Origin of the sequence: Sulfitobacter sp. CB2047 (assembly GCF_000735125.2) — a bacterium.
Lineage (GTDB): Bacteria > Pseudomonadota > Alphaproteobacteria > Rhodobacterales > Rhodobacteraceae > Sulfitobacter > Sulfitobacter pontiacus.
The window spans coordinates 57672-115342 of sequence record NZ_CP072614.1 but is presented as its reverse complement, the minus strand read 5'-3'; the positions used below and the strand labels follow the sequence as shown (position 1 = coordinate 115342).

Annotated in this window: 54 protein-coding genes (2 of these 54 cut by a window edge); 34 read left to right on the top strand and 20 right to left on the bottom strand. The window is 59.5% G+C overall.

Going from position 1 to position 57671, the window contains the following annotated elements; translation table 11 throughout:
• A protein-coding gene (locus IV89_RS16685; protein ID WP_005849047.1) for a flagellar motor switch protein FliM crosses the window boundary here: on the bottom strand, positions 1-806 show its 5' portion. Its footprint begins 151 nt before the window's first position; the window shows 806 of its 957 coding nt (coding positions 1-806); it begins with the start codon at positions 804-806; its stop codon lies beyond the left edge, outside the window.
• 9 nt (positions 807-815) lie between these two features.
• Positions 816-1454 carry a flagellar basal body-associated FliL family protein gene (locus tag IV89_RS16680; protein ID WP_037942050.1) on the bottom strand — a complete coding sequence of 213 codons (639 nt, stop codon included), beginning with the start codon at positions 1452-1454 and terminating at the stop codon, positions 816-818.
• A gap of 135 nt (positions 1455-1589) precedes the next feature.
• Here IV89_RS16680 and fliF point away from each other — a divergent pair, with 135 nt between their 5' ends.
• From fliF to IV89_RS16655, 5 genes are all read left to right on the top strand, one after another.
• A complete protein-coding gene (fliF, locus tag IV89_RS16675) occupies positions 1590-3284 on the top strand; it encodes a flagellar basal-body MS-ring/collar protein FliF (RefSeq protein ID WP_037942053.1) in 1695 nt (564 codons plus the stop codon).
• Entirely contained in the window at positions 3281-3922 is a 642-nt protein-coding gene (locus tag IV89_RS16670; RefSeq protein WP_037942056.1) for a flagellar assembly protein FliH, read from the top strand. Before fliF ends, IV89_RS16670 begins: the two co-directional genes overlap by 4 nt.
• Complete coding sequence (fliN, locus tag IV89_RS16665) at positions 3922-4266, top strand: flagellar motor switch protein FliN (protein WP_009824335.1); 345 nt, start codon at positions 3922-3924, stop codon at positions 4264-4266. The genes IV89_RS16670 and fliN overlap by 1 nt, the downstream gene beginning before the upstream one ends.
• Complete coding sequence (gene fliP / locus IV89_RS16660) at positions 4266-5090, top strand: flagellar type III secretion system pore protein FliP (RefSeq protein WP_037942057.1); 825 nt, start codon at positions 4266-4268, stop codon at positions 5088-5090. Before fliN ends, fliP begins: the two co-directional genes overlap by 1 nt.
• A gap of 90 nt (positions 5091-5180) precedes the next feature.
• Positions 5181-6212, top strand: a complete 1032-nt coding sequence (locus IV89_RS16655; RefSeq protein WP_009824334.1) for a flagellar motor switch protein FliG — start codon at positions 5181-5183, stop codon at positions 6210-6212.
• Here the strand turns inward: IV89_RS16655 and IV89_RS16650 are convergent, their stop codons facing one another.
• The 5 genes from IV89_RS16650 to IV89_RS16630 form a co-directional block, all read right to left on the bottom strand.
• Complete coding sequence (locus IV89_RS16650; RefSeq protein WP_037942060.1) at positions 6213-7037, bottom strand: DUF1217 domain-containing protein; 825 nt, start codon at positions 7035-7037, stop codon at positions 6213-6215.
• A 9-nt stretch (positions 7038-7046) separates the two neighbouring features.
• The gene (locus tag IV89_RS16645) at positions 7047-7466 is read right to left on the bottom strand and encodes a flagellar biosynthesis repressor FlbT (RefSeq protein ID WP_005849060.1); all 420 of its coding nucleotides are present in this window, start codon (positions 7464-7466) and stop codon (positions 7047-7049) included.
• A 5-nt stretch (positions 7467-7471) separates the two neighbouring features.
• Positions 7472-7873, bottom strand: a complete 402-nt coding sequence (gene flaF / locus IV89_RS16640) for a flagellar biosynthesis regulator FlaF (protein WP_005849061.1) — start codon at positions 7871-7873, stop codon at positions 7472-7474.
• Between the two features lie 163 nt (positions 7874-8036).
• Positions 8037-8492, bottom strand: coding sequence for a hypothetical protein (locus tag IV89_RS16635; RefSeq protein WP_037942062.1), 456 nt, complete (start codon positions 8490-8492; stop codon positions 8037-8039).
• A 353-nt stretch (positions 8493-8845) separates the two neighbouring features.
• A complete protein-coding gene (locus IV89_RS16630) occupies positions 8846-9526 on the bottom strand; it encodes a winged helix-turn-helix domain-containing protein (RefSeq protein WP_051843835.1) in 681 nt (226 codons plus the stop codon).
• Positions 9527-9823: 297 nt separating this feature from the next.
• Here IV89_RS16630 and IV89_RS16625 point away from each other — a divergent pair, with 297 nt between their 5' ends.
• From IV89_RS16625 to IV89_RS16615, 3 genes are all read left to right on the top strand, one after another.
• Entirely contained in the window at positions 9824-10066 is a 243-nt protein-coding gene (locus IV89_RS16625) for a hypothetical protein (RefSeq protein ID WP_005849065.1), read from the top strand.
• A gap of 81 nt (positions 10067-10147) precedes the next feature.
• Positions 10148-10723 carry a MucR family transcriptional regulator gene (locus tag IV89_RS16620; protein ID WP_235183704.1) on the top strand — a complete coding sequence of 192 codons (576 nt, stop codon included), beginning with the start codon at positions 10148-10150 and terminating at the stop codon, positions 10721-10723.
• Between the two features lie 138 nt (positions 10724-10861).
• Positions 10862-12046, top strand: a complete 1185-nt coding sequence (locus IV89_RS16615; RefSeq protein ID WP_037942066.1) for a flagellar motor protein MotB — start codon at positions 10862-10864, stop codon at positions 12044-12046.
• On the opposite strand, the gene IV89_RS16610 is transcribed toward IV89_RS16615, so the two are convergent.
• Positions 12047-12598 carry a hypothetical protein gene (locus IV89_RS16610; protein ID WP_037942069.1) on the bottom strand — a complete coding sequence of 184 codons (552 nt, stop codon included), beginning with the start codon at positions 12596-12598 and terminating at the stop codon, positions 12047-12049.
• Between the two features lie 159 nt (positions 12599-12757).
• Between IV89_RS16610 and motA the strand changes: the two genes are divergently transcribed.
• Together motA and IV89_RS16600 are read left to right on the top strand one after the other, a co-directional pair.
• On the top strand, positions 12758-13627 hold the full coding sequence (motA, locus tag IV89_RS16605; RefSeq protein WP_037942071.1) for a flagellar motor stator protein MotA: 870 nt from the start codon (positions 12758-12760) through the stop codon (positions 13625-13627).
• A 3-nt stretch (positions 13628-13630) separates the two neighbouring features.
• On the top strand, positions 13631-14059 hold the full coding sequence (locus tag IV89_RS16600) for a flagellar motor protein (protein ID WP_037942072.1): 429 nt from the start codon (positions 13631-13633) through the stop codon (positions 14057-14059).
• An 11-nt stretch (positions 14060-14070) separates the two neighbouring features.
• Here the strand turns inward: IV89_RS16600 and IV89_RS16595 are convergent, their stop codons facing one another.
• A complete protein-coding gene (locus IV89_RS16595) occupies positions 14071-17337 on the bottom strand; it encodes an ATP-binding protein (RefSeq protein ID WP_037942075.1) in 3267 nt (1088 codons plus the stop codon).
• A 457-nt stretch (positions 17338-17794) separates the two neighbouring features.
• Here IV89_RS16595 and IV89_RS16590 point away from each other — a divergent pair, with 457 nt between their 5' ends.
• Entirely contained in the window at positions 17795-18760 is a 966-nt protein-coding gene (locus IV89_RS16590; RefSeq protein WP_037942078.1) for a hypothetical protein, read from the top strand.
• A 301-nt stretch (positions 18761-19061) separates the two neighbouring features.
• Here the strand turns inward: IV89_RS16590 and IV89_RS16585 are convergent, their stop codons facing one another.
• The 8 genes from IV89_RS16585 to IV89_RS16550 form a co-directional block, all read right to left on the bottom strand.
• Positions 19062-20111, bottom strand: coding sequence for a DUF1513 domain-containing protein (locus IV89_RS16585; protein ID WP_037942080.1), 1050 nt, complete (start codon positions 20109-20111; stop codon positions 19062-19064).
• Between the two features lie 4 nt (positions 20112-20115).
• A complete protein-coding gene (locus IV89_RS16580; protein ID WP_037942082.1) occupies positions 20116-21132 on the bottom strand; it encodes an imelysin family protein in 1017 nt (338 codons plus the stop codon).
• Between the two features lies 1 nt (position 21133).
• A complete protein-coding gene (locus tag IV89_RS16575) occupies positions 21134-22630 on the bottom strand; it encodes a di-heme oxidoredictase family protein (RefSeq protein WP_051843842.1) in 1497 nt (498 codons plus the stop codon).
• A gap of 58 nt (positions 22631-22688) precedes the next feature.
• Positions 22689-23693 carry a hypothetical protein gene (locus tag IV89_RS16570; protein WP_005849086.1) on the bottom strand — a complete coding sequence of 335 codons (1005 nt, stop codon included), beginning with the start codon at positions 23691-23693 and terminating at the stop codon, positions 22689-22691.
• 45 nt (positions 23694-23738) lie between these two features.
• Positions 23739-24998 carry an imelysin family protein gene (locus IV89_RS16565; RefSeq protein ID WP_037942083.1) on the bottom strand — a complete coding sequence of 420 codons (1260 nt, stop codon included), beginning with the start codon at positions 24996-24998 and terminating at the stop codon, positions 23739-23741.
• 204 nt (positions 24999-25202) lie between these two features.
• Positions 25203-26480, bottom strand: coding sequence for a flavin-dependent oxidoreductase (locus IV89_RS16560; RefSeq protein WP_037942086.1), 1278 nt, complete (start codon positions 26478-26480; stop codon positions 25203-25205).
• 169 nt (positions 26481-26649) lie between these two features.
• The gene (locus tag IV89_RS16555; protein WP_005849092.1) at positions 26650-27021 is read right to left on the bottom strand and encodes an Hpt domain-containing protein; all 372 of its coding nucleotides are present in this window, start codon (positions 27019-27021) and stop codon (positions 26650-26652) included.
• Positions 27021-28004, bottom strand: a complete 984-nt coding sequence (locus IV89_RS16550) for a response regulator (RefSeq protein WP_037942088.1) — start codon at positions 28002-28004, stop codon at positions 27021-27023. Before IV89_RS16550 ends, IV89_RS16555 begins: the two co-directional genes overlap by 1 nt.
• Positions 28005-28170: 166 nt before the next feature.
• On the opposite strand from IV89_RS16550, the gene IV89_RS16545 reads away from it, so the two are divergent.
• From IV89_RS16545 to IV89_RS16510, 8 genes are all read left to right on the top strand, one after another.
• Positions 28171-29187 (top strand): aldose epimerase family protein, encoded by a 1017-nt coding sequence (locus tag IV89_RS16545; RefSeq protein WP_037942091.1) that lies wholly within the window; start codon positions 28171-28173, stop codon positions 29185-29187.
• A gap of 113 nt (positions 29188-29300) precedes the next feature.
• On the top strand, positions 29301-29774 hold the full coding sequence (locus IV89_RS16540) for a MarR family transcriptional regulator (protein ID WP_005849095.1): 474 nt from the start codon (positions 29301-29303) through the stop codon (positions 29772-29774).
• Positions 29771-31039 (top strand): multidrug effflux MFS transporter, encoded by a 1269-nt coding sequence (locus IV89_RS16535; RefSeq protein WP_064216649.1) that lies wholly within the window; start codon positions 29771-29773, stop codon positions 31037-31039. Before IV89_RS16540 ends, IV89_RS16535 begins: the two co-directional genes overlap by 4 nt.
• A gap of 74 nt (positions 31040-31113) precedes the next feature.
• On the top strand, positions 31114-32280 hold the full coding sequence (locus IV89_RS16530; protein WP_037941872.1) for an efflux RND transporter periplasmic adaptor subunit: 1167 nt from the start codon (positions 31114-31116) through the stop codon (positions 32278-32280).
• Between the two features lie 21 nt (positions 32281-32301).
• Positions 32302-35415: an efflux RND transporter permease subunit gene (locus IV89_RS16525; RefSeq protein WP_037941874.1), complete on the top strand. Its 3114-nt coding sequence runs from the start codon at positions 32302-32304 to the stop codon at positions 35413-35415.
• Positions 35416-35577: 162 nt separating this feature from the next.
• Positions 35578-36036, top strand: a complete 459-nt coding sequence (locus IV89_RS16520; RefSeq protein ID WP_009824309.1) for a (2Fe-2S)-binding protein — start codon at positions 35578-35580, stop codon at positions 36034-36036.
• A 3-nt stretch (positions 36037-36039) separates the two neighbouring features.
• A complete protein-coding gene (locus tag IV89_RS16515; protein ID WP_037941876.1) occupies positions 36040-38217 on the top strand; it encodes a xanthine dehydrogenase family protein molybdopterin-binding subunit in 2178 nt (725 codons plus the stop codon).
• A 3-nt stretch (positions 38218-38220) separates the two neighbouring features.
• Entirely contained in the window at positions 38221-38826 is a 606-nt protein-coding gene (locus tag IV89_RS16510) for a hypothetical protein (RefSeq protein WP_005849102.1), read from the top strand.
• 70 nt (positions 38827-38896) lie between these two features.
• Here IV89_RS16510 and IV89_RS16505 read toward each other — a convergent pair whose 3' ends face one another.
• Genes IV89_RS16505 through IV89_RS16495 form a run of 3 tightly spaced genes read right to left on the bottom strand, consistent with a single transcriptional unit; the run spans position 38897 to position 41400 of the window.
• Positions 38897-39367 carry a MaoC family dehydratase gene (locus IV89_RS16505; RefSeq protein WP_005849103.1) on the bottom strand — a complete coding sequence of 157 codons (471 nt, stop codon included), beginning with the start codon at positions 39365-39367 and terminating at the stop codon, positions 38897-38899.
• An 11-nt stretch (positions 39368-39378) separates the two neighbouring features.
• Positions 39379-40383, bottom strand: coding sequence for an NADP-dependent oxidoreductase (locus IV89_RS16500; RefSeq protein WP_037941878.1), 1005 nt, complete (start codon positions 40381-40383; stop codon positions 39379-39381).
• An 18-nt stretch (positions 40384-40401) separates the two neighbouring features.
• A complete protein-coding gene (locus tag IV89_RS16495) occupies positions 40402-41400 on the bottom strand; it encodes an NADPH:quinone oxidoreductase family protein (RefSeq protein WP_037941879.1) in 999 nt (332 codons plus the stop codon).
• 124 nt (positions 41401-41524) lie between these two features.
• Here IV89_RS16495 and IV89_RS16490 point away from each other — a divergent pair, with 124 nt between their 5' ends.
• The 15 genes from IV89_RS16490 to IV89_RS16420 all read left to right on the top strand — a co-directional run.
• Positions 41525-42700 carry an acyl-CoA dehydrogenase family protein gene (locus tag IV89_RS16490; RefSeq protein WP_005849108.1) on the top strand — a complete coding sequence of 392 codons (1176 nt, stop codon included), beginning with the start codon at positions 41525-41527 and terminating at the stop codon, positions 42698-42700.
• A 4-nt stretch (positions 42701-42704) separates the two neighbouring features.
• Positions 42705-43820 carry an acyl-CoA dehydrogenase family protein gene (locus tag IV89_RS16485; RefSeq protein ID WP_235183695.1) on the top strand — a complete coding sequence of 372 codons (1116 nt, stop codon included), beginning with the start codon at positions 42705-42707 and terminating at the stop codon, positions 43818-43820.
• 3 nt (positions 43821-43823) lie between these two features.
• On the top strand, positions 43824-44645 hold the full coding sequence (locus tag IV89_RS16480; protein WP_009824304.1) for an SDR family oxidoreductase: 822 nt from the start codon (positions 43824-43826) through the stop codon (positions 44643-44645).
• A gap of 9 nt (positions 44646-44654) precedes the next feature.
• On the top strand, positions 44655-45581 hold the full coding sequence (locus tag IV89_RS16475; protein ID WP_037941885.1) for an SDR family NAD(P)-dependent oxidoreductase: 927 nt from the start codon (positions 44655-44657) through the stop codon (positions 45579-45581).
• Positions 45582-45608: 27 nt separating this feature from the next.
• The gene (locus IV89_RS16470) at positions 45609-46805 is read left to right on the top strand and encodes an acetyl-CoA C-acyltransferase (protein ID WP_005848837.1); all 1197 of its coding nucleotides are present in this window, start codon (positions 45609-45611) and stop codon (positions 46803-46805) included.
• A gap of 6 nt (positions 46806-46811) precedes the next feature.
• Positions 46812-47459 (top strand): histidine phosphatase family protein, encoded by a 648-nt coding sequence (locus IV89_RS16465; protein ID WP_037941888.1) that lies wholly within the window; start codon positions 46812-46814, stop codon positions 47457-47459.
• Between the two features lie 12 nt (positions 47460-47471).
• A complete protein-coding gene (locus IV89_RS16460; RefSeq protein WP_037941891.1) occupies positions 47472-48503 on the top strand; it encodes a phosphotransferase family protein in 1032 nt (343 codons plus the stop codon).
• Between the two features lies 1 nt (position 48504).
• A complete protein-coding gene (locus IV89_RS16455; protein ID WP_005848844.1) occupies positions 48505-49302 on the top strand; it encodes an IclR family transcriptional regulator in 798 nt (265 codons plus the stop codon).
• A 464-nt stretch (positions 49303-49766) separates the two neighbouring features.
• Positions 49767-51014, top strand: a complete 1248-nt coding sequence (locus IV89_RS16450; RefSeq protein WP_037941894.1) for a branched-chain amino acid ABC transporter substrate-binding protein — start codon at positions 49767-49769, stop codon at positions 51012-51014.
• A 78-nt stretch (positions 51015-51092) separates the two neighbouring features.
• Entirely contained in the window at positions 51093-52049 is a 957-nt protein-coding gene (locus IV89_RS16445; protein ID WP_005848848.1) for a branched-chain amino acid ABC transporter permease, read from the top strand.
• The gene (locus IV89_RS16440; protein WP_037941897.1) at positions 52046-53386 is read left to right on the top strand and encodes a branched-chain amino acid ABC transporter permease; all 1341 of its coding nucleotides are present in this window, start codon (positions 52046-52048) and stop codon (positions 53384-53386) included. The genes IV89_RS16445 and IV89_RS16440 overlap by 4 nt, the downstream gene beginning before the upstream one ends.
• Positions 53383-54144, top strand: coding sequence for an ABC transporter ATP-binding protein (locus IV89_RS16435; RefSeq protein WP_009824297.1), 762 nt, complete (start codon positions 53383-53385; stop codon positions 54142-54144). The genes IV89_RS16440 and IV89_RS16435 overlap by 4 nt, the downstream gene beginning before the upstream one ends.
• Positions 54145-54146: 2 nt before the next feature.
• On the top strand, positions 54147-54848 hold the full coding sequence (locus IV89_RS16430) for an ABC transporter ATP-binding protein (RefSeq protein WP_174226639.1): 702 nt from the start codon (positions 54147-54149) through the stop codon (positions 54846-54848).
• A gap of 101 nt (positions 54849-54949) precedes the next feature.
• Positions 54950-56152, top strand: coding sequence for a serine hydrolase domain-containing protein (locus IV89_RS16425; protein WP_037941898.1), 1203 nt, complete (start codon positions 54950-54952; stop codon positions 56150-56152).
• Positions 56149-57671, top strand: the 5' portion of a protein-coding gene (locus IV89_RS16420; protein ID WP_037941900.1) for an acetoacetate--CoA ligase. It continues 436 nt past the right edge of the window; the window shows 1523 of its 1959 coding nt (coding positions 1-1523); its start codon is at positions 56149-56151; the stop codon falls past the right edge of the window. Before IV89_RS16425 ends, IV89_RS16420 begins: the two co-directional genes overlap by 4 nt.

Sequence of the window (57671 nt, the reverse complement as noted above, 5' to 3'; positions counted from 1 at the left end):
ATGCCGAAATCAATGGTGTCGCCGGGCCGCCATGACATGATTTTTTGGAGCGGAAAGACGTTTTCGGACAGGACGACATCCAGATCGACGTTCGCCCGTTCGATCTGCGCCCCGATCAACCCGCGCCACTGGTCTTGCGACACCATACGGTCGCCGAAATAGACTTTGCCCAAGTCGGGCAAGATCTGTTCAAGTGCGTCATAGGGGATAACAAGATCAAGGTTTCCGGTATTTCCTGCAAGGGTCAACGAGAGCCGTAACCGCGCGCAAAGGCTCGTGTTTTTGGCAATCGCGGCACCTTCGGCCTCGGTTTCGATGCGATCGAGTTCGAGGTTCGCAGCCCCCACAACCGACAACGACCGCTCCAACTCGGCAAAGACGGCAGAGGCGAGCCGTTCGCCAAAGCCGAGCTCGATCGCGGTAAAGGGATCGGTGTTGTCGAGATCGACGTTCTTGGCGTTCCCGCCCAGCATCAGTTCAACCGCGGTCATAAGCACCGCTTGATCCATCACCACAAGGATTTCACCAACAAAGGGGTGACCTGTGCCAACGGCCAGAAACGTGGGCTTGGGCAGCCCTTCGATCACTTTGCCCATGGGGATATAGTCAAGCGAGGCGAGTGAGGCTTCACACATGGCGCGCATCAGGTCGGGCAGGGCAACCGACAGGTTTTCGACCATGCGATCGCCAATGATGTCGAGCATGGGCAGGCGATCAAAGGTGAAATCCGACATGCGGATGATTTCGTCGATCAGGGTGCTGCCTGCTTCGTCGGGTCGCCGTGCTGTTGTGTCGCTCTCGCTCATCGCCGCCTCCTACTGCACGATCAGGTCTTTGATCAGGATTTCCTGCGGCAGATCGCTGCCCACGGCGGCGCGCGCCCGTTTCAGCAGTTCGGCCTTGATATAAAGAATGCCCGCCATGCCGCGCACGTCGTTTTCGGTCAGCCCCCGCAGGTAGCCGTTGAAAAGATCGCGCATGAAGGGCTGACGTTCGACCATCAGCTTGTCCGCGCCCGCATCGGGCCGGTAGGCGACCATCAGGTTCACCTTAAGAAACGCCGATGTCGGCGTGCCGTTCTGATCGAAACCTTGGATGTTGGTCAGCATCTCGCCTAGATCAATCAGCCCTGTGCTTGCGGCCCTGGTGTCATCGGCGTGGTCTTCGGCATCACCCTCGTCCTTGGCGTGGTCGTCTTTACCATGATCTTCCGCGTCGGCGTGATCATCCTTGGTGTCCGTCTGATCGGCTTCTTCGCTTTTGTACTCGGGTTCGAAGGCTTCGGCGTCTTTGACGTAGGCCGCACGGGCAAGGAAAAAGCCGCCGCCCAAGGATACCACGCACATAAGTGCGGCCGCGATCAGCATTTTACGTGACCCGCGTGGCCGGTCCGCTGCGTCAGCAGAGGCGGCCTGCTTTGCCGCAGCTGGCTTTTTTTTTGCTTTGTCGGCCATGTGGAAACCTTAACTTGGTGTTAATGCCACATTCCCCTTTTAAGGGCAAAAACACAAGGTTAAAAATTGTTTAATACTTGCCTTGAGGCATGAATTGATCAATATATTCACAACAAATCGATGCTGAGGGGCCCCATGCAAGGATTAATCGACAATCTCAAGTCGCTCGGTAAAAACAAGCTCATGATGCTTGGTGGGGCGGGCATTGGTGTGGTGCTGTTGATGATTCTCGGCATTGGTGCCGTGACCCGTCCGGACTACGCGCCGCTCTATTCGAATCTGTCGATCACCTCCGCCAATTCGATCGAGGCGACGCTGGCAAACGCGGGCTTCAATGCCATGGTCTCTGAAGACGGCACCAGCATCTCGGTTCCCCGCGGGGACGCGGTGCGGGCGCGTATGGTTTTGGCAGAGACCGGCATGCCCATCGATGGGGATCCGGGATGGGAGCTGTTCGACGAAAGCAGCGGGCTGGCGATGAACTCCTTCCTGCAGAAGATCAATAAGATGCGCGCGATGGAGGGGGAGCTCGCCCGCTCCATCCAGACGCTTGACGGGATCTCGTCTGCGCGGGTTCATCTGGTGTTGCCCGACCGCGAGCCTTTCTCCCGCGATGCGCCAGCGCCGCGTGCCTCTATCATCCTGCGCCCCGAATCCGGCCGTGCGGTGACCCGCAAGCAGGCCGTGGCGGTCAGCAATCTGGTCGCCTCTGCCGTTGCTGACCTGGATATTTCGCGCGTCACCGTTCTGTCGGCCAGTGGCGAGACGATCCTGGCGGAAGGGCCGGACGGCAGCAGCCAAGGCGGCGTCCAATCCGCCAAAGCAGGCATTGAAGACCGCCTGTCGCAAGAGATCCAGAACATCCTGACAGCGCGGGTCGGCGCGGGGAATGCGCGCGTCCATGTGAACGTCGAATTGACCACGCAGCGCGAAGTCATTGTCGAGCAGACATACGACCCCGACCAGCAGGTCGTGCGGTCAACCGAGACGAAGTCCGAAGACCAGACCGGCACGAAAGAGGCTGGCAACGTTGGTGTGGAAAACAACATCCCTGCGGCTTTGGCCGATGGCAACGGGGCAGGGACATCGACCCGTCGGTCCGAGGCTGACGAGATCGTGCAATATGAGATCGGCAACACGCGCCGCGAGATCGTGCGCGAAGCCGGCGACGTGCGGCGCATGTCGGTCGCGGTTCTGGTGAATGGGATCTACAACGTTGACGGGTCCGATGTGATCTACGCTGAACGCACGCCGGAAGAGCTCGCGCGGCTAGGCGAACTGGTCAAAACCGCCGTCGGATTCGACACTACACGCGGGGATAGTGTCTCTGTCGATAGTATGCGGTTCATGGATTATTCGATGGATCTTGGCGATCCGATCGACAAATCTATCGGGGATGAGCTGACCGAGAATGTTGTGTCTATTGTGCGCGGTGTTCTGGCCCTGCTGGTTGTCGGCCTGATCCTCGTCTTTGGCGTGCGGCCCATGCTGCGCAAGTTCAGCGAAGGCGATCAGCTCAACAGTTACGAAGATCCCGCCCTGACCGCAGAAAAGGCCGCCGAACCCGCCGCACTGACAGCGGAAGGCCAGCGCCCCAAGCTGCCCGGCACCACGCCAGCCGTCGCGGATATTGCCGAGGATGACGACCCGCTGACTGTCACGGATGACGATATCGAAACTGCGGAAGTGGCTGAATACGTGCGCAAAGAAGGCATCCGCGGGAATCTCCATAAGAAAAAGATCGAGACGATCCAACAGCTTGCAGATGAGAAACCCCAAGAGGTTCTGCGCGTGATCCGGTCGTGGCTTCCTGCCGAGGCAGGCGCATGATCGATCTTTTCGCCCGAAATTTTGACAGCGACAATGCGCCCGCGGCGCCCGTCACTACAATCGACGAGGAAGAGCTGAACCTGCGTCTCGCCGAAGCGCGCAAGCAGGGCTTTGATGCCGGGCGCGCCGTCGGGCAGCAAGATGCAAAGGCGGAGTTTGACGCGCAAGAGGATGCACGACTAGAGGTGGAGAGCGCTGAAATCCGTGCGCAGCTTGACGCGCTGATCGCGCAAGATACGAGACAATGCCGTGCAACAGAGACTGATATCGTGGAACTCTTCCTCGGCATCGGCGACCGGCTTGTACCAGAGTTGCTGCAAAACTACGGCGTCGATCTGGCCATTGGTCGCATCCGTGAAAGCGTCGCCCTAAGCCGCAGTACACCGGTTCTGTCCATCACCGCCTGCCCCGAAGTCGCCGCACGGCTGCAGGCCGAGCCGCCGGTTTGGCTACCTGCATCAACAGACGCCGCGTCGATCAAGATTGTCGCGGATAGCGATCTGCCCCGTGGTGCGGCGCGGGTCGTCTGGCAGGGCGGGAAGCTGGAATACGATCTCGAAGAGGCAACCACGGCCGTGCGCAGCGCCTTGCAAACCGCCGCCGTTGAACTGACCGCAACCACAAGGATTGCTGAATAATGCTACATAATGACCAGGATAAAACCCAAGCAGACCTGACCGATAGCACCCCTCAGGATGCAGAAACCAAAGCACCGGCGGGTCTGGATGGCAAAAGCCTTGATGCGATCTTTGGGGTCAAACTGGACGTCCGTGTCGTTCTGGGGCGCAGCCGTATGCCGATCTCGGAGCTGCTGAACCTGACCAAAGGGTCGGTGATCGAGCTTGACCGCCGCGTGGGTGAACCCGTCGACATCATGATTAACGATCGCATGGTCGCGCGCGGTGATCTGGTGCGCGTGCAGGGGGATTCCCTTGGAGTTGCGCTGCGTGAGATCGTCAAAGACTTCGTCTCAGAGATCTGATGTCCCCCCGTTTGCTGCCCCTGTTTGCACCGCGCGTGATGTGTGGTCTGGCCTTGGTTTTGGCCGGTATCGTCGCGTCCGCATCGACTGGATGGGCGCAAGAGGCAGACCTTGGCAGCATGGTGCGGGACCTCTCTTCGGCTTTCGGTGACGTAACGCCGGGCACGGACGAGGGGGCCAGCCTGTCGGGCCGTCTGATCCAGCTGTTCGCGATCATTACGGTCCTGAGCGTGGCACCGGGGCTTTTGGTGATGGTCACGAGCTTCACCAGATTTGTCATTGTTTTCTCGATGTTACGGCTTGCGCTTGGGCTGAACCAAACGCCACCGAACATCGTGTTGAACGCTATGGCGCTGTTCATGACCTTCTTTGTAATGCAGCCGGTGTTCGAGGATGCGTGGGAGGGCGGGCTGGTCCCCTTGATGGAAAACGCCATCATCGAAGAGCAGGCCGTGCGCAATATATCCGAGCCGTTTTACAACTTCATGTTGGTGAATACGCGCGACAAGGACCTTCAGCTTTTCACCGATATTGCGGATGAAGCCTCGCCGCCCTCGGATGGGCCTGCTGCGCTGCCAAGCTGGCGGGTGCTGGTGCCATCGTTCATGATTTCGGAGCTGCGTCGCGCGTTTACCATCGGCTTCCTGATTTACCTTCCATTCATCGCGATCGACCTGATCGTGGCATCGGTTTTGATGAGCGCAGGCATGATGATGCTGCCGCCCGTGTTGGTTTCGCTGCCCTTCAAGGTCATCTTTTTCGTACTGATCGATGGGTGGTACATGCTGGCTGGATCGCTGATTCAATCCTACGTGTCCGGATAAACCGCCGCGGTCATAAATAGCCATGTCAAACAAGAATAGTTTCGGCTATCCTTGTGCGATAATATCCAGCCTGCGGGAATCGACGATCTCATGAACCAGTTTGTACCTCTTCGCAAACATCGCCACATGTCCGGCGCGCAGAAATCGGCGATCCTTTTTCTGTGTTTGGGTGAGGAGAGGGGCGGCGCGATCATGCAGCAGCTTGATGTTGATGAGATCCGCCAGATCACTACCGCTATCTCGACGATGGGCGAAGTCGACGCCGGTATCGTCGAAGAAATCATCGCGGAATTTGATGAAAAAGTGAATCACAGCGGTAGTGTGGTTGGCTCGATTGATGCTGCGCGCGGATTGCTGAAAGAATTCCTCCCCGAAGATCGTGTTGCTGAAATTTTGCAGGAAATTGACGGCAAAAAGATCGATAACGTTTGGAAAGACCTGTCGGATCTGGACGAGAAGGAGTTGGTCGCCTTTCTTCAGAAGGAACACAACCAGACGATCGCGGTCATCCTGACACGAATCCGGCCTGACGTCGCAGCGAAAGTATTGCCGCTTTTGGGGGCCGAACGCGCCGCTGATCTGATAGAGCGCATCATGGGCATGGACAAGCTGCCGATCGATACGATTCAGAATATTGAGAATACACTGCGTGAAGATGTGTTGGCCAAGGCCGGAAACAGCGCTGAAGCCCGGATCGAGAGCCAGTTGGTGTCGATTTTCAACAAACTCGATGAAGATATGTTGGTTAATCTCACCCGCAACCTGGAAGAGCGCCAGCCCGATAAGCTCTTGTCCATCAAGCAAAAAATGTTTGTTTTCGACGATTTGGTTAAATTCAACGAAATGATGTTGGGTAAAATCATGCGCGAAGTGAGCGGGAATACCCTGCCGATGGCGCTACGTGGTGCCAAGAAAGAAGTGCGTGAACATTTCCTGGCGTCCCTGCCTTCGCGATCACGCGGAATGCTGCAGGATGAAATGTCTTCTATGGGCCCTGTCCGGTCCAAAGATGTTAAAGGCGCGCAGGCTCAGTTGGTCGAAGCCGCATTGCGTTTGATGTCGGAAGGGGAGGTATCCTTGCCCGAAAACGACGACGATATGATGTCGGATATGCCGAGCTGATCAGCGATACAGGCGCGATGCAGAGAATGTGACAGCCGTCACATCGATTGTGATCGGCACGAACTGGCCGCCCAGATTGTAGGATTGCAGCAGGTCAAGTGCTATTGAATTTGCCTGAAATCCCTGTGGGTTAACGGCATCTGAAATGGCGACGTAGCGCGCGATCAGCTTCTCACGTTCCGCCGGATCCGCCAGTTTTTCGAGGTCGAATTTATCAGCGAGAAGCGCCTTTTGTTTGTCGAGATCAAGGGCAGACATCTGTTCGGGTAATGACAAGGCGACCTGGAAAAAGTTAGTCAACTTCTCGCTGGCCAGCACCTCGAACCAGTTATCAATGCCGCTAAACTTGTCACGAAATTCTAATACCGTGCCCACGGTCTCGTTCTGGGCGTCATTTTCGTTAATGTACTGCCGATTATAGAAGCGTGTCGTCACATCATTCAGGAAATCAGGGTCCGTCAAATCAGGGGTCTGCGGACCTGCCTCTGTCGTGAAGCCAAGGGCCAGATGCATTTCGCGGAAGCGGCTGTCGGTCAGTCGGTTCAGCAGGGATGAAGGTTCGACCGGATCGGATTCCAGCATTTTACGGATCAGCCCTTTGCCGAAAATCTGGTCTTCCAGGTCAAAGGCCCGCATTACAAAACTGTAGACTTCAAAATCCGCGATCAGCTCTTCCGGGCTGGAGATGTCGCCGATTCTGTCGCGAAACGCTTCTTCCGCGCGTTTGTTGGCGGCGGAATCACGCATAAGATCAAGTTGTTTGTCCCGCGTTGCGTCAATCAGCTTGAGCGCGGTGGAACTGCCTAAACCTGAAATGCTGATCATAGGTTTACCCTATTCCGCTGCCGTGGCTGTGTTCTTTTCTCGGATCATTTTGAACAATTTTTCTTCATATTCGATCAGGGGGCGCAATGTGCGCATCGCTTTGTAGAAGTCAGCAGAAGACACGTGAGCCGCGGCTTCAAAGATGTGGCTGGCCATCTCGTCGTGGAAAACCGGCGCAAGCGCGCCTAGTTTCTTTTGGATGATCGACACCAATTTTTTACGGGTCGATGGCTCAAGCAAGGCGGTCTGGATGAAGAAATAGACCTCTTTTACAGGGGTGCGCTCTTCATCCTCTTTTAACAGATCGGCTTCACGCACGATGTCAGCCTGATTCTCGATCACAATCATCTGACGGCGATCGGCGTTGCGCACGACACAGCCGTTAATCAGGATCCGCTCGTTCGGTTTCAGGGTTAATCGCAGCGCCATAAAGCTTACTCCGCCGCGACTTTTGCAGCCCGTCCGCTCAGACCGTCGATAATACTGCGGTTAATATCAATCAAAGGCTTCACATTTTTAGACCCTGACAGGACCGCTTTGGTGTGGTTTTCCACCCAAAGAGCAAGCGAGATCAGCGCAGCGCGCAAATCGGCCGTCAGCCCGTTATCCTTCTCGGCCAAATCGGCCTTGAATGTGAGCCAAACGCGCTGGTTCTCCCACAGGGTATCGCGCAGGCCATCTGCAAGCATCTGAAGCTTTTGAGATTTTTCCGCAGCACCGTCAAATGCTTCGAATTTGTTTTCAAGTTTGGATGTCACGCTCGCCAAAATCCGACGCTCAATCTGGCGCGGATCTTCGGTGTGCGAGATGGTCCGCTTATACGCGGTTACACTCATTTCACTGCCTTTTTATTCTGCCTCGGTTCAACTATAGGGTGGCAGAGTTAAGGGAGAATTAAAAAATCCTTAATTTCTTGAAAGCAAGGATAATTTTAAGCACTTGTTTTTAAATCATGCTTTGCATGTCACACTGTGGCGGGGTTTTCGGGGGGCCGCAGTGTTAATGAATGTGCTGGCCCGGAGTAACCGTGCGCAGCATTTCGCGGTGAAAGCTATGGGCGATATTATCAGAGGAAAGCAAGCCGTCAGGGGCGGTGCCGTCACGCTCGGACTGGGCGAGGGAAACGATGATATGGCCGATGTGGTGGCCAAGTTGAACGGGGCACGTAGGCGTCAGGGTTGGTTGGGCGCAGGGTTCGATCAAAACGATGGCGTCATCTTCCAGATCAAGGCCAAACTCCTGATCTAGAACATCGGCCAGGGAAGCGCCGGAAATGATCTCTTCTCCGGCGTAGATCGCGAAGGGCGTAAGATCAGCGTCCTCTACGGCGACGGTGAAACGGGTGATCGGCGACGCCAGCAGTGACGACAGGATGCGGCCCAAGGGCGTGTTGCAAGGATCGGCGCAAAATTCCAGCCGACCGCCCCAGATGTGCCCCATCAAATCAGAACGCATAGTTAAAACTTCCCCAAGTGTCGCGTGTGCAACCCCAAGGTATCTTCCCGACACGGTTTTTTGAATTCCGGATTTGTTAAACTTCGCAAGCTGTTCTTGAATTCCAACAACGATCAGCGCAGCGGTTTTGCGCTGACGCTTGCGGTGATTTCGGCAAAATTCCCCCGATCACCCATATTTTTGGGAACCAAATATGGGGCGAAATGTTATCCACAGCACAAGTATTGGTGGGCGGGGCAAAATATGGCTGCATGTTCGCCCATATGCGAATTTACAATAAATATGTTGAGAATGTGCGGTAAGTGTGAGTGCGGAAAGGCGCGATTCTCTCACCGTGCAAGCACAGACACCCCTTACGTCGGATCGAATGCATTCAGCCCGCCCGTGCGCAGCATGTAGCCACTGGACCGTACCGTTTCGACGGAAATACGTTCATCAAATGTGTCCGCAAATTTCTTACGGATTTTCGCGACGTGGACATCAAATTTCCGATCACCATATCGCCACGGCCGAGATTCCACGGCGAGACTAAGCGCATCGCGGGTCACGATTTGCCCGTCCTGCGCGAATAATACCCGCATGATCTGAGCTTCCGCCGTCGTTAATCCGGCGCGCAGAGCGATATACGCTTCGACATCCCAGCTCACATCGTGAGGTTGTTCAACTGACGGCGTAGGGGTTGGTAGCCGTCGGTTCAGTCGCAAAGACAGCTCGCGCAGATTGCAGGGCCATGTGAGGACATCGATCGCACCCGCTTCAAACGCATCGGCACCCCATACCCCCTTCAACTCTTGTATCGCGAGCACGACTCCGGGCTGCGCGTGGGTGGTGAGTTTGTTGATCAGCGGTGCCGGGTTGCTGTTCGCTTCGGTCATATCGACGAAAATGGCATTAACGTTTTCATTGTTGTGTAGCCAATCTTCGCAGGCGTCAAAGTCTATACATTCAAAGTCAAATTTTAGGATAACCGTAAATAAATAGTTCAGGGCGTTGCGCACCGAAGGTGCCGTCGAGACGAGTAGGATCTTGGTCATTTATCGCGCTGCCCCAATGGGTTGACCGATGGATGTTCGGTAACGGATAGCATTGCGGCGAGACGCGGAAAGGACACGATGATAACGGCCATATACTAGGAAAGGGAGCGATGAACTGGGTTACCCCTTTGTTGCACGAACCCGTGGGCGAAATCAAAGTCAGAGTTATGCGGCAATAATTGGGCCTGCTTGTCATGAAAAAGCCATACGTTCACTATTCTTTAACCTTCCACGCTATGTATATCCTTGCAGACTGCAGAACGCGTCTGAGAGAACCTCAAGAATAGGCGCTAGAAAATGGCAGACATACTTGAAATTGTTGCGCCAAAGCGGCGTGCGCTCGCGGCGGCCAAACGGCTGGTCCATTTGCGCGACGAGGCGGTGCAGGATGAAAACATGCGCGCGGTGATCCTTCACGCGGCAGAAGTTGTGGCCAAGTCGGGTGTTCTGTCCGCAGTCGCAGAGAGTGGTCAGAAACGGCAAGGTTTTGCCACATCTGACCTGCCGAGCTTGCATCCCGACCGCCACCGGTTGAATTAATCCACCGCAGTTTATCTTGAGTTCATAAGTTGTTGTCCTTTCGCCATTCCTTGCGGCGGGCCAACCTATACTTAAGAGACATTGACAATTTTTGTGAGGTTGGCGGACAATCTTGGTATTCTAGTAGAGTTTCCAAGATTTGTTCACGAGGCTTCATCCCGCACCGACGTAGTAAAGGCGCATACGAAAGTGACAGAGTTTACAGATCCCCCCGTTTCCGAGGCCGCAATTCGCGTGATTACCGCATTCGCTGGCCGTGAATCCGCAACCGTGCAAGACATTCTGGCGTTGTCGCAGGCGCTTCCCGCCGCGCTCGCCGGGCTCCAGCCCTCAGCCGCCAAAGCTGAAATCAGCAAGGTAGCAGTGCAGTTTACGACTGAAACCGCCATTCCCGCGGTTCCGGTTGCCGAGTCTTTTACCGATGATTCCGTCACCTGCCTGTGCTGCGGCCGATCCTTTACCATGCTCAAGCGTCACCTGCGCGCAGAGCACGGGCTGAGCGAGAGCGAATACCGGATAAAGTTCAATCTTGATGATGATCATCCCCTCGTCGCCCCGAACTATTCTTTGCGCAAAGCGGATTATGCAAAGAAAGCCGGCCTTGGTCGCTATGCCCGCGACGAGGCGGTGCAGGCAAATCTTGGGTCGCAGCTGTAAAGTTCAAATGCCTTTCCTTTGCCACCGTTTTGTCCTGCGGAGCACCTAATCCCCCTCGATACATGTCTCTGAGGCAGTCGGTGCAGAAGCACCTCTGCCGAACCGACCCCCGTGGTCGCGAGAATAGAGGCAGGACATATGGCAGCGACGACACAGCCGCGCGTATTTAAAAAAGTAGAAGTTATCGAAGGCGGTGGACATCACGGTGGCGGCTGGAAGGTCGCCTATGCTGATTTCATGACTGCGATGATGGCGTTCTTTCTGCTGATGTGGATTCTCTCGAGCGCGGACGAGCAAAAGCTGCGCGGGATTGCCGAATACTTTACCAATGCGACCCTGCCCGGCGGCAGTGGTGTATTGGACGGTGCTACCCTGGGGCCACCCGGTACATTGACCGCTTCGAATGGGGCGATTGTGGCCCGTGGCAGCGAGCTTGGGAAAATCGACGATCCTGCCTCGGCCAAGTGGGAAATCCGCGACGAAACCGCGACATCGGTACCAGATGAGACGCAGATCGGCTCCGAAGACGGTGCCCATGAAAACCCTGCCGCGGCCAATGTTGCCAGCGCGTCGCAAACCGCATCCGATGGGTCAAAGTCGGCTGGCGATGCGACCATTGATAATGTGCACGCATTGGACAATGAAAAGTTCAAAAAGCTAGAGCAGGATATCTTGCAGGCGATGCAGGAGAATCCCGACCTTGATCCGCTGAAGAAGAACCTGATTTTCCAGCAAACCCCCGAAGGCTTGCAGATCCAGATCATCGATCAGGAAGGGCAGCCGATGTTCTATAGTGGCCGTGCCGAAATGCAGGGTGCCACAGATCAGCTGCTCGCGAATTTGGGTAAGTCTTTGGCGCGCCTGCCGAATAAAATCACGCTGTCAGGGCACACCGATGCTGTCCGCTTTGCCAATAGCCAGAAATACGACAACTGGGATCTGTCCTCGGACCGTGCCAACGCCACGCGCCGTGTTTTCGAAGCCTCGGGCGTCGCACGTGATCGTATCATCCGCGTGTCGGGCCTTGCCGATACCGCGCCGCTGGTGCCCGAAAACCCGACCGACGCGTCTAACCGTCGGATCACGGTGTCGGTTCAATATCAGAAGGTCGAGGATTATGCCGGCGATGACGTAGCCCCGACGCAGATTGATGCGGCGACACCGCCAGCCGAGACCGGCGAGAAGCTGTATAAGGCGTCGATCCCTGCGCCCGTAGCGCCACAAAACAGTGGCGAGGTGCAACGGGTCGCACAGAATGTCGAGCCTGTGGCGGCACCTTTGAAGGATGATGTATTCTTGAACCTGCGCAACGCGCTGCGGTGATCAGGCTCTGATCAACTCGCCCAAGGTGGGGACCCGTCGGCTGGCAAAGATCGGCCGGCGGGATCGTTCGACCGAGCGGCGCAGAAACTCTGGCAGCATGGGGTTTGCTTCTTCATTTACCATCGTGCCGCGCGGTGAAGCGACCACGGGGTCGGCTGTGGGAATATCAAGGCCGAGCATCTTGGCAGGGTCCAGCCCTTCTTCCAGCGCGTAGTTGTAGTTCACGGCGTAATCGACCGCTTCTTCCAGCACCACCGGGTCCGATGCGACCAGCGCCATCAAGCGGCGTTCGTCGGAATATAGGAATTGCTTGGTCTTGAAGCCGTCGACCTCGGGGACAAAGCAGGTGTTTTCGCGGCGCAGCTTCAGCAGCTTGACCAAACGATCCGGCATCAAGTGGCGTTCATCGCGGCGAAACACGATCATGCTGCAGGTCCCAAAGCTGGACAGGCACGCCGCGAGGCAAATGTGATCCGGCCAGCCCGAGAATGCGAATTTCACATCGTCCGCATCAATCAGGACAATCATTGTGGTTTCAACATCCGAGATCACGGCACTCTCCAGCTTATTCTGAGGTTTACCTTAGTCACACCATGGAAAGATAGCAATTGGTCTTGAGCGACAAATTTTTAAACTTGGAACACAATGAACTGTTCTTGAGATTTCAATGAAAATGCCTAAAGTGCTTGGAAACTTGCAAGTGGAAAACAAATGACGATTATTCTGGGCTTCGTGGTCGTGATGGGCATGGTCTTTGGGGGGTATATGCTCTCTGGCGGCGACATGGGCATCATCACCCACGCGCTACCGTTCGAAGGTATGATGATCGGCGGTGCCGCGCTTGGCTCGTTTATTGCGGCGAATTCCTTTGCCAATATCGCGGGGGCAGGGCGCGCACTGGTCAAGGCATTCAAGGGCCCCAAGTGGAATTCGGGCGACTATGTGGACCTGCTGAACCTCATGTATACGCTGGCCCGCAAGTACCAGCAAAATGGCATGCTGGCACTAGATGAACATATTGAAAACCCGCAAGAAAGTTCGATCTTTTCGCAGTATCCCAAGTTGCAGAAAGACCACTTTGCCATTGATCTGATCACCGATAGTTTCCGTATGCTGGCGATGCAGTTCGATGACCCGTATCAGGCGGAAGATGTCATTAACCGCAAGCTCAAGAAGCACCACCATGAAGCGTTGGTAGCCCCCCACGGGCTGACCACCGTCTCCGACGCGCTACCCGCCATCGGGATTGTTGCGGCGGTTTTAGGCGTGATCAAGACGATGTCGTCGATCGACAAGCCGCCTGCGGTTCTGGGGGCGATGATCGGCGGCGCGTTGGTCGGGACATTCCTTGGGGTTTTCCTTGCCTATCTTTTCGTCTCTCCGGTCGCCAACCGTCTGCAAGCCATCGAAGAGCAGGACGGCATTTATTACGCCGTGATCCGCGACATCTTTATCGCGATCCTGCATGGCCATTCTCCCGCGATCTGCACCGAGATCGGGCGCGGCAACATTCCCACCAGCCTGCAGCCCAGCTTTTACGATATGGAAGAGGCCCGCAAACAGATGCCAGAGGCCGCATAACCCATGGCCGGACGCCGTCAGATCGCTGCGCTCAAGCTGATCAACACCATCCGGCAACACGAGCTGGATGCCATCGGGGCACAGCTTGCGGGCCTGCGGGCACAGCAGACATCGCTGACGGAACAAAGTGCGGCGCTGACCCAGCGGGCGATTGCTGAACAGACGGGCAGCACCTTGGAAACACAGGCCTATTTGCCCGCCTACCTATCCTCGGTTGACCGGCAACAACGTGGCTTGGCGGCGGAGGGGGATGCGCTGTCAGGGCAGATCGACACGCTAGAGGATGCGCTTTTCGCGCAGTTCCGCGCGCTTAAGACCACGCAAACGGTGCTGTCGAAAGTGCAAACCGAGGCGAAAGCCGATGCCGACAGGGCAGAACAGGCCGCACTAGACGACGCGTCGCGCGCGCTGTTTGTATTGCAGCGCCGGTGACGCTTTTTGCCTTAGCGCCCGCTGCTGAATTTTGACACCACACCCAGCGAATTCTTGTTCTCTACATTCCGGATGACCAGCACGCAGACCGGCCAGCCCGAGGGCATCAAACCTTGCGAGGTTGGCACCGCCATGACGCTGGCCGACCCGTCGTTGATGGCAAAGGTCAGCACGACATCCGCCTGCGACGTCGCGACTGATTTTGCGAGATCTACGGTATCGTCAAAGGTCACGATGCTTTCGGTTTCAAGCCAGCTTGCCACATCCGGGTGATCGACTGCCGCGATGGTCAGCGGTTGCGCGGGATTGCCGATGGGTTCGGCACAGGTGGCGAACCATGCCCGCAACTGAGCCACAGCGGTGGATGCGCTGGCCGCCGCGCTGTGATCCGTGTCCGAGGCGGCTTCGATCACACAGACCGCCGCATCCGCAATCGCGCCCGCGCCGATCAACTGCGATAGCGTGTCGCGTTCGTTCTGGGTGATCCATTTATTTAGCAACGGCGCGCCGACGATTTCGACACCTGCGGCCAGACGCCCGACGTCGGCTTTGCCAAGCTCGAACTCCGGTCCGTATCCCGCGCGTGTGATCTGTTGCACCAGATGTTCCGCGGCGGTCTTTTTGATGACAGACGGCGTCTTGCGGGCCTGCTGTTCCAATGCGGCAGAAAAGGCCGTTGGCGGGGCGACTTGCACCGGCGTGTCGGGTGCTGGCGCGTCCTCTTGCGCGAGGCGGGGGAGGGAGATGATAATTTCTGTCCCCACGTCTTCGCGGCTGAAGAACGTGATCTGTCCCTGATGGTGATCGATGATGACTTTGGCGATGGTCAGCCCCAGCCCCGTGCCCCCCTTGGACCGGCTGTCAGAACTGTCGCCTTGGGTGAATTTTTCAAACACCGACGCCTGCGCGGCAGCCTGAATGCCGGTGCCGAAGTCGCGGATCGAAATGCGCAGCTGATCCCCGACCGCGTGCAGGGCGATCAGGATCTCCCCGCCGTGTTCCGAAAACTTCACCGCGTTGGACAAGAGGTTATCCAGCACCTGCACCAAGCGTTTAGAGTCGCCATAGGTCAGCATTACATCGTCATCGGGGGTATCGACACGGCGCAGTGATACGCCTGCGCGTTCGGCATAAAGCTGGTTCGGCACCAGCGCCGTATTCAGCGTCTCGGACAGGTTCAGCGCCTTCATCCGGAAATCAAGCGTGCCGGTTTCGATTTTCTCCATATCCAGAATACTGTTGATCAGCAGGATCAGCCGGTCACAGCTTGAGGCGGCGATGGTGATCAGCCCCTTCATCTTGTCAGGCAACTGCCCCGTGGCACCTGATAGCACCAGCCCCAAGGCCCCTTTGATAGAGGTCAGCGGCGTACGCAATTCGTGGCTGACGGTGGACAGGAATTCGGTCTTTGCTTTTTCGGCCACCTTGCGCTGCGACACATCGCGGTAAATCGCGATGAACCGGGGTTCGTCCTGGGCGGGGCAGACATATTCAAGGCTGATGTCGTAGGTGATGCCTGATTTCGCCTCGACCTCCCAAGTGACGCGCCGCTCTGGCCCTTTGATAAGGCCGGCGCAGCGTTCGCGCAGACTGTCATAATCCCGTTTGCCAATCAGGTCGGACAGGCTCTTGCCGCGCCAGTCGTCGCTTTCATCATGTCGCATCAGGTGTCGTGCGACCGATGCATTGGCATACATCACCGCATAGGTTTGCGGCTGGAAGACAACAACATGATCCTGCAACAGTTCCAACGTGTTGTTGAACCGCGCCTCTGACACGCCTTCGCGGGTCTTGGTCATATCCGAGGCGACAATCGCGATCTCGCGCAGCTGTTTTTCGCCGTCGGTGATCGGAATAAAGCTACATTGCAGCCAGACCGCCTTGCCGTCGGTTTTATGCAGAACGATGGTGCCTTTCCACGGGGTGCCCGACATCATGGCGGGCAAGACATCGCCCGTCAGCACACCGCGATTGCCCGCATCCATGACATCAACCAACGGCGTGCTGATCAGCGCCTCGCGGGACCGGCCGCTGGCCTGGACAAACTGGTCGTTCACATGGGTGATCGCGCCGTTCTGGTTCAGCATGCAGAACACGGTATGGGCCTCTACCGCGTTGCGATAAAATTGCTTGGACCGAACTTCCGACTTCAGCACATCCTTGCGGGCGTGGGCCTGTCGCGCGTTTTCGCGCAGCTGGAAAATCAGGAACAACAGCGAAAACACGATCAGCAGCAGCGTGCCCAACACCAGCCACTTGTAGGTTGACGCAATGCGCAAGGCGGAGCGCTGCAGGTAATTCTCGTAGGGGCGCGCACGCAAAGAGATCAGCAGCTCGTGCACCGATTGATAATTTTGCGGGGGCAGCCAGACGGTGCCACCGGCGGCAATCGCCTCGGGGCTGCCGGTATCCTGGCCCAACAGGGTGTCGACAAGAATGGTTAACGCCGCCTGCGGCACGCCGGGGATCGTCCCCAGCACCCAATCGGGATACAACATGGTACTGGCCCAGAACGGATAGCCTGGATGATCGACAGGGGACACGGGGCGGAAATCGTTCATATCGATCACGCCGTCGCGGGCCAGTGCTTCGAGCACACCGGCGCGCACGACGCCCACATCCACCAGACCGGCTTGCACGGCATAGACGACCTCGCGTTGGTTCCCGCCCGAGAACAGCGCGCGGGACGCGATATCGTCGATATCCAGCCGGTACTTGCGAAACTCTTGCAGCGCGAGCTTCCAACCGGTCATTTCATCGGCCGACACCCCCATGATGCTGCGACCCGCGATATCCGGGATGGCGCGAATATCGCTGTCAGCGGTGGTAAAGACGACGACGCTGGTTTTATCATAAACCTGTCCGTCCCACATCTGGGCGACAGAGAGCAGCGGGCGGGCGTTGCTTTCGACCTCGGCCACGACAAAGGCCGCGGGATCGACAAGGAAGAAATCCAGCGCGCCTTGCGAGATTTTATTGATCATTGTGGCGTCGGTGTAAGGCGCGATCTTGAAACGGTAGTTCAGTTCTGCGCCCTGTGCGGCGGTGTTCAGCGCGGCGGCCATCGGCAACCAGCTGTCCAGCGCGCGGGTGATCCCTTCGGACGCGAGAATACCGATGGTGATGTCACGGGGCGCATCCATCGTGTCGACCTGCTGACCAGCCGCCGGTTGCAGTGCACCGATCAGGGCGATAGCTGCACCCAAAAGCGTTCGACGCAGCTTGCCCCATGCCTGTTTCACGATTTTAGCGCCCGCCATATTCTCTTTCTGGTTCATCTCGTCGCTTTGCGGACGCCGGAAAGCATAGTCAAAGCCCGCCTCCTGCTATCAAACATCACAACGTCAAACCACTTGTAAAAGCTCCAAAGCGATCGATTCCATTGCGCCCCCGCGGCATATGCTGCGGAGCATGGCAACTTGGATGTCGTCTGGTGCTGTCCTTTCACTACTGCTCTAACTGCGTTTTTTGCTGCGCCTCGTTGATCGGGCGCTTTTTGCAGTTGCGAAAAGGCTAGGCGGGGCGGGCTTTTTTGGCAATGGTAAACTCCGTTTCTGCCTGCAGGGCAGGGTGAATAGTGCCACTGCAGCAGCAGATACCTATCCTTTGGGATAGCGCCATAGCCACAAGCTGCTTTGGACTACCCGCCTAGGCCCGCGACGCCCTTGGGATTTAGCGTTAATTTCATCTTAACAGCTACCAAACACAGGCTGAAACAAACCCAAGGTGAAGACGATGGCAAACGCAACATTCCTAGAACTGGCCCAGATCGCCAACAACTCCTCCCTGCGCGAGGCGGTTTTGGGTGCAGTACTTGGCATCCATGTTTCGGGAAACGCTACCGACTCCGTCTTGGACATCACGGCCGACAGCACCGCGCTTAAACTCGCGGCGGACCGGATGCGCTGCGCCCGCTATGTCATGCCGACAGATGCGGACCCGACGCAGGCCATCCAGATCAACGCTGGCTTCTCTCATGTGCAGGACGTCTGGGCCACGCCCCAGACTGCACAACCCGACCTGACCCAGGAGACAATGACCATCGCCACGCCTGACTTTATCGTGGTACCCTCCGACACGCATATCGTCGTCAATAATTTTGACGTCGCCCGCGGCGATGCGATCACCTTCCTGGGTCAGTTTTCTTCCCGCGCTGATCTGCGCGCTGCCATGTGCCTGACCGGGTCCCGCGATTTGCGCGACGGTGACGTCATCATCACGATGGAAAACGGGGCCCGCGCGGTCTTCGTGGGTGTCGCTGCCCAGGCCGAAGATCTGATCGACGCTGTGTTTGATTTCTCTGCCGAAGGGCAGACAGCCTTCAAACTGGCCGACGCGCTGAACAACGCGACCTCGGCCGAGATCGACGCCTTTGTGACCGCCCTCGGCACCGATGAATTCGACCGCGCCTTTGGTGTCGGCAGCGCTGCGGTGTTGCTTGCAAACCTCGACACCCCTGCCGCGACGCGTCTGTTGAATGTGCTCGAGGCGGAAGAACTGGACGAGCTGCTGCACAATGTAGGTGCCGGCACGCTCAAGCTGCTGCTCGAAGAGCTGACGCTGACGGAACTCGTGAATTTCCTGAGCGGCGTGAACGAGACTGTGGTCGGCGCGATGGCGGACCACATGGGAGCCACAACAATAGATGCCCTTTTGTGGGGCAAAAGCCCGGCAACGAAAGGAGGTATGCGTCAAAGTTAACTGGTTTGCCCTGTCAAAGCGGCATGCCTCGCCGCAGCCAGGGCCCGAGAAAGCACCGTGTTCGACCCGATATGATTTGAAAGGACTTAACAGCAGACGGGCATCGAATGCGGCGCTTTCCCTTTTTCGTGGACCCTCAACGCGCGAATTTTCGCGGGGCAGAGTTCATCAGCTTAATCGATTTTCGGGCCTGCTCCGGCCCTTACTACTTTGCCCTGTGGGCCGGCCAAGGTGCTGGCCACGGGGGCTTTTTGCGTTTTCGAAGATGTAAGCCGGTGACATCAAGCCAACCCGCCAGAGCTTAAAGCCGGACGAGGTGATTATCCCACATCAGCGGTTTTTCCGGGTTCAACCTGCCAGAGAGACGTTGAACGATACCGGTACCGCTGGTCACAACAAAATCTTCCGGTGCCGCGGCAACACCGCAGACATCGGTAAGCGCGATACTACGGCTGTATGACGCGGTTGCTGCGTCAAATACCTGCACCAAACCGGCACGGGGCGAGGTTACGGCAATCTCGGACCCGTCGTCCGACAGGGCAATACTGCCGATGTACCCGTGCATATCTTCGGCACCGTCCAGTAAGAGCGGTGTTTCCCCTTGCTGATGCAGCCCGACAAGCGCGGGGGCATCGCCGTCGCCTTGCCATTGCATCCCGAAAGCGACACGCCCGTCGGACCCTACGGCCAGATGCCGGATCGAGTTGCGGTGCATGTCATGGGGCAGTTCTATCTGCTCTAGAATACGGCGGTCGTTGATGTAGGTGAGGTTGGGCCGCATGGTTGGGATATTCAACTTGGCGCGCCCTGAATCGGGATGCGTATCAATCCCGCCGTTCGCCACGACCAGCGTGTCGCCACCGGGCAGACGTTTGATATCATGAGGGCCGACACCGCCGCTGGCAAATTCATCGACGCGTACATAGCCAAGCGCCACGTCCCAGACACCAATGCGACCGATGCCGTTGGCATAGTCATTTTCGGTCGTGTAAAGCAGGCTCCCGTCGGCGGAAAAAGCCCCGTGCCCGTAGAAGTGCCGCCCCTCGGGCGCGTGCAGCGTGGCTTTGACCCGCCCCGACATGCAGTCGATCACCAGTGCGAAATTGCCGGGGCGCCGTGCAAAGGCGACAGCTTGCGGCTTGGACGGATGCGCCGCCGCCGCATGGCCGCGACCGGGCAGGGGGATTTCGAATACCACCTCAAGCGCCGCGTCGATACCGCAGAGCACAAAGCTGCCGTCGCGCAGGCCGGCAGCGGCAAGATAGGCCGGCCCGCCCGCATCGGCCCAAGTCGGCGCGGGCACCAATCCTGATGCCAGCATCCCTGCAATGAAATGGCGGCGGTTGGTCATGGGATCAATCTCCGTCCAATGCGTTAAAGCCCGAAGCGACGCCCAAATGCGGGCCCAGATCTTGGCGGGCCACATCGCGGATCGCGGCAACAGACTGCTGCAACACCTCTACACGCAGACGGGATTGCGGCTTGGCCGTTCCAGCGAACACAGGGTCGTCCAGGTCGGCAGCGATTGCCAGCGCCTCGTCAAACCGGTCGTCAAAGGCGGCCACCACGGCCAGGTCATCCGCCGCCAACCGCTCCGCCAGATCCTGCAGAGAGGTGAGCGCGACCACGACATTGCGCAAAGACCGCCCCGATCGCCGCGTCTCTGCCCGATTGGGGCGCGGGCGGTCAAAGCTGCCCATGGGGCGTCCGATGCGGGTGTCGGCGGTAAACTCCAACCCGAGGTTCAGCGCCTTGAAAAGCTCTTGCGCCGCTTCCTCGGTGCTGCGGTAGGGACCTCCTTCGGCAGGGGTGGCAACGGCCTCGGCATAGCCAGAGGACCAGCCGTCCAGAATGGCTTGGGACTGCGTGGCGATATCGGCAGTTACCGTCTGCACCAAAGCGCAGCGATAGCCAGCATCGCCGATCGTGCTGATCTGATCGTCATACAGCAGGAATTCGAGCGCATAGAAACCGCGCCCCGCGATGGAAACATCGGCATAGGCCTGCGCGTCACGGCCCACGGGATCGGCATCCGTGATGAGCCCCGCGAGTGTTTTGGGTGTGGCCCCACGGCTGTCGGGCCAGAAGGCCAGCGCAAAGGCGCGGTTGTCGGTCTCGGACGGGCCAAAACGCAGATGGCTCACCGCGATCCACGCGTCAAAGGCTTCGTGGTAGGCATCGCGCAACGCGGCGTCATCGGCAGCGCAATTCTGTTGGGCAACGTTGGCCAGTGCATCCGTACGCTCTGCCAGTGTGGTATAGCGGGGCAGGATATGATGATCGACCACATCGCGCAAAACGGCGGAGCCTACCTCGGCCGCAGCACCCAATGGTGCGCAGAAAAGACCAAGGGCGAGGACCAGTTTTTTCATGTTACAAACTTTCCAGATAGTGGATCAAAGCATCACGGTCTGCGGGCGGCATGTCAATGACGCGGTTCTTGGCGGGCTCGGCCTCTCCGCCATGCCAAAGCACGGCTTCCAGCAGTGACCGCGCGCGCCCGTCGTGCAGGAATTGCGTGTGTCCCGATACGGTTTCGGTCATGCCAATCCCCCACAACGGCGCGGTGCGCCATTCGGTGCCGGTGGCGCGGGCCTCGGGGCGGTGATCGGCCAAACCTTCGCCCATGTCGTGCAGCAGCATATCGGTATAGGGCCAGATCAGCTGAAAGCTTTGCTCTGGCTGGTCCTTCAGACGATGGGTGACAAAGCTGGGCTGGTGGCAGTCGGCGCAGCCCGTTTCATGGAACACCTGTTTGCCGCGCAGCACCTCGGGTGTGTCCGCGGCACGACGGGCGGGCACGGCAAGGTTGCGGCTGTAGAAGGTGACCAGATCCAGCCCTTCGGCGTCAATCTCGAACCCGCGCACGTCACCGGCCCCATGAGGCGCGTTTACGCAGGCATCCTGAATGGTCGAACAATCGCCAAACGGATCGCCGAAGATCGGGTTAGAGATGCCGATATCGCCCGCAAAGGCCCCCGCGGATTGTTCGCGGATCGTGGGCATCCCGGCCTTGAGCCCGAAACGGCCCAGCATCGGCATATTGTATTCCTGCGACCAGACTATATTGGCGCGGCCCGAAATACCGTCACTATCGGCGTCATTAGGGTCTGCGAGCGCCAGAATATCCGCGGCAGGGATCGCTTCGAGAAGCCCAAGCCCGATCATTTGCGGCGTCACACGGGGCGACAGCATCGCGTCGGGGTGCAGCGGACCATAGCCAAGATCAGCCGCGGTGTATGTCGGTTGCCGCAGGGACACGACCTGCCCGCCCGACAGGGTCACGGGGACTTCGGTATAATCGATCTGCAAGCGGTACTCGGCACTATGCCCCGAGACGGCGAAATCCTGCATCTGCGTGCCGTAGGTGGGTTCGGCGAGCGTGGCCAGATACCCTTCGATCTCTTTGATATTGCCGGCGTCTTCATTGCCCGGAATAGATACGCGCAGAAACATCGAAATCGCGCTGTCGTCGGGGCCCTCGGGCGGGTGGCCGCGCCCGTCCTTGATGTGGCAGCTTTGGCACGACCGCGCGTTGAACAAGGGCCCCAACCCGTCAGAGGCCAGCGTCGACGAAGGCGACGACACCCACAGCTTGCGAAACAGCCCATTGCCCAGCTTGAAGGTCAGCTCGTCCTCGAACGACATATTGCCGGAGGCCTGCGAAAACGCATCGGCGTTCATGCGCGGGCGTACGGTGGCCGCGCCGCCGCTGTTCACCCCGAACGGGCTGGGGGCGTCAAAACTGTCGGGTGGGGCGGTCACATCGGCGATACGGGCCGTCTCATCGGCGGTACGCGGGATGATATCCAGATGGGGTTCATCAAGCGGCCCGGCGTAGACCGGACCGCTCAATAGGGGCAGGGACATCACCAGGGCCTGAGGGATAAAAGACCGGAGGAAATGCATATTCTGCCCTATTTCGATATTAGAAGGGGATCACCAGCGATGCCCCGACAGCGGTAAAGTCGTTGCCGTCTACATCGTAGAAGCCGACGCCACCACCAAGCGACATATCATTCTCGAACGTGTAGTCTACACCCACGGTGATCAAATCGTCGTAACCATTCGCGGTGTTGTCGATGCCGGTGTAGCTGGCAGAGTAGGCCCACGGCCCCTGAACGTAAGAACCGCCCAATGTCGCATAGGTGGAATCCTCGCCCGTGCCTGCGAACCCGTCGAAATAGGCCACTTCGGCGATCAGGTCGAAACCGTTGCCAAAGTCATGCGCCATCCCGATGACGGCCCCTTTTTCGTCGGATACATCGCTGTCACCCGCGGTCAGGAAACGCCCGCCAACCCAATAGGTCGTGTCGCCAACTTCTTGCGTGTACTGTAGCGCCACGTTGTTCAGCTTGCCGGTGTTACCCGCGCCGCCGTCCGCGGTGGTGTTGCGGCCGCGTTTTGTCCCCAGCGAGTCGCTGAACGCCGTGTCATCCGCATAGAACAGCGCAAAGGACAGAACCCCGCCGGAGGCGGCGACGGGCATGTCGAATGTCGCACCGATCACTTCGGACAACTCATAGTCTTCGGCCAGCGACGTGCCGTAGAAACCGGGGGCTGCGTCCCATGCAACAGCGAAGGTCGGGCTTACTTTACCGACGCTCAGCTCGCCTGCGGCCAGATCAAAGCGCAGGCCAAGTTCGTTCACATAAAGACCCAGATCGTCGAACTGACGGGTCTCGGCCGGGTCTGTGACGCTTTCCAGGGTCACTTCACCAAACAGCGTGATGCTGGTCGCGACACCAGCTTCGAAGGCGAGCGAAAGGCTGGCGTAGTTATCGGTCAACTCGCCTGCAGGATCATCGGATGTGACGGTGCTGTCGACGCCGATTTCAAACTCACCGCCCCAGACAAATGCCTGTTCTTGAGCCAAAAGGGGAGTGGCACCGGTCAGCGCCAAAGCGCAACCGGCGAGAGCTAGTTTCTTCATTCTTGTTTACTTTCAGTGGGAGGAGGAACTCATGAAAACGGGGTATTACTCGAACACGGCGCCGGGGCTATCGAGGCTGTCGGAGCCTTCAATCGCCACGTCATCGACGCCGAGTGTGGCAACGACGCGTTCGATGGTCTTGGTCTGTGCGATCAGGGCGTTCACCCCCCCCATGACCAAGGCTTCGCCGCCCTTGTTGCCGCGCGCCATCATCTGGTCATAGGACATGCCCGCTTCGGCAGCGGTCTTGATCTGGCCAAGCTTGCGCATGGTGGTCGACAGGTTCAGCTGCATTTCCGCATCCAGATCAGCGTTTTCGGCAGCGACCAGATCGGACAGGGACGGGCCGGTGACCAGCGTGCCGTCGGTACGCGCATAGGCTCCGAGGTACACGTTCTGGATGCCCAGACCGTCGTAATAGTGGCTGTTGTGCGTGTTGTCCGAGAAGCAGTCATGCTCTTCTTCAGGGTCGTTCAGCATCAGACCAAGGCGCATGCGTTCGCCCGCGAGCTCACCGTAAGACAGCGACCCCATGCCTGTCAGCATCGCCGAGATCGCGCCGTCTTCGTTGTCGGTCAGGTTGGTGCGCGCGGCACCGCCTTCGGCCCATTGTGCAACCATATATTCCAGATCGGTCACGATCAGATCGGCAGCAGCCTTGAGGTACTGACCGCGGCGGTCGCAATTATCATTGGTGCAGTCTTCGCCCGTGGCGTAGTCTGTCCAGTCACGCCCACCGGCCCCGTGTTCCGTGCCGTTCAGATCCTGCCCCCAGAGCAGGAATTCAACCGCGTGGTAGCCCGACGCCACATTGGCTTCGTTCCCGTCGGCTTCGTGCAAGGTTTCGGCAAGGAAGTCGGGGGTGATTGTGCTGGCGTCAACTTCGGTGCCCGACAGTGTGAAGGTCGCGTTCGCGATAACGTTCAACGCGGCGGCGGCGTTTTCATCGGTGGCCCCGCCATATGAGGCATCAACATAGTCGATCAGACCTTCGTCCAGTGGCCAGGCGTTCAGCTTGCCTTCCCAGTCGTCAACGATGGGGTTACCGAAACGGTAGGCTTCGGTCTGCTGGTAGGGGACGCGCGCTGCCAGCCACGCGGTGCGGGCGGCTTGCATCGTGTCGGCGGAGGGCTCTGCGATCAGGGCATCCACGGCGTCGACCAGCGCTTGGGCTGTGATCAGGCTGTCGCCGTAGGCGGCTTCGGCGATGTCGGCGTATGTGTCGATCACCTCGGACTTCTCTACCGCCAAAGCGGGGGAGGCCAAGGTCAATGCAAGCACAGAGGTCATCAAGCTGCGGGTCATACGTTCAGTTCCTTTTGACGGATCGCGCCTGCGGATGCTGTCGACAATTGCGGATCGACGGGCCGCGCCGGAGGCATGGAAATTATGCGCAATACCTGAACAGTATCGCGGGGAAGGTCAACCCGACAATTTTAGTAAGATAACTTTTTTGCCGCTCACGTTTTTGGCATTGCCCAAAAAATACGCGGTGATCCTAGGGGCTTACTATGTAAGGCGTGCGACCTGGGGCAAAGTAGGGTCAGAAGCATTCAACCGATCAACGGCAAATCCTGCTGCGGTCTTGTACTGCGCCATATACTCGGCCCGTTCCTGAGGAGGGATCACGTCGTCGATCTGGTCGAAGGCACCGCCACAACGGTCGTTCACCATGTTCAGCAGCCCGAAAGGACCGGCCCCGCGATTGCGTAGGATCAGCTCTGATATCGGTCCGCAATAAGCGTCGTCAAAACTGCGCAGCGCCGCGGGGGTTACCCCGTCTTGCAGGAAGCGCGCGCACAGATGGCGGGCGTCCATGATCGCCTGGCTCGCGCCGTTCGATCCCGTGGGATACATGGCATGGGCCGCGTCGCCGATCAGGGCAACAGGGCCGTCGACCCATGTGGGGATCGGATCTCGGTCGATCATCGGGTTCTCGTAAATCTCTGTCGCGCCGCGCAGCAGGGCGGGGACATCCAGCCAATCGTAAGTCCAGCCGTCAAAGTGATGTGCAAAGTCCGACAGCTCCGCCGGACGGTACCAACCGCTTTTGCGATCCTCGGTCTCGTCCAGCGTGACTTCGGCGATCCAGTTGATGGTGGCATAGCCCTCGGCATCGGGGGCTGAAATCGGATAGATCACCATGCGCTGGCGGTGGTCGCCAAGCCCGACAAACGAAGACCCCGTGCGCACCGGTTTTGCCCGCGAGGTGCCGCGCCACATCAAAGCACCACCCCAGTGGATCGGCGGCTGATCGGGATGCATCTGCGCACGCACGGCGGAATGTATCCCGTCGGCACCGATCAGCAGGGTGCCCTCGGCACGTGTCTGTGACCCGTCGGCATGGGCGATATGCGCGGTTACGCCACCCGCTGGCCCGTGGGTGTATCCGGTGATCTTGGCGCCAAGCTGCACGGCCTCGGCACCAGCGCGATCCACCAGCGTTTGATACAGCAGCATATGCAGCTGGCCCCGATGCGCGGCATATTGCGGCCAGCGATAGCCTGCGTCGGTGCCGCGCGGCTCTGCGTAAATCTCTTGCCCCTTCTGCCCGACCAGCGCCCATTCCTTTGCGGGCACGCCGATTTCGTCAAGCTGCGCTTGGGTCAACCCCAGATCAAACAGCTCGCGCACGGCATTGGGCTGGATGTTGATCCCCACACCCAGCGGTTTCAAGTTGCGCACCTGTTCATAAACGGTGCAGCGCAGGCCAAGCTGGTGCAGCGAAAGCGCCAGTGCTAGGCCGCCGATACCGCCGCCTGCGATCAGGATGTGGGGTTGGGTCATGGTGCAGTTCCGCTTTCGACTAGGGGCATTTCGTTGCGCGACGAACGTCCTACATCATGGTGCGGAAATCAATGGGATGTCTGGGAAAGCGGGGCACACCCCGCATCGCCGGAGCGCGAGGCGCTGCAACGGCAAATGGCCCGTGGGGGCCGGAAGCGCGAAGGACCGTTTAGGCGGATTCCAACGCGGATTGTTCGGCAATCAACGCTTCGGAGGATTTCAGGAAGTCATCCAGACCAAAGATAATCTCGGTCGGGCAGTTGGCGATCTTGCCCTTGGGGCCATCCAGATGCGCGTCAATCGCAAGCTCGTTGTCGCGCGCCACGGTGCCCAGATCGTCGAACCCCAAAGAACCGGCCGTGCCCGCGATCTGGTGCAGAATGGTACGGGCTTCGGCGAGGTTATCGTTGATCTCTTGCAGCGTGCTGCCTTCCCAGGCGGCAAGCGCGTGCTCGGCCAGCGCACGCTGGCGCTGCTCTAGCATATCGAGGAACCGCGCGCGAATACGCTCGATCCCCGGTAACTCCAGCTTCTTGTGCATCACGCTGTTCTCCCCACATTCCAGAAGTCGTTCTGGACCTTCTGGTAGTTGGCTGTCGCTTCTTCCGCAGAGGCATGCGCCTCTGACAGCGCATCCATGACCGAGGAATTTGTCTTCCACATCAACCGCACCGCCTTGCCGGCGCAAATACGTGGGTTAATGTGTTGACCACGGTTATCGAACAATTCGGTTTTTGCCAGCGAAATGTTGATATTATTCGCCAAAAGCTTGGGATCAGGGCGCCAGCCGCTTTCTGTGATGCATACAAACGTGCCGCCGCCTGCGTAAGACATGAGGAACTGGCACCCTTCCAGCGTATCCGAAATGATCTCTCCGACATCGCTGAGCATGCTGCAGAATTCAAAGTTCGACATGTTTTCGTGGAAGATTTCGACATCGCGGATGTTGAAGGCAAAACAGATCGACCCGAACAGGTCGCTGCGCGACAATTGCTGCACATAGTTCTCAAGCGCCATGAACTCGATCAGGTTGTTCACATCATGGATCGCCATCGGCTCGTGCAATTGCACGGCGCGTTCGGGCCGACCGTCGTGATGGGTAACCGCCTTGGCCGCGAACACTTTGCTCGTGCGGGTTGCCAACCCGTCAACCGCGCGTTCAACCAGCGACAGCCGCGCCTTAAGCTCGGTCATTTCGAACGGCTTGGTCACATAGTCGGTCGCACCGGCAGAGAAGGCGGCGTCGATATAGGATTTTTCGGACATCGCGGTCAGCATCAGGATCGGCGCATCCATATATTGCTTCATCGCACGGATCTGGCTGGCCAGCTGGATACCGTCGGTGACCGGCATCTGAATATCCAGAAGGAAGCTGTCGAACGGGGCGCGGGCGTTGTCCTTGATCGCCTCAAGTGCATCGGCAGCGCATTCGGCAGTGACCAGTGTATGGTCTGTCATGCCTTCAATGAAATGCGACAAAAGCTCTAGGATGATTGGGTCGTCATCTACCGCAAGAATTTTCATTTGTTTGCCTTACTACTTGTCCGTAACAGCTCGGTATGGCTGTTTCTGTTGCTTTCTATCTGATGGCGAAACTTGTCATAATTGGGGCGATCTCGGTTAAATACTTAGGCATTTAGGCTAATTAGATGTTCGTTTGAGCAGTTGAATAGACGAAAGGGACCATTCGATGACGACGGCGCAGAGCAAGAAAAATAAAGCCGATTCAACGATTTTCGGCACAACGCCAGAGGGTGAAAAGATCGTCCGGCATCAGATCAGCGATGGCGGTACGTCGATTTCCGTTTTGTCGTGGGGGGCAACGATTCAAGAGCTTCGCGTCATGGGGGAATCGCATTCGCTGATACTGGGCGGGCGCGACGTGGCTGCCTACCTTGGCAGCATGCAGTACTTTGGCGCGGTGGTCGGTCCGGTCGCCAATCGCATCGCGGGCGCAGAGATGGAGATTGCGGGCATCCGGCATCAGCTTGATCAAAACGAAGCAGGGCGGACCACGCTGCACAGCGGCGTCGCGGGGTATTCCGGCCGGAACTGGCGCTTTACCAATGTCACCCCCACGCGCTGCCGGCTTGAGCTGCACCACCCCGACGGGTTGGGCGGGATTCCCGGGAATATTAACGCCTCTGTTACATACACGATTGATAATGCGGGACATCTAGAGATCGAGATGACGGGCGCGACGGATCAGCCCACCTATTTCAATCCCGCCTTTCATGGCTATTGGAACCTGTCGGGATCGGCGGATCTGTCGGATCACTGCCTGATGGTGCCCGCGACCAGTTACCTTGCTGTGGATGACGCTCAACTCCCGTTAGGCGCGCCCGTCTCGGTAGCGGGCAGCGAATTCGACTATCGCCATGCGCGCGCCATCGGGCCGGTGCTGGATCACAACTTTTGCCTTTCCCAAGGCGGGGACCAGATGGTGCTTGCCTGCCGGTTAAGCACTCAACGGCTACAGTTGGATGTGTTGACAGATCAACCTGGGGTGCAGCTCTATAACGGCGCGCATATTGATACAGGTGCGGATCTGGGCGTGGACGGAGGCGCCTATGGGCCACAGGCAGGGCTCGCGATCGAGCCGCAGTTCTGGCCCGATACCCCGCACCACCCCGAGTATCCCGATTGTTTGCTGCTGCCGGAAAAGCCCGTGCGATACCGATCCCGGTTCGAGCTGCGCCGCATTTGACAGCTTTACCGTGGTAACCTCACGTTTTTTTGGGGCAGGGTCGAATTGACACTTGGTCCAAGATGTATCAGTGCGCTATATAATAAGGTAAACATATTAAAAGCGGACAAGACATGCGTACCAAGATCAACCCTGACAGCTTTGGTTTCCTTATCAGCGACATCGGCAGGCTCAGCCGTGGCGTATTCGAGCGCGAGATCGAAGCCGCCGAGCTTCCTGTGACGGCGGCAGAGGCACGGGTGCTGGCGCATATGGCGCGCTGCGGGGCGACGCGGCAGCATATGCTGGCTGAAAGTCTTGGCATGACGCCGATGAGCCTCACGGGGTTTCTGGACCGTCTGGAAGCGGCAGAGCTGATTGCCCGTACCGCAGACCCGAATGACCGCCGCGCCAAGATCGCGTCCCTGACCCCGCGAGCCAATGACATCCTGTCGCAGATCGCACAGGCCGGTGCACGGGTAGAGACGATCATTTCGGAAGGATTGACGCCAGAGCAGTGGCAGACCTTCCGCGCCACGGCCTTGACCCTGCGACAGAACCTGTCGGCGTCCCGCGGGGCGACGTGCAAATCCGAGGCTGCCGAATGACAACGCCCATTATGTCAGAACGGCGGGTCAGTCTGATCGGCGCGCTTCTGGTGGCCATCGGACCTGTTTCGATGGCCTTGTATACGCCCGCGATGACAGAGCTTGTGCGCGTCTTTGACACCACGGAATCCGCGATCAAGCTGACGCTGACGCTTTATTTCGGGGGCTTCGCCTGTGCGCAGCTGATCGCAGGGCCGCTGTCGGATGCGCTTGGACGGCGGCCGATCACGATTGCCTTTATGGCGCTTTATTGTGTGGCCAGTGTCGCTGCGACCCTGTCGCCCACGGTAGAGGTTCTGATGGGCGCGCGTTTCCTGCAAGGCATCGGTGCCTCCGCGGGGATCGCGATCTCGCGGGCATTGGTGCGGGATCTGTTCACCGATGACCGGTCGTCGCGGATCATGAACCTGATCGGGATTATTCTAGCTCTTGGTCCGGCGCTGGCCCCGACCATCGGGGGGCTGATGCTGCCGGTGTTTGGTTGGCAGTCGATTTTCTTGCTGATGACCGTGATCGGTTTCCTCGTGATCTGGGTCGCGCTTTTTTCCATGAAAGAAACCGTGACCGCAGACCCCTCGCGCCTGAATTTCAAGGCGCTTGGCCGGACCTACAAGGCTTTGCTCAGCAATCCGCAGTTCCTATCCGCCGCTTTGGTGATGGGCGGTGCACTTGGGGCGCTCTATGCGCAGGCGACATTCCTGCCGTTTATCCTGATGGACGAGGTCGGGCTGACGCCTGCGCAATTCGGGGCGTCGATGTTGGCGCAATCGGGCAGCTTCTTTACCGCGTCCTTGTTGGTGCGTCAGCTGATGGGCCGGTTTTCGGCAGACCGGCTGGTCGGGCCGGGGCTGGTGTTTGTGGCCTTGGGCAGTCTGGGGACGTTAACCCTGCTGCTTTGGCCGCCGAGCTTTCTGCATGTGATGGTGCCGGTCGCGACCTATTCTTTCGGGATTGCCTTTGTGATGCCTGCCATGTCCACCGCGGCACTTGCCCCCTTTGGGCGGGCTGCGGGGGCGGCGGCGTCGATGCTGGGCTTTATCCAGATGGGGTCCGGTTTGTTGGTCGGGTCGCTTGGTGCCTTGCTGGGCAATGCGCTTTTGGCTATGGCAACCCTAATCCCGATGATGGGCGCGGTAGCTTGCGTGTCGTTTCTGGTTTATCGCAAGATCCAGCCTCGGCCCGCAGCCGCTGCACCGGCAGAAACCCGTGCCACCTGCGGGCCCAAGGTGACGGCGCCGTCGCCCGTGTCGGCACCGGAAAAATAGGGCAATTTGTCCGCCCCATCCACAGCACCCCGCGGTGGTGCTTTCGATTTGAACTAAAAGACAGGATCGTCAGAATGTACTCCTTGATCTCCGGGCTGCGCTGCGCCGCCCTTGCAACGGCTATTTGTGCGGTGTCTGTCCCCGCAACGGCGCAGCAGGGCGAACGCCCGCCCGCTGCCGTCACCGTCATGACGATGCAGCCGCAGGATGTGCAGCTTGCCACGACCTTGCCCGGACGCGTTGTCGCCTCTGCCGAGGCAGAGGTGCGCCCGCAGGTAGCCGGCATCATCACAGAGCGTCTGTTTGCCGAGGGTGAGCCCGTGGCGGAAGGCGATGTGCTGTTTAAAATTGATCCCATCGTTTACGAGGCCGCTGTCGCGCAGGCGCAGGCATCGGTCGCGCAGGCGCAGGCGCAAGCCAGCTCTGCCGAGCGGGAGGCCAAGCGGCTCGAGGAACTATCCTCGCGCAATGTTGCCAGCGATCAGGCGCTGGATGCGGCGGTAGCGGCACGCGACAGCGCGGCGGCTTCGCTTCAGGCGGCGCAGGCGGGGCTGCGCTCTGCCCAGATCGAGCTGGATCACACGCAGGTCCGCGCCCGTCTATCGGGCGAGATCGGGCGGTCCCTGACCAGCCCCGGTGCCTTGGTGACCAACAGTCAGGCCAGCCCTCTGGCCGTGATCCGCAACATTGATCCGGTCTACGTCGATGTGACGCAATCAGCGGCCGAACTGCTGGATTGGCGGCGCGGCAATGCGGAAAAGCGCCTTGGCGATACCCCGCGCGAGGTCAAGCTGACGCTGGCCGATGGCAGTATCTATGACCAGACCGGTACGCTGACCGCCGCCGAACCCGATGTGGACCAGCAAACCGGTGTCGTCGTGCTGCGGATGGCCTTTGACAACCCCGACCGTCTGCTTCTGCCGGGCATGTATGTGCGCGTTGAAATGCCCACGGGGATCGCGAAAGGTGCCTTCCTTGTCCCGCAAGAAGCCGTAAGCCGCGACCGTCGCGGGCAGCCGCTGGCGATGGTGGTGAACGGCGACAACGTCGTCGAACAGCGCCAGTTGACCGTACTTCAGGACCGTGGATCGGACTGGATCGTGAGCGAGGGGCTATCGGCGGGCGACCGTGTGATCGTGATGGGGCTGCAAAAGGCCGCGCCCGGTGCGACCGTTACTCCGCAAGAGCAAGCCGCCCCAGACGCCAAGTCCGAGGACGCCGCACCGGCACCCGCCGAATAACCAAAAGCCGGAGCGTTTTGCATGGCCCGTTTCTTTATTGACCGCCCCATCTTCGCATGGGTGATTTCGATTTTCATCATGGGTATCGGCGTCTTGTCGATCCTCAACCTACCCGTGGCGCAATACCCGCAGATCGCGCCGCCCTCTGTGGCTGTGCGCGCGTCCTATCCCGGCGCCTCGGCGCAGACGGTGGCCAATACGGTGACGCAGGTGATCGAACAGCAGATGACCGGTCTGGACGGGCTGCGCTATATCTCGTCGTCGTCCACCAGCGAAGGCGGGGCGAGCATTACGCTGACCTTCGAGACCGGCACAGATGTCGATATCGCGCAGGTGCAGGTGCAGAACAAACTCTCGCAAGCCTCTGCCTTGTTGCCGGAACCGGTGCAGCGGCAGGGGATCACGGTGCAAAAATCCTCTGCCGGCTTCTTGATGGTGATCGGGCTGATTGGCGAGAACGGGAAGTATGACGCCACCGACCTTGGCGATTACATGCAATCCAATCTGGTGAACGAGATCAGCCGCGTCGAAGGCGTGGGCAGCGTACAAGTGTTCGGGGCGCAATACGCGATGCGCATCTGGCTTGATCCGGTGAAGCTCGCCGCGTTTGAATTGACCCCGTCCGACATCGTGGCAGCGGTTTCGGCCGAGAACGCGCAGATTTCAGCGGGATCCTTTGGCAGCCGTCCTGCCGTCGAAGGGCAGGCGCTGAACGCCACGATCACCGCGCAATCTCTGCTGACCAGCCCCGAGGATTTCCGCCAGATCGTGCTGCGCGCAGAAACCGACGGCGGGCTGGTGCTGCTGAATGATGTCGCGCGGGTCGAGATCGGGTCGGAAAGCTATGCCACGATCTCGCGCTACAACCGTAATGCGGCGACCGGCATGGCGGTCAGCCTTGCCCCCGGTGCCAACGCGCTGGATACAGCCGCCGCCGTCGAACAGCGGATCGAGGAACTGTCGGCGTTCTTTCCTGAAGGCGTGAGCTATGTCGTGCCCTTCGATACGACGCCTTTCGTGAAAATCTCTATCGAAGAGGTGATCAAGACCCTGATCGAGGCGATCGTGCTGGTCTTTATCGTCATGTATCTGTTCTTGCAGAACATCCGCGCCACCTTGATCCCGACGCTGGCGGTGCCGGTCGTCTTGCTGGGCACCTTTGGCGTGCTCGCGGCCTTTGGCTTTTCGATCAACACGCTGACGATGCTGGGCATGGTGCTGGCGATTGGCCTGCTCGTCGATGACGCGATTGTGGTCGTCGAGAATGTCGAACGGATCATGGAGCAGGAACACATCGGCCCGCTTGAGGCGACGCGCAAGTCGATGGACCAGATCACCGGCGCCCTGATCGGGATCGCGGTGGTTCTGTCGGCGGTCTTTGTGCCGATGGCGTTTTTCCCCGGCTCGACGGGGGTAATCTATAAACAGTTCTCGATCACCATCATCTCGGCGATGACGCTGTCTGTGGTGGTCGCCTTGACCCTGACGCCCGCGCTTTGTGCGTCCCTGCTCAAGCAGGGCAGCCACGAGAAGCGGCGCGGGTTCTTTGGCCTGTTCAACCGCGGTTTTGACAAGACACTTGGTGGGTATACCGGCACGGTCGGCTGGCTCGTGCGGCGTCCGCTGCGGGTCGGGCTGGTCTATCTGGCGATCATCGCGGCGATGGTGTTCTTGTTCATGCGCACGCCTGCAGGCTTCCTGCCGGCCGAGGATCAGGGAACGCTGTTCACGCTGGTGCAGGCCCCCACGGGCGCGACGGCGGAACGCACGCTCGAGGTCATCAAACAGGTCGAGAACTACTATCTGGAAAACGAGGGCGACGTCGTTGAATCCGTCTTCGGCGTGGTGGGTTTCAGCTTTGCGGGCCAAGGGCAGAACCTTGGTCTGGTCTTCGTACGACTGAAAGACTGGGAGCAACGCACAGAGGCGGCGCAAAGCGTGCAGGCGGTGGCGGGGCGGGCCTTTGGTGCCTTCAGCCAGATACAGGACGCGATGGTCTTCCCCATCGTGCCGCCCTCGGTCAGCCAGCTTGGCAACGTGTCGGGGTTTGATTTCTACCTGCAAGGCCGCGGCGGTCAAAGCCACGAACAGCTGCTGGAGGCACGTAACCAGCTTTTGGGGATGGCGGCGCAAAGCCCGCTGATCGCCTCTGCCCGCCCCAGCGGGTTGGAAGATGCGGCGCAGTTCAATCTGGATATCGACTGGCGCCGCGCCGGTGCGATGGGGGTCAGTGCCACGGATGTGGGCAACCTGCTGACCGTCGCGTGGGCGGGTCGCTATGTGAACGACTTTGTCGATGAGGGGCGGATCAAACGGGTCTATGTGCAGGGCGAGGCCGCTGCCCGTGCGACCCCGTCGGATCTTGAGAAATGGCGCGTGCGTAATGATAGCGGGGGGCTGGTGCCCTTCTCTAACTTTGCCGAAGGAAGCTGGGCGTACGGGCCGCAGGGGGTGAACCGCTATAACGGTATCCCCGCGATGCAGATCCAGGGTTCCCCCGCCGAAGGGGTCAGCACAGGCGAGGCGATTGCAGAGCTTGAACGGCTGGTCACCCAGTTGCCCCCCGGCTTCCAGATCGCCTGGACCGGGTTGTCCTTGGAGGAACAGGAATCCGGCAACCAGGCCCCCTTGCTGTACGGTCTGTCCCTGGCGGCGATCTTCTTGGCGCTGGCGGCGCTTTATGAAAGCTGGTCGATCCCCTTTGCCGTGATGCTTGCCATGCCAATCGGCATTTTGGGAACCTTGACAGGTGCCTATCTGGGCGGGTTCGAAAACGGGGTTTTCTTTCAGGTCGGGCTGCTGACCGTGGTGGGTCTGACGGGGAAAAACGCGATCCTGATTGTCGAGTTTGCCCGCGACAGACGGCAAGAGGGCGAAAGCATCTTTGACGCCGCTATCGACGCCGCGCGGCAACGGTTCCGCCCCATCATTATGACCTCTATGGCGTTCTCGCTGGGGGTATTGCCGCTGGTGCTCAGCACCGGTGCGGGCTCCGGTGGACGTACAGCGATTGGGGCCGGTGTGCTGGCCGGTACGATTGCCGCAACCGTTCTGGGGGTTCTTTTCGTGCCGTATTTCTTTGCGATGGTGGCGCGTTTCACCGGCAAGGATCCGGTCAAGGACACCACCGGCTAGGCACCATCGTGCTTTGATGAAGTCAGGACGGAGGCAACCGCGCGTTGCCTCCGTCTTTTGTATTGTGGCACATTGACGCGCCGCGGTTGCGGGCTAGTTCCCTCTGCGAGGGAAGCCCCAACATTCCAAGCCAGCAGCCAACATCCAATAGGAGGAGCCAGCATGATAAACTTTACCCTGAACGGCAAAGAGGTGAGCGTCGACGCGCCCGATGACACGCCCCTCTTGTGGGTGCTGCGCGACGACCTGCGGCTGACCGGCACGAAATTCGGCTGCGGTATCGCGCAATGCGGTGCCTGCACGGTCGAGTTGAACGGCATGACCCGCCGCAGCTGCGTCACACCGCTTTCTATGGTTGAAGGCTCCTATGTGACCACGATCGAAGGTGTCGACGGGCCAGAGGCCAAAGCGGTTCAAGCGGCATGGGAGGCGATCGACGTGCCCCAATGCGGCTGGTGCCAATCCGGTCAGGTGATGAGCGCCACGGCCCTGCTGCGCGAGATCCCGAACCCCACGGACGAGGATATCGACAATGCAATGGCCGGCAACATCTGCCGCTGCGCTACCTATGTCCGTATCCGCGAGGCGATCAAGAACGCCGCCAAAGAGCTGGAGGGGTAAGCCATGACCAATCTTAATCTCTCTCGCCGCGGTTTTCTGTCTACCGCTTCTGCCGGACTGGTGATCGGCGTTGTTCTACCCGAAAAATCGCGCGCCCAGTCCGGTGCCGCGACCGCCTTTGATCCGGCGGCCGATCCGGCCACATTCGCGCCGAACGCCTTTGTGCGTGTCGCCCCCGATGACACGGTGACGGTGCTGATCAAACATATCGAATTCGGGCAAGGGCCGAACACCGGCCTTGCGACCCTCGTGGCCGAGGAACTGGATGCCGACTGGTCGCAGATGCGTGCCGAAAGTGCGCCTGCCAATGACGAACTTTACGCCAATACGCTGTTCGGGTTGCAGGGCACAGGCGGGTCCACCGCGATGGCGAACAGCTATATGCAGATGCGCAAGGCCGGCGCTGCCGCCCGCGCGATGCTGGTTGATGCCGCCGCCGCCGAATGGGGCGTGCCCGCGTCCGAGATCACGATCTCGAAAGGGCGGATATCCCACCCCAACGGGACCGAAGCAGGCTTTGGCGCCTTCGCTGAAAAAGCCGCGACCATGACCGCCCCCGCCGAACCCAAGCTGAAAGAGGCCAAGGATTTTACCCTGATCGGCACCGATGTGCCAAAGCTGGACACCCATGCCAAGACAACCGGTCAGGCCGAATACACGATGGATGTCTACCGCGAGGGGATGGAAACGGTCGTCGTGGCCCACCCCGATAAGATGGGTGCCGTTGTCGCCAGCTTTGACGATACCGACGCGCTGAAGGTGCCGGGTGTCATCGCGGTGCGTGAAATCCCGCAAGGGGTCGCGGTCTATGCCAAGACCACCGGTGCCGCGCTCAAGGGGCGCGAAGCATTGCAGGTGTCATGGGATGACAGCAAAGCCGAAACCCGGTCGAGCGCGCAGATCTATGCGGATTTCTCGCGTGCCGCTGCCGAAGGCGGTCGTGCCGCGGAAGAGGTTGGCGATGCCATGGCGGGGATCGACGGGGCCGCGCAGGTGATCGAGGCAGAGTTCCACTTTCCCTATCTGGCCCATGCCGCGCTTGAACCGCTTGATGCCGTGCTCGAGGTCACGGACGGCAAGGCGGAGCTTTGGATGGGCTCGCAATTCCCGTCGCTCGACAAGCCGACGCTGGCCGCCACCTTGGGGGTCGATCCATCGGATGTGCAGATCAACGTGATGTTCGCGGGCGGCAGCTTTGGCCGCCGCGCGCAGCCCACGGCCCATGTTGCCGCCGAAGTCGCCGAGATCGCGAAAGCCGCGGGTGGGAACGGGTCCTGGAAACTGCTTTGGACGCGCGAGGACGATATGATCGGCGGCTATTATCGCCCGCTGACCGTGCATAAGATGAAGGGCGGTCTGGACGCGGACGGCAATATCGTCGGGTGGCATGACGTGGTGGTGAACCAGTCCATCATGGCCGGTGGTCCGATGGAAGGCATGATGAAAGACGGCATGGACCCCACGTCCTACGAGGGGGCCACCAAGATGCCCTACGACCTGCCCGCGCTGAAGGTGGATTGGGTCCGGCAGGACAGCCCCGTTTCCGTGCTCTGGTGGCGGTCGGTTGGCCATTCGCACACCGGTTACGCGACCGAGGTGTTTCTGGATCAACTGCTTGAAGCAGGGGGCAAAGACCCCGTTCAGGGGCGTCTGGACCTGATGAAAGGCGACGCCGGTCGCGACCGTGGCGTGTTGGAGAAAGTGGCCGCGCTGGCCGGTTGGGACGGCACCAAGGTGAAGGGGGATCGTGCCTACGGCGTTGCTGTGCACGAAAGCTTTAACACCTATGTGGCCCAGATCGTCGAAGTCTCGGATCAGGGCGGCTTTCCCAAGGTGCATAAAATCTGGTGCGCCGTTGACTGTGGCGTCGCCGTGAACCCCAATGTCATCCGCGCCCAGATCGAAGGCGGGGCGGGCTACGGTTTGGGATCGGTGCTGTTTGACGAGGTCACCCTTGGCGAAGGCGGCACCATAATGGAACGCAACTTTGACACCTACCGCATGCTGCGCATCAACGAGATGCCCCAGGTAGAGGTCGCTATCGTGCAAAGCGATAATGACCCCACCGGTATCGGCGAGCCGGGCTTGCCGCCCGTCGGTCCGGCCGTTGCGAACGCGTGGCGTGCCCTGACGGGGCAAGCTGTCACCAAACTGCCCTTTACCAAATCTGTAGGAGTGTAAGTCATGAAAAATACGCTGAACATCATGGCCATCACTGCGCTGATGGCGGGCCCTGTCATGGCAGAGACCGTCAACGGTCTGCGCACGGTTGACGAATTTGACGCGATCGAGGGGGAGGCAGAACGCTCCACCGCGCTTTTCGAGGAAATGATGGTGGTGATCGGGCATCCACGCTGCCTGAATTGCCACCCCGTCGATAACTCCCCACGCCAAGGGATGGATATGCAGATGCACGAACCCCCCGTGGTACGTGGAGAGGCGGACTTTGGCGCGCCCGGCATGCGCTGCAACACCTGTCATGGCGAACAGAACTTTACCTTTGCCGCAGGGGGCGGGTCGATCCCGGGGCATACTCCTTGGCAGCTGGCCCCGATTGAAATGGGGTGGATCGGCAAATCCGCTGCCGAAATCTGTGCCCAGATCAAGGACGAGGAACGCAATGGCGGTAAGACGCTGGAAGAGCTGCACGAGCATAACGCCGAAGACGGTCTGGTCGGCTGGGGTTGGCATCCGGGCGAGGGCCGCGAGCCCGCACCCGGCAGTCAGGAGATTTTTGGCGAGCTGACCAAGGCCTGGATCGAGACGGGTGCCGCCTGCCCCGCGGGGTAACCGAGGTGACGAAACAGCAAAGGGCCGCGCAGGGATGCGCGGCCCTTTGTCTTTGCGCTGGTGTGGGGGGTTAGTCTTTGAACACCGCCAGCCCCAACCATTCGGCGACCATCGCGGGTGTCTCGACGCCCTCGATCTCGATCGTTAGCAGGTTCTCGCGCAGCATATCGGTGGCGTTGCGCGCCGTCACCTTTTGCAGCGTGAACCGCCCGCGCAGCCGCGACCCCGCCTTGACCGGGGTCAGGAACCGCAGCTTGTTCATGCCATAGTTGATGCCCATCACCTGTCCGGGCATCATGTTAAAGCAATCATAGGCAAAGCGGCTCGCCAGCGACAAGGTCAGGAACCCATGCGCAATCGTTCCGCCAAAAGGCGTTTCCGCAGCGGCGCGTTCGGGGTCGATGTGAATCCACTGCATGTCGTGGGTGGTTTTGGCAAATTGGTCGATCATCTCTTGATCCACCGTGATCCAGTCAGAGACCCCGACCTCGGTCCCGATCAGCGTTTCACTATGGGCAAGTGCCTCTTTCAATGCAGACATGGGATACTCCTTCAGGATGGGTCCGCGGCAACACGCACCATGCGCTTGCCCTTGTTCTCACCGGCCAGCAGGCCGATCAACGCCTGTGGCGCGTTTTCCAATCCGTCGACGATGTCCTCGGTCACCTTGATCTGTCCCGCGTCGACCCAAGTCTGCAACGCGCGCAGCGCCTTGGCGTCGTTCTGGGTCCAGTCCATCACGATAAAGCCTTCCATCCGCAGACGTTTGACCACGACCAGACCGGGCAGGTTGCGCGGACCGGTGGGGGTTTCGGTGTCATATTGGCTGACAGCACCACAGCAGACGATGCGGCCCTTTTCGTTCATCGCGAACAACGCGGCCTCAAGCACGGTGCCGCCAACGTTGTCGAAATAGACATCCACCCCGTCGGGGCAGGCAACACGCAGGGCTTTGGACATGCCAGGGGCGCGGTAGTCGATGCAGGCGTCAAAGCCCAATTCCTCCGTCACCCATTTGCATTTCTCCGCTCCGCCCGCGATGCCCACGACCCGACAGCCAAGCGCCTTGGCGATCTGGCCGACATAGCCGCCGACCGATCCTGCGGCGGCCGACACCAGCACGGTTTCACCCGCAACCGGTTGCCCGACAGAGATCAGCCCGTGATAGGCGGTTTTGCCCGCGATGCCGTAAACGGACATCAGGTTCGACAGCTGCGGCACCTTTGGCAATTTCTCGCATTTGCGCGCATCGGCGACGACAAAGTTCGACCACGTTGCCTCTGACGCGACGATATCGCCAACGGCCAGACGGTCGCTGTTGCTCTCGACGACCTCGCAGATGGCATAGGTCGGCATGGCGTCACCGGCGTTGACCGCCGCACGGTAGGTCGCGCCTTTCATCCATGACCGGTTGGCCGCGTCGATGGACATCAGGATCACCTTGAGCAGCACCTGACCGTCGCCTGCCACGGGCATATCCGCGGTGGTCTGTTTGAAATGCGCAGGCGTCAGCGAATCGCTGGGCAGCTCTGCGATGACAATCTGTGTGTTGGTCATTTTGAACGTCCTATCTGCTTATTGAACATCCAACACCACTTTGCCCTGCACCTTACGGTCCTGCATCAGGTTGAGAGCGTCAGCGGCTTTTTCCAGCGGATAGCGGGCAGAGATGCGCGGCTTGATCTGGCCACCCGCATACATACGGAACAGATCGGCCATGTTTTCGGCATGTACCTTGGGTTCACGGGCCGTATGCGCGCCCCAGAAAACACCCATGATCTGCGAGCCCTTAAGCAGCGTCAGGTTCAACGGGATCTTGGGAATACCGGCAGGGAAGCCCACGACCAGATAGCGGCCTTTCCACGCCAGCGCGCGTACGGCGGGTTCGGCATAGGCGCCGCCTACGGCGTCATACACCACATCGACACCCTCACCGCCCGACAGCTTCTTGATCTCGTCCGAGAAGGCTTTCTGCGTCGCACGGTCATCCATGTCACGGCTATAGACGATCGTCTCGTCCGCGCCCAGATCACGGCAGAACTGCGCCTTGTCTTCCGACGATACGGCAGCGATCACACGGGCACCGGCGGCTTTCGCCAGTTCGATCGCGGCGACGCCAACGCCGCCCGCAGCGCCCATGATCAGCAAGGATTCGCCGGGCTGGATTTCGGCGCGGTTTTTCAGCGCGTGATGGGAGGTGCCATAGGTCAGCACCAGACATGACGCTTCGTCATATGGCATCGCATCGGGGATCTTCAGCACCCGTTCCGCGTCCACAATGATGTCTGTCGCAAAGCCGCCAAAGCCGGTCATCGCCAGCACCCGGTCGCCCACAGCAACGTTGGAAACGCCCTCTCCCACGGCGTCCACATCGCCTGAAACCTCGCCACCCGGCGCGAAGGGGCGGGGCGGCTTCATTTGGTAAAGATCCTTGATAATCAAGGTGTCAGGGAAGTTCAGCCCCGCTGCGCGGATGCGAATACGCACCTGACCTTTCTTCGGTTCAGGCTGTGGCATCTCTGTCAGTTCCAGCGTTTCGGGGCCGCCGGGGGCAGTGCTAAGCATGGCTTTCATCGGGTCATTCCTCCTCTAGATTTGCAAAGCAATAGGCGCGTTCAGAAACTGTCTTGTCAATCGAATTTCGAAATGCAATTTTGCAGTGCGGAATTGGAGTTCGCAAAACGAGGGGGGAGAAAAGATGCAGTCCGAACAGGAACTGGAGGGTTTCCGCGCGGAGCTGCGCGATTGGCTGGAGGCAAACTGCCCGGCCGAAATGCGCGGCGGTGAGCCGAGTGAAGCATCGATATGCTGGGGTGGCAAGAATTTTGAGTTCGAATCCGACGCGCAGCGCGTCTGGATGGAGCGCGCCGCGTCCAAGGGCTATACCGTGCCCACATGGCCCGTCGAATACGGCGGGGCGGGGATGAACCGCGCACAGGAAAAGATCTTCAAAGAAGAGATGGACCGGATCGAGGCGCGCAACCCGTTGCAAAGCTTTGGCATCTGGATGCTTGGGCCCGCCTTGCTTCACTTTGGCACGCATGAACAGAAACTGCATTATTTGCCCCCGATCGCCCGCGGTGAAATCCGCTGGTGTCAGGGCTATTCCGAGCCGGGGGCCGGGTCGGATCTGGCCAGTGTCCAGACCAAAGGCGAGGACAAGGGCGATCATTGGCTGGTAAACGGTCAGAAGATCTGGACCTCTTACGCCGACAAAGCCGACTGGATTTTCGCGCTGATCCGTACGGATCGTGACGCGCCCAAGCACAAGGGTATCTCCTTTCTGCTGATCGATATGGAAGACGCAGGCGTCGAGACCCGCCCGATCAAGCTGATCTCCGGCGCGTCGGTCTTCTGCGAGACGTTCTTTACCAACGTGAAGGTGCCCAAGGACCGGATCGTCGGCGAAGAGAACCGCGGTTGGGACGTGGCGAAATACCTGCTGACCCACGAGCGCGAGATGATCTCGGGCGGGGGGCAGGGTCTGTCGGGCGGTCGTGCGCTTGGGGCGGTGCTGAATGAATCTCTGGCCGAGGGGCAAGAGATGGACACCGTGCTGCGTGCCGATGCGATGCGCTGCGAGGTGGACGCGCTTGCCATTGGCCTCACGCTGGAACGCTACAAGGATCAGGCCGAGGCCGGTACCGGCGCGGGGGATGCGTCGGCGATGCTGAAATACATGGGCACAGAGCTGAACATGCAGCGTCACGAGTTGCTGATGGCCGCGGGTGGCAGCGACGCGCTGGAATGGGACGGGCCTTTGGGCAACCGTCCGGCGGACTGGCTGCGGACTAAGGCCAATTCAATCGAAGGCGGCACGAGCGAGGTGATGCTGAGCATTATCTCCCGCCGCGTGCTTGGGCTTCCGGGGTAAGATCATGGTAAAACTAGTATTAACAGAAGACGAAACCATGCTGGCCGACGCGGCGCGCGGTTTCCTTGATAAATCCGCCCCCGTCAAAGCGTTCCGCGACTTGCGCGATGCCGGGCAGACCCATGACGCGAAGATGTGGAAAGAGATGGCCGCGATGGGATGGGCCGGTGTGCTGGTCCCTGAAAGTGCGGGTGGCGTTGATATGGGCCATGCCGCTGCGGGTATTCTGGCGCAGGAAATGGGCAAGACGCTGGCCGTCAGCCCCTTTCTGTCGACGGCAGTGATCGCGGCGACAGCCCTGCGCCACGTCAGCGATGCGCGCGCCGAGGCCGCGCTGGCCAAGATTGCCAGCGGCGACGCGACCTATGCGTTGGCGGTGGATGAGACATCGAAGTTCAACCCGGATGCCACGGCAATGACCGCCACGGCGGAAGGCAATGGTTTTCGCCTGACGGGCAAGAAGACCTTTGTCGTCGATGGCGCCTTGGCGGACCGTTTGCTGGTGCTGGCCAAGACAGACAACGGGCTGACCCTGTTCGACATTCCCGCTGACCGCGCAGGCATCACACGCAACGCGCAGAACATGATCGACGCACGCGATTCCGCGCGGATCGATTTTGATAACGTCGAAGCAACGGGCGACGATGTGTTGGGTCAGGTCGATGACGCCATGACCGTGCTGAAACCCGCGATCGAGGCAGGGCAGGCCGCCCTCGCCGCCGAGATGGCGGGCGTTGCTGCGGGCGCCTTTGGCATGACCGTCGGCTACCTGAAAGAACGCAAGCAGTTCGGCACGTTGATCGGCACCTTCCAAGCCTTGCAACACCGCGCCGCCCATCTGTGGTGCGAGACGGAAGTCACCGCCTCTGCCGTGTTGCACGCAGGGCGCAAGCTGGACGAAGACCCCGACAATGCGACAATGGCCGTGTCGCTCGCCAAGGCCCGTGCGACATCGACCGCCAAGCTGGCGGTGATCGAAGGGGTCCAGATGCATGGCGGGATCGGCATGACGGACGCCTTTGACATCGGTTTTTACATGAAGCGCGCCCGTGTGGGGGCAGAATGGCTCGGGGACTACGGCTATCACGCTGCCCAGGTCGCCAAGCACAGAGGATTCTAAGGCATGGATATTCAAACACTTTTCGGCCTAGAGGGTAAAACCGCGCTGGTCACGGGCGGGGCGACCGGGATTGGCCGTATGGCCGCCGAGGCGCTGGTGCGTGCCGGTGCCCGCGTGTTGATCGCCAGCCGCAAGGGCGAGGCCTGCGAGGCCGTGGCGAAAGAACTGAATGCGCTCGGGGCCTCTGGCTCTGCCGAGGGGTTCGCAGGCGATGTCGGCACCGAGGAAGGTGTCGACGCAATGGTCGCTGCCGTGAAGGACCGCACCGAGAGCCTTGATATCCTGATGAACAACGCGGGCATCACCTGGGGCGCGCCTTTGGGTGATTTCCCGTTCAAGGCCTGGGGCAAGGTCATGGACGTGAACGTCGCGGGTCTGTTCGATCTGACGCAAAAACTGCTGCCGCTGCTCAAGGCGAACGCGACAATCGACGATCCGGCGCGGGTGGTGAACGTCGGATCGGTGATGGGCGAACGCGAAATGGGCGATGGCGCCTATAGCTACTCAGCCTCGAAGGCCGCGGTGATCCACCTGAGCAAGATCCTCGCCAAGGAACTGGCAGGTGACGCGATCACCGTGAACGCCTTGGCCCCCGGACCCTTCGTGTCGCGGATGACCGCCTTTGCGACCCACGACGAGGATATGCGCAACAAGGTGGGCGAAGACGTCCCCCTGCGCCGCGTCGGCACCGATACGGATATCGCGGGCTGCATGTTGTTCCTTTGTGGCAAGGGTGGTGCCTATATCACCGGCGCGATTGTCCCCGTCAGCGGCGGCATCAATGTGATGAGCGGGCCGAACATCTTTGAACAAGCACTGCACTAAGGGGCAATGATGGATATTCGTTTTGACAACCGCGTCGCTATTGTCACCGGCGCGGGCACGGGCCTAGGGCGTAGCCATGTGCTTGGCCTCGCGGCACGCGGTGCAAAGGTTATGGTCAATGATCTGGGCGTGACAACCGACGGGCAGGGGTCTTCGTCGGCAGCCGCCGAAGCAGTCGCGCAGGAAATCCGCGACGCAGGCGGCGAGGCGATGGCGCATGGCTGTGATGTCTCGGACGAGGCCGGTGTCAAGGATATGGTCACGCAGGTCATGGACGCCTGGGGTCGCATCGACATTCTGGTGAACAACGCAGGCATCCTGCGGGACAAGACGTTTTCCAAGATGGAGATGTCTGATTTCCGCAAGGTCGTCGACGTGCATCTGATCGGGTCTGCGAATGTGACCCATGCCTGCTGGCCGATCATGCGCGAACAGAAATACGGGCGCATTGTGCTGACCTCCTCGGCTTCGGGGCTGTATGGCAACTTTGGTCAATCCAACTACGGTGCGGCCAAAGCGGCGATGATGGGGCTGATGAACGTGCTGCATCTGGAAGGCGCGCGCGACAATATCCGCGTCAACACGCTGGCCCCCACAGCGGCCACGCGGATGACCGCCGATCTGCTGCCCGAACAGGCGCAGGCACTGCTGGCCCCCGAAACGATCACCCCCGGCCTGCTGTACCTCGTCAGCGAGGACGGCCCCAGCCGTGTGATCCTTGGGGCAGGGGCGGGTGGCTTTGCCCAGACCCGTATTTACGAAACGGAAGGCGTGACCTTGACCGGCGACGAGAATACCCCCGAAGGTGTCGCATCCGCTTTCGACAAAATCACCGACGCAGGCGGCCAGCAAGAGCTGACCGATGCCTTTAGTCAAACGAAGAAATACGCGCTCAATGCAGCCAAGGCCCAGGGTCTTGATCTGGATTGGGGCTAACAGACGAACTTTCAAAGGGAGATCACCATGCGTGACGCAGTAATCGTATCCACCGCCCGTACCCCGATCGGCAAAGCCTATCGCGGTGCGTTCAACGCCACCACACCACAGGCGCTTGCCGCCCACGCCATCGAGAACGCCGTGAAGCGCGCGGGTCTTGACGGGTCGGAAATCTCTGACTGTGTCATCGGGTCCGCCTTGCAGCAGGGGCATCAGGCGGGCAACATCGCGCGTCAGGCCGCCATCCGCGCAGGCCTGCCCGTGACCGTTGCAGGCATGTCGCTGGACCGTCAGTGCGCATCCGGCATGATGGCAATCGCCACCGCGGCCAAACAGGTGATCACCGACGGGATGGACATTGTCATCGGCGGCGGTGTCGACAGCATCTCCCTCGTGCAAACGCCAGAGATGCGCGTCAGCGCCGACCCATGGCTCAAGCAGAACAAGCCCGAAATCTACATGACCATGCTGGAAACAGCCGAAAACGTGGCAGAGCGCTATAACGTGAGCCGCGAAGCGCAGGATGAATACGCGGCGCGCAGCCAAGAGCTGACGCACCAAGCGCAACAGGCCGGCCGCTTTGACGACGAGATCGTCGCAATGACCACCACGATGATGGTTCAGGACAAAGAGACCAAAGAGATTTCCAAGCACGAAGTCACCTTGGAAAAAGACGAGGGCAACCGCCCCGGCACCACGGCGGAAAGCCTTGCCGGTCTGAAGCCCGTGTTCAAAGACGGCATCCACCTGCCCGAAGGCAAGTTCATCACCGCAGGCAACGCCTCGCAACTGTCCGATGGTGCCTCCGCGGCTGTGGTCATGGAAGCGAAAGAAGCCGAACGTCGCGGCCTTCAGCCACTGGGTCGCTACGTTGGCGTGATGGCCGCAGGCTGCGAGCCCGATGAGATGGGTATCGGCCCGATCTATGCGGTGCCAAAGCTGCTGGAAGCGCACGGGCTCAAGATCGAAGACATCGGCCTGTGGGAACTGAACGAAGCCTTTGCCTGTCAGGTGATCGCATCGCGCGACAAGCTGGGCATCCCGGACGAGCTGTTGAACGTGGACGGCGGCGCGATCTCTATCGGTCACCCCTACGGTATGTCCGGCGCGCGCATGGTTGGCCACGCGCTGATCGAAGGCAAGCGTCGCGGTGCCAAATACGTTGTCTGCACCATGTGTGTTGGCGGCGGCATGGGTGCTGCTGGCCTCTTTGAGGTTCTGTAAACCATCATGGGAGAGCTACTGGTCATCCGCCACGGTCAGGCGTCTTTTGGGGCTGACAACTATGACAAGTTGTCGGACCTCGGGCACCGGCAATCCGAGGCCGTCGGCCAGTTGCTACGCGATACCGGCTGGGTGCCGGACCGGACAATCACCGGCACCCTGACCCGCCAGAAAGAAACGCTTGCCTCGATGGGATTCGAGGCAGGCGACACCCACCCCGGCCTGAATGAATATGATTTTCAGAACCTGCTGGACGCGCGCTATAAAGGGGCGGTTCCGGAACTGGTCAAGGACGACCGCAAGGTGCATTTCCGTACCCTGCGCGAAACCGTCTTTCAGTGGCAGGCAGACGAGATCGAAGGCCCCGCCGAGACATGGGCCAATTTCACCGACCGCGTGGAAGCCGCCCGTCTGATCGCCTGTGCCGAAGGGGCGGAACGCGTGCTTGCGGTAAGCTCCGGTGGGGTGATCGGGCAGCTGACGGCCGCGTCTCTTGGCGCGCCGCATAAAATGATGATGACCTTGAACCTGCAGATCAAGAACACATCCATCACCAAATTCGTCTTCACCAAATCCGCGTTTTTCCTGCATGAATTCAACGCGACCCCGCATCTGATGTCAGCCGAGACCGCTGACATGCTGACCTATAGTTAAGGAACGGTAGCCATGAGCACAGACACCCAGACACTCGATATTCCGAAGGTCAGCGCCTATCTGGAAAAACACCTTGAGGGCTTTGAAGGCCCGCTTGAGGTCTCCAAGTTCCAGGCCGGTCAGTCCAACCCGACGTTCCTGCTGAAAACCCCGTCGCGTAACTATGTGCTGCGTCGCAAACCGCCGGGGGTTCTGTTGAAATCCGCACACGCGGTTGATCGTGAGTTCCGCGTGCAAAAGGCGTTGCAGGATACCGATGTGCCCGTGTCGAAAATGCACCTGCTGTGCGAAGACGACGACGTGATCGGGTCGGCGTTCTACATCATGGATCATATCGACGGGCGCAACTTCATGGACCCGCGCATGCCCGACATGGACAAGGCAGGCCGCGCTGGCGTGATTGACGAGATGAACCGCGTGCTTGCCGCTCTGCACGAGGTGGACATCGACGCGGTGGGTCTGTCGGACTACGGCCCCCCCGGTAACTATTATGAACGTCAGGTCGCCCGCTGGACCAAGCAATACCGCGCGTCCGAAACCGAAGACCTGCCCGCGATGAACAAGCTGATCGAAAAGCTGACCGCCAGCATCCCTGCGGATGACGGGCAGCGCACGCTGGTGCATGGCGACTACCGTATCGACAATATGATGTTCGAGAAAGACGGCACCAAATGTCTGGCCATTCTGGACTGGGAACTGTCAACCATCGGCCACCCTTACGCTGACCTTGCGGCCGTTATCATGCAGTGGCAAATGCCCGCGGGCACCGAAGGGCGCGGCTTTGGCGGTGTGGACCGCGCAGCGCTTGGCGTGCCGAGTGATGCGGAATTCATCGCCAAATACTGCGAACGCCGCGGGCTGGCCGGGATCGACAACTTTGGCTTCTACCTCGCCTTTTGCTTCTTCCGCATGGCCGGGATCATTCAGGGCGTATTGAAACGCGCGCTGGACGGCAATGCCTCCAACCCCGAGCGGGCGATGAAGGTCGGTGCCTATGTCCCTGTGTTTGCGGAAAACGGGCTTAAAGCGCTGGAAGGCAAGTAAGATGGCCTCCAACGAGTTCGCGACAGATCCGGCAGAGACGAAGGACAGAAACTTTGTCACGGCGCTTGCCCGCGGGCTGGATGTGTTGCGCTGCTTTCGGGAAAACGAAACAGCCCTGACCAACACGGATTTCTCCGAACGGACAGGGCTGCCCAAGGCGACGGTGTCGCGCTTGACCCATACGCTGGTGGAACTGGACTATCTTGTCGCCGATGCCCGCACCGGCACCTATCGGCTGGGCGCAGGGGTGCTGCAGCTTGGCTTTGGCGTGCTGTCGAGTATGGAGATCGGCGACCGCGCGCAGGAAGAGATGCGCAAGCTGCGCGACGGGCCCAATTCCTACGTCACCATCGCGATCGGAGAGGTCCACCGGCTGGACGTTGTCTATATCGCGACCAAACGCTCGCGCGAGGATGTCGCGTTGCAAATTCGCGTCGGGTCACGGCTGCCGTTGTTTGATTCCGCCATTGGTCGCGCAATCCTGACCGGCATGTCCGACGAAAGCCGCGACCGCGCGTTCCGCTATGCTGCAGCCGAAGGGCCCGAGTTCGAAGCCCGCGCGCGCGACAGCTATGCCGCCGCGATGACAGAGTTTGCAGATAAGGGATTTTGTTCAAGCTATGGCGATTGGCGTCCCGATGTGAACGGCATCGCGGTGCCCGTGTTTTCGCCCAACGGATCGCAGGTTTACGGGCTGAATGTGGGCGGTCCCGCTTTCCACGTGAAGAAGCGACAGCTTGAAACGACCTATGCACAGCTTTTGTCGGCAGCGGCGCAAGCCATCAGCATCCGGTTTTAGGGTGTGGACCCGCGGGGCGGGAGAATCAACTTGGCCGGTCGTATAGATTTCAACCACCGTGGCCAGTAGCTTCGTTCCAGTGGCTGGAATTGGCAAATCTGCGGTGCCATGACAATTGTCAGGATCGCACCCGCCGTCGCAAATTTTTTTTGAATAGTGTCCAGCGGACATCTGTCAGGCACCGCGTAAAAACTGATCAGCCGTCACAATCTTGTGCAATTCATTAATACATTTATTTTCAAATGCTTATTTCTGACCCTGCGTCAAAAAACGGCAGCGGGCAAAATTTCACGCAGGTGATTTCGCCCGTACCGTCACGCAATATATGGCATAACCGACGGTGCAGGCTCGCAACTTATGAATAGAGGCGCTTGACAATAAATCGCATTATGCAAGGCTCTTCCCAAGGTCTGGCAATCCAAAAAACGCATTAAAAGCGCCGGGCCGTCCTTGGGAGGATTAAAATGAAAAATATCGCTAAGTACGGCGCGGTTTCCGCGCTTTCTTTGGTCATTGGCGCGAGCGCAGCCTTTGCCGAAAACATCAAGATCGCGTTCATTGACCCGCTGTCCGGTCCATTCGCAAGCACCGGAACAAACGGCCTGCATCAGTTCGAATTCGCGGCTGATTACATGGTAAACGACAAAGGCGGTCTGCTGGACGGCCAAAAAATGGAAGTGCTGCCTTTTGATAACAAGGTCAGCCCCAAAGAATCCCTTATTCAGCTTCAGGTCGCGATTGACCAAGGCGCGCGCTACGTCGTTCAGGGGAACTCCTCTGGCGTTGCGAACGCATTGACCGAAGCCATCGACAAGCACAACCGCCGCAACCCCGACAGCCGTGTTCTGTTCCTGAACTATGCCGCTGTAGACCCTGCGCTGACGAACGACAAATGCAACTTCTGGCATTTCCGTTTCGACGCCAACTCTGACATCAAGATGGACGCGCTGACCGATGTGATCGTTCAGGACAAGGACATCAAGAAAGTCTACATCATTGGGCAGGACTATTCCTTTGGTAAAGCTGTGTCTGCCGCCGCCAACGAAATGCTGGGCGCGAAAGGTGACGGCATCGAGGTCGTCGGTGACGAACTGCACCCCATCGGCAAGGTGAAAGACTTTACCCCCTACGCGCGCAAGGTTGTATCCTCTGGTGCGGATGCCGTGATCACGGGGAACTGGGGCGCTGACATGCTGGGCATCGGCAAAGCGATCATCGACAACGGGTTCGAAGGGCCGATCTATACCTATTACGCTGCGGGTTCCGGCATCACGGCCGCCTTTGGTGAAAGCGGTAAAGACAAGATCCGCCTGATTTCGCAAGGCAGCATCAACCCGATCGCCACCGAAGAAGCGCGCGACACCTACAACGCCTTCCTTGAGAAGTATCCAGACGGCAACATCGACCAAAGCCGTATCTTCAACACCATCGGTATGCTGGCCCAGGCCATCACCGAAGCGGGCTCCGCCACAGATGTGGTCGCGGTGGCCAGCAAGCTGGAAGGCATGGAATACGACAGCATGTGGGGTGGTAAACTGTTCATGCGTCCGCAAGATCACCAGATCATTCAGGACATGCATGTCGGCGTCCACACAAACGACAACCTGGACTTTGACTATGACCAGTCCGGATATGGTGTCGTGACTGAATCGACCGTCGAAATGGCGTCGATGGACAGCCCGACAACCTGCGAGATGAAGCGCCCCGAATAAGGCGATTTCTCTCGGGTCCGCCTGCGCTGGCGGGCGGGCCCCTCTTGCACCTTGCCACCACACTACTGGAGGGGCCTCATGGACCTCATTCTCGTCAACCTCATCGACGGGCTGGTTACTGGATTGCTGTTGTTCATGCTCTCCGCCGGTCTGACCCTAATTTTCTCGATGATGGGTGTTTTGAACTTCGCTCACGCCAGCTTTTACATGCTTGGTGCCTATTTCGCCTACCAGATCAGTCTTGCGCTCGGCTTCTGGATGGGGCTGCTGATCGCGCCACTCGTCGTGGGTGTGATGGGGGCAGGGGTTGAACGCTACGGCCTGCGCCGGGTTCACCAATACGGACACGTGCCCGAACTGATTTTTACCTTTGGTCTGGCGCTGTTGATCGAAGAACTGGTGCAATTCATCTGGGGCAAGAACCAACTGCCCTATGCCATTCCTGACGCGTTGAACTTTACCGCGTTTGCGATCTCGGGGAATTCGATCCCCGCTTATAAGATATTCATGATCTTCATCTCGATCAGCATCTTTATCGGGCTGCTTTACGTGCTGACCAAGACCCGCGTCGGCATGATCATTCAGGCCGCGCTGAGCTATCCGCGCACGGTCGAAGCCTTGGGCCACAATGTGCCGCTGATCTTTATGGGGGTCTTCGGGGTCGGCACGGCGCTGGCCGGTGTGGCCGGTGTGATTGCCGGACCGGTGCTTGGCACCTTCCCCGGTATGGCCTTTGTGCTGGGGTCGATCGTGTTCGTGACCATCGTGATCGGTGGCCTCGGGTCGCTCTGGGGGGCGCTGATCGCGTCGCTATTGATCGGCTGGATCACCACCTTCGCCAAATCCTACAACATCGAGATGGAGAATATCCTGACCGGCCTTGGCATCTCTAAACCCGAGAGCCTGGATGACAGCATATTCCGCGACTTCTGGAGCCTCACGAGCCCGCAGATCGCCGACATCTTGCCCTATATCCTGATGGTGCTGATCCTCATCTTCCGCCCGGCAGGTCTTTTCGGAAAGCGCAGCTCATGACAGTTTCAGATCCAAGAACCGACATTCCCAAAGGCGCCCGCCCGAAAGAGCAGATCACCACGGACCCGTCCAAACCCGCGCAGCGTATGCGGTCAGGGTCGCTGGTGCTGACATTGGCCCCCTGGGTCATTGCCTCTGTCGTGCTGGCCATCCTGCCGATGGTGTTTACCAATAATTCGGCACTGACGATCATGAACCAGATGTCGATCACGATCGTTTTCGCGCTGGCCTATAACATGCTGCTCGGGCAGGGGGGTATGCTGTCCTTTGGCCATGCGGTCTATGCCGGTGTGGGGGGCTTTGCCTGTATGCACATCATGAACATGTCCGATTTCTTCTCGACCATTCCCCTGGTGATCCTGCCGGTGTTTGGTGGTCTTTTCGGCATGGGTCTGGCGATGATCGTCGGCGCGTTTTCGACCCGTAACGCGGGCACGGTATTCGCCATGATCTCGCTGGGTGTGGGCGAATTGATCGCGGCCTGTTCCGTCATTATCGTCGCGTTCTTTGGCGGCGAGGAAGGCATCAGCGGTGACCGGACCTACGCGCAGCCCTTCTTTGGCGTCGAATTCCTGCAACAGATCGAGGTCTATTACCTGACCGCTGGCTGGGTCGTGATCTCTGCCGCGCTGATGTACCTCTGGAGCCGCACCCCCGTGGGTCGCATGGCAAACGCCGTGCGCGACAATCCCGAACGGGCAGAGTTTCTGGGCTATTCCTCGCGGTGGGTCCGCTTCTACAGCTTTGTCGCCTCTGGCTTCTTTGCGGGCGTGTCCGGTGGGCTTTTCGCGATCAACTACGAAATCCTGACCGAGGAAAACCTCAACACCGCCTCGTCAGGGATCATCCTGCTGGTGACCTTCCTTGGCGGCGTCGGGTTCTTCTTTGGGCCGATCATCGGGGCCATCGCCTTTACCCTGCTGCAAACCGTTCTGAGCCTGTCGACCGAGCTTTGGGCCTTTTATGCGGGCGTCCTGTTCCTATCCACGGTGATGTTCTTCCCCGGTGGTCTGGCAGGACTGCTGATGATGCATGTGCCTGTGTTCAAGCTGGGCAAGGCATCGACGTTGATCATGCCCTATCTCAAGACGCTGCTGCCAGCGGCAATCGGTTTGATGGGGCTGGCGGCACTGGTCGAGATGACGTTCCACTATCGTCATGGGGCCACGGGTGACAATGAAATGACCGTCTTCTGGACCACATTCGACAGCCACACGCTGATGCCATGGCTGGTGGCGGGCGCGGTCGCGCTGATCGGTCTGGGCATCGCCAGGGCCACAGCACCGGCGTTGAAAGACGCCTGGAACGAAGCAAACACAGCAGGAGGCGCGTCATGAGCACACCCGCACTTGAACTGACTGGCCTCAAGAAAAGCTTTGGCAAGGCCGAGATCATCCGCGGCATCGACCTGAGCATCGGCAAGGCAGAACGCCACGCCGTGATCGGGCCGAACGGCGCGGGCAAATCGACGCTGTTCAACCTGATCACCGCACGGTTTGCGCCTTCGGCTGGAACGGTAAAGCTGCACGGAGAGGATCTGGCCGGGCTCGAACCCTTCCAGATCAACCGCAAGGGGCTAAGCCGCTCGTTCCAGATCACCAACATCTTTCCGGCGATGAGCGTGTTTGAAAACGTGCGCTGTGCGCTCTTGTGGTCGCAGGGCTATAAATACAGCTTCTGGAATCTGGTGAACCGGTCCCGTGAGCTGACCGAGGGCGCGGACCGCATCCTTGACCAGATCAACCTGCTGGAACGGCGCAACCTGCCCGCGGGCACCCTGTCTTACGCCGAACAGCGCGCGCTTGAAATCGGGATCACCATCGCGGGCGGTGCCGATGTCATCATGCTGGACGAACCGACGGCGGGGATGAGCAACACGGAAACCGACTATATCACCGACCTGATCCTCAAGGTGACCGCGGGCAAGACGCTGATCATGGTGGAACATGACATGAGCGTGGTCTTCGGTCTCGCCGACCGGATTTCGGTGCTGGTCTATGGCGAAATCATCGCCACCGGAAAACCCGAAGAGGTGCGTGCAGACGCCCGCGTACAAGAAGCCTATCTGGGCGCCGCATTGGAGGCAGAACACTAATGATGCTCGAAGTCACGGATATGCACGCCTTCTACGGCAAGTCCCACATCCTTCAGGGGGTGAACCTGAACGTCAAAGAAGGCGAGATCGTCGCGCTTCTGGGGCGCAACGGGGTGGGGCGGTCTACCACCTGCAAGGCCATCATGGGCGAGGTCGAACCTAAAGGATCGGTCAAGTTTCAGGGGCAGGAGATCAGCGGCAAGAAAGCCTTCCAGATCGCCAATATGGGGATCGGCTATGTGCCCGAGAACCGCGATATCTTTCCCGGTCTCACCACGCGGCAGAACCTGACGCTGGGTCTGAAGCCGGGCCAGAAGGATGGCGCGGGCCGTTGGTCGATGCAGTCGATGTTCGACATGTTCGAAAACCTCGACCGCCGCGCCGACGTCGAAGCCTCGGTTCTGTCGGGGGGGGAACAGCAGATGTTGACCATGTGCCGCACGCTGATGGGCGACCCCGATTTGGTCATGATCGACGAACCCACCGAAGGTCTGTCCCCGCAGATGGTGCAGAAGGTCGCCGAGGTGCTCAAAGAGATCGCCAACCGCGGGATCTCAACCCTGCTGGTGGAACAGAAACTGTCGATCGCGATGGACATCGCGGATCGGGTCTATGTCATGGGGCATGGTCAGGTGGTCTATGAGGGCACGCCGGCTGAATTGCGCCAGCGTGATGATGTGCGCAAGGAATGGCTTGAGGTCTGATGACCTAAGCCGGACCATTACCAGTAAATCATCTATTGAAATCGTCGCGGTCCGCGGCCTCATCCTCCTGAGGCGCGGTCGCGGCTCGGGAGGAAAGTTTTTTGGCGTTCGACACAAATAAACTGGGCCGCATCGGGGACTGGATGCAGACCTATGTGGACCGCAAACGGTTTGCCGGGTGTTCGGTGCTGGTGGCGCAGGGCGGGCAAGAGGTCTACTTTGATGCCAAGGGCCAGCGCGACACGGATACCGGCCAGCCGTTCACACGCGACACGATCGCCCGCATCTATTCGATGACCAAACCCGTCACCTCGGTCGGCATCATGATGTTGGCGGAACGCGGGCTGTTCCACCTTGATGCGCCGGTGTCTGATTTCATCCCCGCTTTCGCCGATATGCGCTGCCTGATCGACGGCGCGACAGCGGCGGATCAGACCGAACCCTGCCAGACGCCGACACTGCACCAGCTGCTGACCCATACCTCGGGGCTGAGCTATCCGTTCAACCCCGGCATCACGGCAAAGGCAATGGACGAGGCCGACATCCTGTTCCGCGCCGATCAAGGGTCGCTGGCAGAGATGACCGACCGCGTCGCCGCATTGCCGCTGGCGTTTCACCCCGGCACCCGTTGGGAATACTCCGTAGGCATCGACGTGCTTGGCCGCGTGATAGAGGTCGTTTCGGGCAAGTCGCTAGAGGCGTTTCTGGTTGATGAAATCCTTGGCCCCCTTGGCATGGACGAGACGCGGTTTTCCGTGCCCTCAGGTGGCATTGACCGCTTTGCCTCGCTTTACACCCCGCTGGCGGGCAGCGCCTATGGCATGAACGCGGCCAAACCAGATACGCCCGTGCTGCGCTGCGTGGACAAGCCCGACACGTCCCCCTTCCTGAACGCCGAGATGCATTCTGGCGGCGGCGGACTGGTGGGCACCATTGATGATTACCTCAAGTTCACCGAGATGCTGCGCACCGGTGGGGCGGGGCTGATCTCGCCCAAGACGCTCGACTTTATGATGCGCAATCATCTGCCCGGCGACATCGCGTCGATGGGGCCCGCCAGCTTTGCCGAACAACCGATGGAAGGGATGGGCTTTGGCCTTGGCGGTGCCGTGGTGCTGAACCCCGGTCGCGTCCGCGTTCCCAGCAGCCTAGGTGATTTCAGCTGGGGCGGCATGGCCTCTACCTTCTTCTGGATTGACCCGGTGCTGGATCTGTCTGTCGTATTCTTCACGCAGCTTGCGCCGTCCAGCTCGTACCCCGCGCGCCCCCAACTCAAGGCCCTCATCCACGGAGCGATGACATGAACGATATCCTTTGGACCCCGACAAAAGAGCGCGCCGATGCCTCGACCATGGCGGAATTTGAACGGTTCCTGAAAGACCAACGCGGGCTGACGTTCGACCACTACAACGCCATGTGGGAGTGGAGCGTGACCGACCTTGACGGGTTCTGGTCCGCGATCTGGGACTATTTCGACGTGCAGGCCAGCGCGCCCTACACGACCGTCATGGCAAAGCGTCAGATGCCCGGTGCCGAATGGTGCCCCGGCGCGATGCTGAACTACACCGACCAGATCATGAAGCATGTGGACAGCCAGCCTGACGGCGATGCGCTGATCGTGCAGTCCGAAACCTTTGGCCGCAAACGTCTGTCGTGGTCCGAGCTGCGCGCACAAGTGGCAAGCGTCGCCGCGCATCTGCGGGATATGGGCGTGACCAAAGGCGACCGCGTTGTTGCCGTGCTGCCCAATACCGAAACCGCGATGATCGCCTTTCTGGCCACCGCGAGCATCGGCGCGATCTGGTCGCTTTGTGCCCCCGATATGGGTCATGTCGCCATTCTGGACCGGTTCAAGCAGATCGAACCCAAGGTGCTGATCGCGCAAGACGGCTATGTCCACGCGGGCAAAACCGTGGACCGTCGCGAGATCCTCGCGGGGCTAGAGGCGGCGCTGCCCAGTCTCGTGCAATGCGTCACGGTGCCTTTTGTCGGGGATCTGCCCAAGGGGCATATGGCGTGGGACAGTCTGCTGGACCGCGACGCACCCTATGAAAGCACGCAAGTCCCCTTCGATCATCCGCTGTGGATCGTCTATTCCTCCGGCACCACCGGCAACCCCAAGCCGATCGTGCACGGGCATGGCGGGATCATTCTGGAATCCGCAAAACAATCCCTACACCACGATCTTCGGCGCGGCGGACGCTATTGCTGGCTGACATCTTCGGGCTGGATCATGTGGAACTCGCAATTCACCGCACTGGGGCAGGGCACCACGGTCGCGATGTTCGACGGGGCACCGAATTATCCTGACATGGGCGTGATCTGGCGCTTTGTCGCGGATGAAAAGCTTGATTTCTTTGGCGCGGGCGCGGCCTTCTTTAGCGGTTGCATGAAGGCAGGGCTAACCCCACGGGACGAGGTCGACCTTTCTGCGCTGCGCTCGCTCGGCTCGACCGGATCACCGCTGAGCTCTGATGCCTATGACTGGATATACGCACAGGTGAAGCAGGACGTCTGGCTGGCGCCTATCTCGGGCGGGACCGATCTGGCGGGGGCCTTTGTGCTGGGCCATCCCGGCATGCCGGTGCGCGCAGGTGAAATGCAGTGCCGCGCGCTTGGCAACGCGGTGCGTTCCTTCGACGAGGATGGCAATGACCTGACCGGCGTGGTGGGCGAATTGGTCTGTACCGAGCCGCTGCCGTCGATGCCGCTGTTCTTCTGGGGCGACGATGATGGCAGCCGCCTGCACGACAGCTATTTCGACACCTATCCCGGCATCTGGCGCCACGGCGACTGGATCGAGATCAACGAAAACGGCGGGTC

Excerpts from the sequence above, each read along its gene's own strand:
- IV89_RS16680 (WP_037942050.1), bottom strand. The coding sequence starts at position 1,454 with ATGGCCGACAAAGCAAAAAAAAAGCCAGCTGCGGCAAAGCAGGCCGCC.
- fliF (WP_037942053.1), top strand. The coding sequence starts at position 1,590 with ATGCAAGGATTAATCGACAATCTCAAGTCGCTCGGTAAAAACAAGCTC.
- IV89_RS16670 (WP_037942056.1), top strand. The coding sequence starts at position 3,281 with ATGATCGATCTTTTCGCCCGAAATTTTGACAGCGACAATGCGCCCGCG.
- fliN (WP_009824335.1), top strand. The coding sequence starts at position 3,922 with ATGCTACATAATGACCAGGATAAAACCCAAGCAGACCTGACCGATAGC.
- fliP (WP_037942057.1), top strand. The coding sequence starts at position 4,266 with ATGTCCCCCCGTTTGCTGCCCCTGTTTGCACCGCGCGTGATGTGTGGT.
- IV89_RS16655 (WP_009824334.1), top strand. The coding sequence starts at position 5,181 with ATGAACCAGTTTGTACCTCTTCGCAAACATCGCCACATGTCCGGCGCG.
- IV89_RS16650 (WP_037942060.1), bottom strand. The coding sequence starts at position 7,037 with ATGATCAGCATTTCAGGTTTAGGCAGTTCCACCGCGCTCAAGCTGATT.
- IV89_RS16645 (WP_005849060.1), bottom strand. The coding sequence starts at position 7,466 with ATGGCGCTGCGATTAACCCTGAAACCGAACGAGCGGATCCTGATTAAC.
- flaF (WP_005849061.1), bottom strand. The coding sequence starts at position 7,873 with ATGAGTGTAACCGCGTATAAGCGGACCATCTCGCACACCGAAGATCCG.
- IV89_RS16635 (WP_037942062.1), bottom strand. The coding sequence starts at position 8,492 with ATGCGTTCTGATTTGATGGGGCACATCTGGGGCGGTCGGCTGGAATTT.
- IV89_RS16630 (WP_051843835.1), bottom strand. The coding sequence starts at position 9,526 with ATGACCAAGATCCTACTCGTCTCGACGGCACCTTCGGTGCGCAACGCC.
- IV89_RS16625 (WP_005849065.1), top strand. The coding sequence starts at position 9,824 with ATGGCAGACATACTTGAAATTGTTGCGCCAAAGCGGCGTGCGCTCGCG.
- IV89_RS16615 (WP_037942066.1), top strand. The coding sequence starts at position 10,862 with ATGGCAGCGACGACACAGCCGCGCGTATTTAAAAAAGTAGAAGTTATC.
- motA (WP_037942071.1), top strand. The coding sequence starts at position 12,758 with ATGACGATTATTCTGGGCTTCGTGGTCGTGATGGGCATGGTCTTTGGG.
- IV89_RS16600 (WP_037942072.1), top strand. The coding sequence starts at position 13,631 with ATGGCCGGACGCCGTCAGATCGCTGCGCTCAAGCTGATCAACACCATC.
- IV89_RS16595 (WP_037942075.1), bottom strand. The coding sequence starts at position 17,337 with ATGAACCAGAAAGAGAATATGGCGGGCGCTAAAATCGTGAAACAGGCA.
- IV89_RS16590 (WP_037942078.1), top strand. The coding sequence starts at position 17,795 with ATGGCAAACGCAACATTCCTAGAACTGGCCCAGATCGCCAACAACTCC.
- IV89_RS16585 (WP_037942080.1), bottom strand. The coding sequence starts at position 20,111 with ATGACCAACCGCCGCCATTTCATTGCAGGGATGCTGGCATCAGGATTG.
- IV89_RS16580 (WP_037942082.1), bottom strand. The coding sequence starts at position 21,132 with ATGAAAAAACTGGTCCTCGCCCTTGGTCTTTTCTGCGCACCATTGGGT.
- IV89_RS16575 (WP_051843842.1), bottom strand. The coding sequence starts at position 22,630 with ATGTCCCTGCCCCTATTGAGCGGTCCGGTCTACGCCGGGCCGCTTGAT.
- IV89_RS16570 (WP_005849086.1), bottom strand. The coding sequence starts at position 23,693 with ATGAAGAAACTAGCTCTCGCCGGTTGCGCTTTGGCGCTGACCGGTGCC.
- IV89_RS16565 (WP_037942083.1), bottom strand. The coding sequence starts at position 24,998 with ATGACCCGCAGCTTGATGACCTCTGTGCTTGCATTGACCTTGGCCTCC.
- IV89_RS16560 (WP_037942086.1), bottom strand. The coding sequence starts at position 26,480 with ATGACCCAACCCCACATCCTGATCGCAGGCGGCGGTATCGGCGGCCTA.
- IV89_RS16555 (WP_005849092.1), bottom strand. The coding sequence starts at position 27,021 with ATGCACAAGAAGCTGGAGTTACCGGGGATCGAGCGTATTCGCGCGCGG.
- IV89_RS16550 (WP_037942088.1), bottom strand. The coding sequence starts at position 28,004 with ATGAAAATTCTTGCGGTAGATGACGACCCAATCATCCTAGAGCTTTTG.
- IV89_RS16545 (WP_037942091.1), top strand. The coding sequence starts at position 28,171 with ATGACGACGGCGCAGAGCAAGAAAAATAAAGCCGATTCAACGATTTTC.
- IV89_RS16540 (WP_005849095.1), top strand. The coding sequence starts at position 29,301 with ATGCGTACCAAGATCAACCCTGACAGCTTTGGTTTCCTTATCAGCGAC.
- IV89_RS16535 (WP_064216649.1), top strand. The coding sequence starts at position 29,771 with ATGACAACGCCCATTATGTCAGAACGGCGGGTCAGTCTGATCGGCGCG.
- IV89_RS16530 (WP_037941872.1), top strand. The coding sequence starts at position 31,114 with ATGTACTCCTTGATCTCCGGGCTGCGCTGCGCCGCCCTTGCAACGGCT.
- IV89_RS16525 (WP_037941874.1), top strand. The coding sequence starts at position 32,302 with ATGGCCCGTTTCTTTATTGACCGCCCCATCTTCGCATGGGTGATTTCG.
- IV89_RS16520 (WP_009824309.1), top strand. The coding sequence starts at position 35,578 with ATGATAAACTTTACCCTGAACGGCAAAGAGGTGAGCGTCGACGCGCCC.
- IV89_RS16515 (WP_037941876.1), top strand. The coding sequence starts at position 36,040 with ATGACCAATCTTAATCTCTCTCGCCGCGGTTTTCTGTCTACCGCTTCT.
- IV89_RS16510 (WP_005849102.1), top strand. The coding sequence starts at position 38,221 with ATGAAAAATACGCTGAACATCATGGCCATCACTGCGCTGATGGCGGGC.
- IV89_RS16505 (WP_005849103.1), bottom strand. The coding sequence starts at position 39,367 with ATGTCTGCATTGAAAGAGGCACTTGCCCATAGTGAAACGCTGATCGGG.
- IV89_RS16500 (WP_037941878.1), bottom strand. The coding sequence starts at position 40,383 with ATGACCAACACACAGATTGTCATCGCAGAGCTGCCCAGCGATTCGCTG.
- IV89_RS16495 (WP_037941879.1), bottom strand. The coding sequence starts at position 41,400 with ATGAAAGCCATGCTTAGCACTGCCCCCGGCGGCCCCGAAACGCTGGAA.
- IV89_RS16490 (WP_005849108.1), top strand. The coding sequence starts at position 41,525 with ATGCAGTCCGAACAGGAACTGGAGGGTTTCCGCGCGGAGCTGCGCGAT.
- IV89_RS16485 (WP_235183695.1), top strand. The coding sequence starts at position 42,705 with ATGGTAAAACTAGTATTAACAGAAGACGAAACCATGCTGGCCGACGCG.
- IV89_RS16480 (WP_009824304.1), top strand. The coding sequence starts at position 43,824 with ATGGATATTCAAACACTTTTCGGCCTAGAGGGTAAAACCGCGCTGGTC.
- IV89_RS16475 (WP_037941885.1), top strand. The coding sequence starts at position 44,655 with ATGGATATTCGTTTTGACAACCGCGTCGCTATTGTCACCGGCGCGGGC.
- IV89_RS16470 (WP_005848837.1), top strand. The coding sequence starts at position 45,609 with ATGCGTGACGCAGTAATCGTATCCACCGCCCGTACCCCGATCGGCAAA.
- IV89_RS16465 (WP_037941888.1), top strand. The coding sequence starts at position 46,812 with ATGGGAGAGCTACTGGTCATCCGCCACGGTCAGGCGTCTTTTGGGGCT.
- IV89_RS16460 (WP_037941891.1), top strand. The coding sequence starts at position 47,472 with ATGAGCACAGACACCCAGACACTCGATATTCCGAAGGTCAGCGCCTAT.
- IV89_RS16455 (WP_005848844.1), top strand. The coding sequence starts at position 48,505 with ATGGCCTCCAACGAGTTCGCGACAGATCCGGCAGAGACGAAGGACAGA.
- IV89_RS16450 (WP_037941894.1), top strand. The coding sequence starts at position 49,767 with ATGAAAAATATCGCTAAGTACGGCGCGGTTTCCGCGCTTTCTTTGGTC.
- IV89_RS16445 (WP_005848848.1), top strand. The coding sequence starts at position 51,093 with ATGGACCTCATTCTCGTCAACCTCATCGACGGGCTGGTTACTGGATTG.
- IV89_RS16440 (WP_037941897.1), top strand. The coding sequence starts at position 52,046 with ATGACAGTTTCAGATCCAAGAACCGACATTCCCAAAGGCGCCCGCCCG.
- IV89_RS16435 (WP_009824297.1), top strand. The coding sequence starts at position 53,383 with ATGAGCACACCCGCACTTGAACTGACTGGCCTCAAGAAAAGCTTTGGC.
- IV89_RS16430 (WP_174226639.1), top strand. The coding sequence starts at position 54,147 with ATGCTCGAAGTCACGGATATGCACGCCTTCTACGGCAAGTCCCACATC.